At 59.8% G+C, this 57,671-nt stretch carries 50 protein-coding genes and 4 pseudogenes (2 of these 54 cut by a window edge); 15 read left to right on the top strand and 39 right to left on the bottom strand.

Translation table 11 applies throughout. The features are described from left to right. The 6 genes from XH93_RS09835 to XH93_RS09810 all read right to left on the bottom strand — a co-directional run. Positions 1-911, bottom strand: partial view of an MFS transporter gene (locus XH93_RS09835; RefSeq protein WP_194473340.1) — the 5' portion only. The gene continues 775 nt to the left of window position 1, outside the view; only the first 911 of its 1,686 coding nucleotides appear in the window; the start codon lies at positions 909-911; its stop codon lies off the left edge, out of view. A 113-nt stretch (positions 912-1,024) separates the two neighbouring features. After that, a complete protein-coding gene (locus XH93_RS09830; protein WP_194473316.1) occupies positions 1,025-1,885 on the bottom strand; it encodes an amino acid ABC transporter ATP-binding protein in 861 nt (286 codons plus the stop codon). Beyond that, positions 1,878-2,525 (bottom strand): amino acid ABC transporter permease, encoded by a 648-nt coding sequence (locus tag XH93_RS09825; protein ID WP_194473339.1) that lies wholly within the window; start codon positions 2,523-2,525, stop codon positions 1,878-1,880. Before XH93_RS09825 ends, XH93_RS09830 begins: the two co-directional genes overlap by 8 nt. Further along, complete coding sequence (locus tag XH93_RS09820) at positions 2,522-3,241, bottom strand: amino acid ABC transporter permease (RefSeq protein ID WP_194473338.1); 720 nt, start codon at positions 3,239-3,241, stop codon at positions 2,522-2,524. Before XH93_RS09820 ends, XH93_RS09825 begins: the two co-directional genes overlap by 4 nt. Before the next feature lie 12 nt (positions 3,242-3,253). Next, entirely contained in the window at positions 3,254-4,108 is an 855-nt protein-coding gene (gene ehuB / locus XH93_RS09815; RefSeq protein ID WP_194473337.1) for an ectoine/hydroxyectoine ABC transporter substrate-binding protein EhuB, read from the bottom strand. Between the two features lie 27 nt (positions 4,109-4,135). After that, positions 4,136-5,416 carry an aspartate aminotransferase family protein gene (locus tag XH93_RS09810; RefSeq protein WP_194473336.1) on the bottom strand — a complete coding sequence of 427 codons (1,281 nt, stop codon included), beginning with the start codon at positions 5,414-5,416 and terminating at the stop codon, positions 4,136-4,138. A gap of 1,406 nt (positions 5,417-6,822) precedes the next feature. Here XH93_RS09810 and XH93_RS09805 point away from each other — a divergent pair. From XH93_RS09805 to XH93_RS09790, 4 genes and pseudogenes are all read left to right on the top strand, one after another. Further along, positions 6,823-8,086 (top strand): annotated as a pseudogene (locus XH93_RS09805) (acyl-CoA dehydrogenase family protein). 3 nt (positions 8,087-8,089) lie between these two features. Beyond that, entirely contained in the window at positions 8,090-9,112 is a 1,023-nt protein-coding gene (locus XH93_RS09800; protein WP_194473335.1) for a phosphotransferase family protein, read from the top strand. Between the two features lie 23 nt (positions 9,113-9,135). Next, positions 9,136-9,909, top strand: a complete 774-nt coding sequence (locus XH93_RS09795; protein WP_194473334.1) for an SDR family oxidoreductase — start codon at positions 9,136-9,138, stop codon at positions 9,907-9,909. 3 nt (positions 9,910-9,912) lie between these two features. Continuing rightward, positions 9,913-10,689, top strand: coding sequence for an SDR family NAD(P)-dependent oxidoreductase (locus XH93_RS09790; protein ID WP_194473333.1), 777 nt, complete (start codon positions 9,913-9,915; stop codon positions 10,687-10,689). Positions 10,690-11,145: 456 nt separating this feature from the next. Here XH93_RS09790 and XH93_RS09785 read toward each other — a convergent pair. From XH93_RS09785 to XH93_RS09750, 8 genes and pseudogenes are all read right to left on the bottom strand, one after another. Next, positions 11,146-12,247: pseudogene (locus XH93_RS09785) on the bottom strand (IS66 family transposase); the annotation flags it as partial. 299 nt (positions 12,248-12,546) lie between these two features. Continuing rightward, entirely contained in the window at positions 12,547-13,287 is a 741-nt protein-coding gene (gene istB / locus XH93_RS09780) for an IS21-like element helper ATPase IstB (protein ID WP_194473297.1), read from the bottom strand. An 11-nt stretch (positions 13,288-13,298) separates the two neighbouring features. Continuing rightward, positions 13,299-14,822: an IS21 family transposase gene (gene istA, locus XH93_RS09775; protein WP_194473296.1), complete on the bottom strand. Its 1,524-nt coding sequence runs from the start codon at positions 14,820-14,822 to the stop codon at positions 13,299-13,301. A gap of 188 nt (positions 14,823-15,010) precedes the next feature. Continuing rightward, entirely contained in the window at positions 15,011-15,235 is a 225-nt protein-coding gene (gene tnpB / locus XH93_RS42975; RefSeq protein WP_371815107.1) for an IS66 family insertion sequence element accessory protein TnpB, read from the bottom strand. A 165-nt stretch (positions 15,236-15,400) separates the two neighbouring features. Continuing rightward, on the bottom strand, positions 15,401-15,772 hold the full coding sequence (locus XH93_RS09765; RefSeq protein ID WP_371815106.1) for a transposase: 372 nt from the start codon (positions 15,770-15,772) through the stop codon (positions 15,401-15,403). A gap of 314 nt (positions 15,773-16,086) precedes the next feature. Then, complete coding sequence (locus XH93_RS09760; protein WP_194473331.1) at positions 16,087-16,809, bottom strand: SDR family oxidoreductase; 723 nt, start codon at positions 16,807-16,809, stop codon at positions 16,087-16,089. Positions 16,810-17,283: 474 nt separating this feature from the next. Further along, positions 17,284-18,015 (bottom strand): hypothetical protein, encoded by a 732-nt coding sequence (locus XH93_RS09755; protein ID WP_194473330.1) that lies wholly within the window; start codon positions 18,013-18,015, stop codon positions 17,284-17,286. A 207-nt stretch (positions 18,016-18,222) separates the two neighbouring features. Beyond that, positions 18,223-19,467 (bottom strand): amidohydrolase family protein, encoded by a 1,245-nt coding sequence (locus tag XH93_RS09750; RefSeq protein WP_194473329.1) that lies wholly within the window; start codon positions 19,465-19,467, stop codon positions 18,223-18,225. A 212-nt stretch (positions 19,468-19,679) separates the two neighbouring features. Between XH93_RS09750 and XH93_RS09745 the strand changes: the two genes are divergently transcribed. Next, positions 19,680-20,636, top strand: coding sequence for a LysR substrate-binding domain-containing protein (locus XH93_RS09745; RefSeq protein WP_194473328.1), 957 nt, complete (start codon positions 19,680-19,682; stop codon positions 20,634-20,636). Positions 20,637-21,526: 890 nt separating this feature from the next. Here XH93_RS09745 and XH93_RS09740 read toward each other — a convergent pair. Beyond that, complete coding sequence (locus XH93_RS09740; protein WP_194475069.1) at positions 21,527-23,005, bottom strand: IS66 family transposase; 1,479 nt, start codon at positions 23,003-23,005, stop codon at positions 21,527-21,529. A 96-nt stretch (positions 23,006-23,101) separates the two neighbouring features. Then, complete coding sequence (gene tnpB, locus XH93_RS09735; protein ID WP_194473327.1) at positions 23,102-23,335, bottom strand: IS66 family insertion sequence element accessory protein TnpB; 234 nt, start codon at positions 23,333-23,335, stop codon at positions 23,102-23,104. Here tnpB (XH93_RS09735) and XH93_RS42970 point away from each other — a divergent pair. The 3 genes from XH93_RS42970 to XH93_RS09720 all read left to right on the top strand — a co-directional run bounded on the left by XH93_RS42970 (position 23,317) and on the right by XH93_RS09720 (position 26,630). Continuing rightward, positions 23,317-23,589 carry a DUF5372 family protein gene (locus XH93_RS42970; RefSeq protein WP_371814958.1) on the top strand — a complete coding sequence of 91 codons (273 nt, stop codon included), beginning with the start codon at positions 23,317-23,319 and terminating at the stop codon, positions 23,587-23,589. The two genes, tnpB (XH93_RS09735) and XH93_RS42970, sit on opposite strands and share 19 nt — an antisense overlap. 176 nt (positions 23,590-23,765) lie before the next feature. Further along, on the top strand, positions 23,766-24,227 hold the full coding sequence (locus XH93_RS09725) for a helix-turn-helix domain-containing protein (protein ID WP_194473302.1): 462 nt from the start codon (positions 23,766-23,768) through the stop codon (positions 24,225-24,227). Between the two features lie 285 nt (positions 24,228-24,512). Then, a complete protein-coding gene (locus XH93_RS09720; RefSeq protein WP_194473303.1) occupies positions 24,513-26,630 on the top strand; it encodes a recombinase family protein in 2,118 nt (705 codons plus the stop codon). On the opposite strand, the gene tnpB (XH93_RS09715) is transcribed toward XH93_RS09720, so the two are convergent. From tnpB (XH93_RS09715) to XH93_RS09690, 6 genes are all read right to left on the bottom strand, one after another. Next, positions 26,601-26,846, bottom strand: coding sequence for an IS66 family insertion sequence element accessory protein TnpB (gene tnpB, locus XH93_RS09715; protein WP_194473326.1), 246 nt, complete (start codon positions 26,844-26,846; stop codon positions 26,601-26,603). The two genes, XH93_RS09720 and tnpB (XH93_RS09715), sit on opposite strands and share 30 nt — an antisense overlap. Further along, positions 26,843-27,295 (bottom strand): transposase, encoded by a 453-nt coding sequence (locus tag XH93_RS09710; RefSeq protein WP_194473325.1) that lies wholly within the window; start codon positions 27,293-27,295, stop codon positions 26,843-26,845. Before XH93_RS09710 ends, tnpB (XH93_RS09715) begins: the two co-directional genes overlap by 4 nt. Positions 27,296-27,740: 445 nt before the next feature. After that, complete coding sequence (locus tag XH93_RS09705) at positions 27,741-28,211, bottom strand: nuclear transport factor 2 family protein (protein ID WP_194473324.1); 471 nt, start codon at positions 28,209-28,211, stop codon at positions 27,741-27,743. A 337-nt stretch (positions 28,212-28,548) separates the two neighbouring features. Further along, the gene (locus tag XH93_RS09700) at positions 28,549-29,340 is read right to left on the bottom strand and encodes an enoyl-CoA hydratase/isomerase family protein (protein ID WP_194473323.1); all 792 of its coding nucleotides are present in this window, start codon (positions 29,338-29,340) and stop codon (positions 28,549-28,551) included. 242 nt (positions 29,341-29,582) lie between these two features. After that, on the bottom strand, positions 29,583-30,590 hold the full coding sequence (locus XH93_RS09695) for an acyl-CoA dehydrogenase family protein (RefSeq protein WP_210340464.1): 1,008 nt from the start codon (positions 30,588-30,590) through the stop codon (positions 29,583-29,585). A 6-nt stretch (positions 30,591-30,596) separates the two neighbouring features. Next, the gene (locus tag XH93_RS09690; protein ID WP_194473322.1) at positions 30,597-31,754 is read right to left on the bottom strand and encodes an acyl-CoA dehydrogenase family protein; all 1,158 of its coding nucleotides are present in this window, start codon (positions 31,752-31,754) and stop codon (positions 30,597-30,599) included. 339 nt (positions 31,755-32,093) lie between these two features. Here XH93_RS09690 and XH93_RS09685 point away from each other — a divergent pair, with 339 nt between their 5' ends. After that, positions 32,094-33,383 carry a CaiB/BaiF CoA-transferase family protein gene (locus tag XH93_RS09685; RefSeq protein WP_246799544.1) on the top strand — a complete coding sequence of 430 codons (1,290 nt, stop codon included), beginning with the start codon at positions 32,094-32,096 and terminating at the stop codon, positions 33,381-33,383. Between the two features lie 755 nt (positions 33,384-34,138). Here XH93_RS09685 and XH93_RS09680 read toward each other — a convergent pair. The 13 genes from XH93_RS09680 to istA (XH93_RS09625) form a co-directional block, all read right to left on the bottom strand. Continuing rightward, entirely contained in the window at positions 34,139-35,320 is a 1,182-nt protein-coding gene (locus XH93_RS09680) for a Xaa-Pro peptidase family protein (protein WP_194473321.1), read from the bottom strand. A 494-nt stretch (positions 35,321-35,814) separates the two neighbouring features. Beyond that, positions 35,815-36,666 carry an MBL fold metallo-hydrolase gene (locus XH93_RS09675; RefSeq protein WP_194473320.1) on the bottom strand — a complete coding sequence of 284 codons (852 nt, stop codon included), beginning with the start codon at positions 36,664-36,666 and terminating at the stop codon, positions 35,815-35,817. 183 nt (positions 36,667-36,849) lie between these two features. Then, positions 36,850-37,230, bottom strand: coding sequence for a hypothetical protein (locus XH93_RS42965; RefSeq protein WP_371815105.1), 381 nt, complete (start codon positions 37,228-37,230; stop codon positions 36,850-36,852). Between the two features lie 99 nt (positions 37,231-37,329). Further along, positions 37,330-37,806, bottom strand: a complete 477-nt coding sequence (locus XH93_RS42960; RefSeq protein ID WP_194473319.1) for a Gfo/Idh/MocA family protein — start codon at positions 37,804-37,806, stop codon at positions 37,330-37,332. 108 nt (positions 37,807-37,914) lie between these two features. Next, positions 37,915-39,642 (bottom strand): hydantoinase B/oxoprolinase family protein, encoded by a 1,728-nt coding sequence (locus XH93_RS09665; RefSeq protein ID WP_194473318.1) that lies wholly within the window; start codon positions 39,640-39,642, stop codon positions 37,915-37,917. After that, positions 39,639-41,720 (bottom strand): hydantoinase/oxoprolinase family protein, encoded by a 2,082-nt coding sequence (locus XH93_RS09660; RefSeq protein WP_194473317.1) that lies wholly within the window; start codon positions 41,718-41,720, stop codon positions 39,639-39,641. The genes XH93_RS09665 and XH93_RS09660 overlap by 4 nt, the downstream gene beginning before the upstream one ends. Positions 41,721-41,903: 183 nt before the next feature. Next, the gene (locus XH93_RS09655; RefSeq protein WP_194473316.1) at positions 41,904-42,764 is read right to left on the bottom strand and encodes an amino acid ABC transporter ATP-binding protein; all 861 of its coding nucleotides are present in this window, start codon (positions 42,762-42,764) and stop codon (positions 41,904-41,906) included. Further along, a complete protein-coding gene (locus XH93_RS09650; RefSeq protein WP_194473315.1) occupies positions 42,757-43,404 on the bottom strand; it encodes an amino acid ABC transporter permease in 648 nt (215 codons plus the stop codon). Before XH93_RS09650 ends, XH93_RS09655 begins: the two co-directional genes overlap by 8 nt. Next, on the bottom strand, positions 43,401-44,117 hold the full coding sequence (locus XH93_RS09645; RefSeq protein WP_194473314.1) for an amino acid ABC transporter permease: 717 nt from the start codon (positions 44,115-44,117) through the stop codon (positions 43,401-43,403). Before XH93_RS09645 ends, XH93_RS09650 begins: the two co-directional genes overlap by 4 nt. Positions 44,118-44,132: 15 nt before the next feature. Beyond that, the gene (locus XH93_RS09640) at positions 44,133-45,008 is read right to left on the bottom strand and encodes a transporter substrate-binding domain-containing protein (protein ID WP_194473313.1); all 876 of its coding nucleotides are present in this window, start codon (positions 45,006-45,008) and stop codon (positions 44,133-44,135) included. 404 nt (positions 45,009-45,412) lie between these two features. Then, positions 45,413-46,306: an aminotransferase class III-fold pyridoxal phosphate-dependent enzyme gene (locus XH93_RS09635; protein WP_194473312.1), complete on the bottom strand. Its 894-nt coding sequence runs from the start codon at positions 46,304-46,306 to the stop codon at positions 45,413-45,415. A gap of 309 nt (positions 46,307-46,615) precedes the next feature. Then, positions 46,616-47,428, bottom strand: coding sequence for an IS21-like element helper ATPase IstB (gene istB, locus XH93_RS09630; protein WP_210340453.1), 813 nt, complete (start codon positions 47,426-47,428; stop codon positions 46,616-46,618). After that, positions 47,425-48,975, bottom strand: a complete 1,551-nt coding sequence (istA, locus tag XH93_RS09625) for an IS21 family transposase (protein WP_194473139.1) — start codon at positions 48,973-48,975, stop codon at positions 47,425-47,427. Before istA (XH93_RS09625) ends, istB (XH93_RS09630) begins: the two co-directional genes overlap by 4 nt. 435 nt (positions 48,976-49,410) lie before the next feature. Here istA (XH93_RS09625) and XH93_RS42955 point away from each other — a divergent pair, with 435 nt between their 5' ends. Further along, positions 49,411-49,626 (top strand): integrase core domain-containing protein, encoded by a 216-nt coding sequence (locus tag XH93_RS42955; protein WP_371814957.1) that lies wholly within the window; start codon positions 49,411-49,413, stop codon positions 49,624-49,626. A 209-nt stretch (positions 49,627-49,835) separates the two neighbouring features. On the opposite strand, the gene XH93_RS09620 is transcribed toward XH93_RS42955, so the two are convergent. From XH93_RS09620 to XH93_RS09605, 4 genes are all read right to left on the bottom strand, one after another. Beyond that, positions 49,836-50,573: a hypothetical protein gene (locus XH93_RS09620; RefSeq protein ID WP_194473311.1), complete on the bottom strand. Its 738-nt coding sequence runs from the start codon at positions 50,571-50,573 to the stop codon at positions 49,836-49,838. 191 nt (positions 50,574-50,764) lie between these two features. Beyond that, a complete protein-coding gene (locus XH93_RS09615; RefSeq protein WP_194473310.1) occupies positions 50,765-51,904 on the bottom strand; it encodes a thiolase family protein in 1,140 nt (379 codons plus the stop codon). 15 nt (positions 51,905-51,919) lie between these two features. Beyond that, positions 51,920-52,360 carry a Zn-ribbon domain-containing OB-fold protein gene (locus tag XH93_RS09610; RefSeq protein ID WP_194473309.1) on the bottom strand — a complete coding sequence of 147 codons (441 nt, stop codon included), beginning with the start codon at positions 52,358-52,360 and terminating at the stop codon, positions 51,920-51,922. 61 nt (positions 52,361-52,421) lie between these two features. After that, complete coding sequence (locus XH93_RS09605; RefSeq protein WP_194473308.1) at positions 52,422-53,987, bottom strand: AMP-binding protein; 1,566 nt, start codon at positions 53,985-53,987, stop codon at positions 52,422-52,424. A 764-nt stretch (positions 53,988-54,751) separates the two neighbouring features. Here XH93_RS09605 and XH93_RS09600 point away from each other — a divergent pair. The 5 genes and pseudogenes from XH93_RS09600 to XH93_RS42685 all read left to right on the top strand — a co-directional run. Beyond that, positions 54,752-55,153, top strand: coding sequence for an IS66 family insertion sequence element accessory protein TnpB (locus XH93_RS09600; protein ID WP_246799543.1), 402 nt, complete (start codon positions 54,752-54,754; stop codon positions 55,151-55,153). A gap of 212 nt (positions 55,154-55,365) precedes the next feature. Next, positions 55,366-55,999, top strand: a pseudogene (locus tag XH93_RS42950) (IS66 family transposase zinc-finger binding domain-containing protein); the annotation flags it as partial. Positions 56,000-56,452: 453 nt separating this feature from the next. Further along, a complete protein-coding gene (locus XH93_RS42695; protein ID WP_256436599.1) occupies positions 56,453-56,587 on the top strand; it encodes a hypothetical protein in 135 nt (44 codons plus the stop codon). A gap of 465 nt (positions 56,588-57,052) precedes the next feature. After that, positions 57,053-57,343: a reverse transcriptase domain-containing protein gene (locus XH93_RS42690; RefSeq protein ID WP_256436598.1), complete on the top strand. Its 291-nt coding sequence runs from the start codon at positions 57,053-57,055 to the stop codon at positions 57,341-57,343. A gap of 85 nt (positions 57,344-57,428) precedes the next feature. Continuing rightward, positions 57,429-57,671: pseudogene (locus XH93_RS42685) on the top strand (reverse transcriptase domain-containing protein); its annotated part runs 138 nt beyond the window's last position; the annotation flags it as partial.

Below are 57,671 nucleotides of genomic sequence, written 5' to 3'. Positions count from 1 at the left end.
GCCCCAGCCATTGAAAGAGAACAGGCGCGGATCGCGGCTTCACCGCTCATCCGCTTGCGCATCCCGGTGACGTTGAGCGCGCCTATAACTGCTCCTAGACCAAAGGCGCCGAGCATCACGCCGTAGGTCTGCGGGCCGCCATGCAGGAGATCGCGCACAACCAGCGGCATCAGCGCGATGATCGCGCCGCCAATGGCGCCGATTACTATAGCGCGGGTCAGCACGACCTTGATTGCCGGCGAATTGCTGATGTAGCGCACGCCTGAAACGATGGCGCGGCTAAGCCTTTCAGGCGGCAGACGCGAGGGCTCGGCCGGACGCTTCCACAGGAACAATGCCACCAGCAACGGCAGATAAAGCAGCGCATTTAGCGCGAATGCGGCCACTGCGCCGGCGTACGCCACGACAACGCCACCGATGGCCGGACCCACACTGCGTGCGATGTTGTAGCTAATCCCGTTAAGCGCCACGGCCGCAGGCAGTGTCTCCGAGGGCACCTGCTCGTTCACGGAGGATTGCCAGGCCGGCCCCAACAGCGCCATGCCGGTGCCGACAACAAAGCAGAGCGCCAGCAGGATATTAGGCGTGATCAAGCCGAGCCAGGTGACCATCGCAAGCGCGCTCGCGCCGATCAGTGAGATCAGCAGCGAGACCAGCGCCACGAGACGACGGTCATGCATATCGGCAATCGCGCCGGCCGGCATTGCGATCAGCATAACAGGCAGCATAAGCGCGGTCTGCACCAATGCCACCTTGTGCGCCGAGGCAGTCATCTGCGTCATTGTCCAAGCCGCGCCGACGCCCTGGATCAGAATGCCGAGATTGGAGAGTATGCTCGCGAGCCAGACACGTCGAAAGGTGAGATGGCGGAACGGCGCGGTGATGCCGTCGGCGCTGGACGTCTGGGGCATGCGTCAACTGATCTGTTAGCTTGCCTGATCCTCTGAGTAGATCACTAGCTTCGGCGACTTTCGATGTGCAGCAGGTCGAGGGCTCGTTTTGCCATGCCGGCTATATTGGCTTTTCAATGGTTCAGAACCGACTGCAGGAATGCGCGCGTGCGCTCGCTTTCGGGATTGCTGAAGATCTTATCGGGCGGGCCCTGCTCGATGATGCGGCCCGCATCGAAGACGGCGATACGATCGGAGATTTCACGCGCGAAACGCATCTCGTGTGTGACGATCAGCAACGTCACCTTCGATTCGTGCGCTATACCTCGCACCACGTCCAGCACTTCTCCGGCGAGCTCGGGGTCGAGCGCTGAGGTGATTTCGTCAAGCAGGAGTATCTCAGGTTTCAAGATCAGCGCGCGCGCGATCGCGATACGCTGTTGCTGACCTCCCGAAAGCTGCGCAGGATAGGCATGCACTTTGCTTTCCAAGCCTACCATCCGAAGGTATTCGAGCGCGCTGTTCTGCGCCTGCTCTTTTGACAATCCCAACACGGTGGTGGGGGCCAAGACAAGGTTCTGCAGCACGGTCAGATGCGGAAACAGGTTGAATTGCTGGAAGACCATGCCGCATCGGCGCCGAATGCACGCCTCCTGAGCGCGGGAAAGCTGCTTGCCCGCCGAATCAGAGAGGATGCTTTCCCCGAAGACCCTAATAACCCCGCTGGTGGGCTTCTCGAGCGTCATCGCCAAGCGCAGCACAGTCGTCTTTCCAGAACCGCTTGGGCCGATTAGCGTGACCTTTTCGCCGGGGCGCACTTGCAGGTCGAGATCGACCAGCACACGGTGAGCACCGAAGGATTTCGAGACCCTTTCGAATTCGATAGCCCACGTGGCCTGTTGCGACTTCGGAGCCGCTCCATGTGACTCATTGAAAGCTGCGCTGGCACCGAGCGCGAATGGTCCAGCCTGGCTAAATTTCGTGGTGCTAAGCATGTTTGACCTTGAATCTGGATAGGAAGTACAGGAACGGCAAGTTCATGCCGATATAGATGAGGCCCGCCAGGGTGAACGGTTCCAGATAGCGGAAGCTTTGGTCGGCCGCCACCTGGGCCTCGCCCATCAGCACCGGAATCCCGATCGCAAAAAGCACTGCGGTTTCCCGGAACATCCCTAGCACGTAGTTGAGCAGGGCTGGCAGCGCTCGCTTAATCATCAAAGGGACGAGCACGCGTTGCCAAGTAACAAGCGAACTAAGACTGAGGGCCACACAAGCGTCGCGCAGCTCGGACGGGATCGTGATCAGACTCCCTCGGTAAACCTCCGAGCAATAAGCGGCGTACACAAGTCCTAAGACACCGATGCCGATAGGTACTGCCGGAAGGACAATTCCCATTTCAGGTAGACCATAGAAGGTGAAGTACAGCAGCACAAGGACCGGCACACCTCGAGCGAGTTCGAGCCAGAAACGCACAAACGCGCGTCCGAAGTCGGCGCCAAGACTCTCCAGGATTGCAAGGAGCAGTCCTCCCGTCAACGCAATTGCCGACGCCGCAAGAGTTATCAAGACAGTGTACCAAACGCCGACCATAAGGTCCGGCAGGATCTGTAGGGTATAGCTCCAATCCCACGTCATTGGACAGCTCTGGCAAGCGGATCCGTACCAGGTGTGGCCTGCACCGATGAACGCGCAGCGCGCAGCGCCTGGTTCAACGGCAGCACCCGTTCAATCGCGCGGAAACCAGCGCCGCAAAGAACAGTCAGAATCCAATAAAGAGCTGCAAGCAGAGAGTAGACCGTGAAAATCTCAAAGGTCTGCCCGCGGACGAAGTTCCCAACATAGAGCACGTCCTGCACGCCGATGAAGCCAACGAGCGCAGTCCACTTGATCATGCTCCTTGCCAGGCTGCCGAAAGCCGGAACGATCTGCGAGAGCGCTTGCGGCAGAATCACGTTCGTGAAGCTGCGCCATTTGCTCAGTCCAAGCGCATGACACGCATCGGTTTGTCCGCGATGCACCGCCTCAATGCCAGCGCGGACAATTTCTGCGCCGTATGCGGCCCCGTCGAGCGCCAGCACGAGGATCGCTGCCGTGAGGGGACTCAGACGCGGCATACCTCCGAACGTCGGCAGCACGTAGAACACCCAGAACAGGAGAGCAAGCGCGGAGGGGCCCCTAACGCATTCGATAAAGAGCATGGAGCTGGCTCGGATCAACCATATTTCGGACAACCTCAGCGCGCCGAGAACGACCGCACCGAGCGCTGCACCCAAAATGATGCATACCGATACCCATACAGTGACCCATAGACCTTGGGCGAGTACGGGCCAATACTCGAAAACAGCCTTCACCGGGGCTGCTCCTCACTCGCAGCTTGGTACGATATCACTGGCCTTGTCTAATTTCGCCAGCAGCTTGGTAAGTGTAGATCCGCCGTCAATCTTGTACTTCTCGTAAAGTCTTTCCAGTGTTCCGTTCCTGAGCAACGGGACGAGCTGCTCGTTGAAAGCATCACGGAACTGTTTGTCTTCCTTGCGAAAGGCTATGCCGGATGCATAAACTGGCGCACCTTCGTCAATCACCAACTCTAGGCCTTTCTCGTTTGGATTGGTAATACTAAGTGAACCGCCTATATAGACATCCGCACGACGACCGACGACGGTCGCGATCCCAGCTTGAACGTCAGGGGTGAGCATGATTTGGCTGGGGTTGATGCCCTGCTTTAGCGCGTGCTCTTTATAGGGGCCGCCGGGCATTGAAACCTTTATATCGGGGCGATGCGCAATCTCCGCCACGTTGGTCAGACGCTTCGGATTTCCAGGTTGCACAAACAGGCCGGTCTGAGTTGCCCAAAAGGGTGCCGAAAATATCACGGCCTTGCAGCGCTCCTCGGTAATATTGAGGCCGGCGCCAACGAAATCGAACTGGCGAGCCATAAGGCCCGGAATCATGGAATTCCATTCTGTAAAAACTGGTGTAAGTTCCGGCAGGTCCATGCTTTTGAGCACCATGTTCTGTAGATCAACCCCAGAACCCGCCGGCTTTCCGCTCGGCGAGATGAATTGGAAAGGAGGGTTCGAGGCAAGCGCGGCCTTGACTTCGCCGGCCTTGCGGATTGAAGCGAGAAGAGCATCATCAACTTGCGCGAACGTCGGAAACGAATAGCCGGTCAATGTGAACAGCAGGATCAGCAACGCGCATTTTGATTTCGAACACATCTTGTGTCCTCCTCCTAATCCAAAATCCTAATCTAGAAGTCCCTGGTCCCGCACGGACCGCAAGGCCTCGTCGGCCATATGCAAGTACAAGCCATGTGTCTCCTCGGTATGCGCGACAGATACATAGACCTTGGTGGGTCCGCAGAAGATCCCTCTGCGGATCATCTCGAATCCCCAACGGCGCGCAGCATCTTGGCGCGATGCTGCAACGGCCTGAACGGTGTCCATCCGGCCGCTCCCAAACACCACCTGTTGGACGGCGGGCGGACCAATCACCTGTATGGGTACCGAAAGCCTGTTTGCGATTTCACGCAGACCGGTCGCCAAGGCCTCTCCTTTGTGTTTGAGGATGACGGGAGCGTTCAGCTCCTCGATGACTGCAAGGGTGGCAAGGCCAGCTGCACAACACAGCGGATTGCCATTGAGGGTGCCGCTCATCAGGGCAGACCGACCATCGTCGGCACGCCCCGTCACCAGGACATCCAGAACATCGGCCCGCCCGGCCACGGCCGCCAGCGGCGTTCCGCCGCCCAGGATCTTACCTAAGGCGCAAAGGTCGGGCGCCACACCGAAATACTCTTCAGCACCTCCAAGCGCGAGCCGGAACCCGGTCACCACCTCGTCGAACACCAGCAGGGCACCGATGCTGTCGGCCAACGTCCTCAAGCCTTCAAGAAAACCTGGCGCCGGCAAGAACGCCCGTTGCACCGGCTCGACAATGATGGCAGCGATCTCCCGGGCGATAGGCTCGACAATCTGGCGGGTGTGCTCGATGTCATTGTACGGCGCGATGACGACCGTCTCACTTATCTCCGGCGGAATGCCTGCCGATTCCGCTATAGGACGCTGATCATTGTGACCGAGCTCCGCGCGAGCCTTCTGCTGTGCGTAGTCACTATGGCCGTGGAAGCCGCCATCGAATTTCAGGACCTTGGTACGGCGTGTGAAAGCCCGGGCCACGCGCAGCGCAAAGAAATTTGCCTCCGATCCATCGCTGCAGAACCTCACGGATTGCGCACACGGCACCAACTGACAGATCTTGGCCGCCAGCTCCTGAGCCCGCTCGTTCATGAGGTAGTAGTGCGTGCCCATCGCGGCCTGCTCCGTGATGGCGGACACGACCTTGGGATGGGCATGCCCAAGCACCATTGGACCTCCCCCCATCACGTAATCGACGTAACGCCGTCCATCACTTGACCAGAGCCATGGTCCGTTGCCACGCGCGACGGTGAACGCCACCTCGTCCGGAAGCTTGAATGCCCCCAGCGAGTTTCCAGCCAGAGAACTGCGAGGTGCCGCAGTATGCATTTTGTTTCCTTACCCTAAAAGCCGATCTAAATTTGATGTATCATATACCAACCTTTCTGCTAGTCAAGATGCCGTTCGGTTTGCGGTGCAAAAAGGCCTGTCCTGGTGCGGGCGCGTGGGAGCGGAGCGCCGTCGGGACGGTTCGAGGGCGCTCTTCTTTGGATTGCGAGCCCGAGCACAAGTCCCAAGTACCGACCTTATGGCGGAACTCCCTCGTAGATCGAAAAGGAGAGGCTAACGCTTCGCGGCCCAGCCAGCCGCGCCTCGTCTGTCGCCACCGTCTACTCCAGATCAGACGACGCGCCGCTCACAATGCTGCCGAACAACGTCGCGTCACGGTGGCGTTGAACCGCGCGCCGGCGGGTCGCCACAGTCACCCGGTGCTATCTCAGAAGTGACCGATGCGGCATCAGACCGTATTGAAGCTCGCCGTCGACCGGTGGGATCGCGCCAACAGTGACATACTCGTCGTCTCAAAAGAAGGGACGATCGTTTGCGCGCCGGTGTCTGCGATTGTTCACTGTCCATCGTCGCCTCTGGCGCGGAGTGATTGTCGCAGACCTAAAAGGTGCCGCAGCTATCTCCCCCGATGAAAAGCTGCGAGGCGCTCGCCGGCTTGTAGGCGACCGTGCCAATCTCGTGCGAGTAATTAAGGGTCGAATACCCGTTCTAACAGCCTGGCCCCTTCCCTGCTCTCGCGGCTACTTAGGCTTGCTCTTCGTGCTGTCCGCTCCTGTTGCGCTTTTCTCCCTCTCGCCAATCGCGCCCTCGTGCGCGATTCCAATCGATCGCGCATTGTGTTTCTGGAAGGACCGCTGAGCGCCCTGCGACAGGCCCGTTGGTTGTTAAGATCTAATTGAATTGCATGCCTCAGAGACATCTGCCGGCATGTATCCGAGTTGGCCGTGCAGCTGAGCCCGCTTGATTAGAAGGATCGGCGACGATGGCGCCGGTCGCGCTAGTAATGCTGGCTTCACGTAAACTGCCAGACGAATGGACCCGAGGCGTTTCAAATAGAATTTCTCGTTTCGCGCTATGCCGGAGTGAGCGTCCCTTGACTCTCCAAGCAAGGTGCAAATATGATACATCAAATATTAGATAACAACGGGGAACGACATTGGCGCCGCGCAGTTCTGCTGTGGATGCTCCTTTGGGGTATGTTCAAGCAATATCGGACAAAGTGGGGCTCTAGCGTCGAGCGTAGCAAGTGAGCGTGGCGGCCTGCCCCCTTTCGCTGGCTCTACATTCTACCGACTTCATTGGGTCGGGAGCGAGGCGGAGGCCGTTCCACCGAGGCGGTCGTCTGCCGTCTAACCTGGGGTGCGATCGAGCAAGATTGTCAGGCGAATCCCTGCAGTTTTCCGAAATGACGAAGACGCATTTTACGCGGAGGTAGAGAGAAAGATATGGAATTCAAACTCACAGCCCGACAGGCCAAATTCCGCGACTTGGTGCACAAATTTGTCGAGACGCGCATCCGCCCCCGCGCCAACGAGTACGATGCAGAGCAGTCCGCCGAACCGCGGTGGAAGGCGATTCCGCTCATTGAGGAGCTCAAAATCGAGGCGCGCAAGGAAGGCTTGTGGAATCTCTTTATGCCTCCTTTTGCCGGGCATGCGCAGGTGGACGATACTTTCGAGTTTGTCGGCGAGCAGCTAACCAATCTCGAATATGCGCTTTGCGCCGAGGAAATGGGACGGTTCCACTGGGCTTCGGAGGCCTTCAACTGCTCCGCTCCCGACACTGGCAATATGGAGGTGTTGCAACGCTACGGGGCGCGTGCCCAGAAGGATAAATGGTTGGCGCCGCTGATGAACGGCGAGATCCGCTCGGCCTTTCTGATGACAGAGCCCGCCGTGGCTTCGTCCGACGCAACCAATATCGACACCTTGATCCGTCGCGAAGGCGGCGACTACATTATCAATGGGCGCAAGTGGTGGTCTTCGGGAGCCGGTGATCCGCGCTGCAAGGTCGCCATCGTGATGGGCAAGACCGATCCTACCGCGCCGCGACACAGTCAGCAGAGCATGATCCTCGTGCCGATGGACGCTCCGGGCGTAGAGATCAAGCGCATGCTCACCGTCTTCGGTTACGACCACGCGCCTCACGGGCACGGCGAAATTGTTCTGAACAATGTCCGCGTTCCGGCGGAGAACATGCTGCTAGGCGAAGGTCGTGGGTTCGAGATCGCACAGGGGCGTCTTGGACCTGGCCGCATTCACCACTGCATGCGTATCATAGGCATCGCTGAGGAGGGGCTGGCTGCCATGACCAAGCGCCTCGTCTCGCGGATCGCGTTTGGTAAGCGCATTGCGGATCATTCCGTATGGGAGGAGCGTATTGCGCGCGCGCATCGACATTGAGATGACCCGCCTTCTCTGCCTCAAGGCGGCCGACATGATGGACCAAGCTGGCAACAAGGCGGCCCAGAACGAAATCGCCATGATCAAGGTCCAGGCCCCGATGATGGCCTGCAAGCTCCTGGACGATGCGGTGCAGGCATTTGGCGGCGCGGGCGTTTCCAACGATTTCCAAATCGCCTCTGACTGGGCGACGATGCGTACGATGCGCATCCTCGATGGTCCGGATGAAGTTCACAACCGCGCAATTGCCCGCGCGGAACTCCGGAAATACGAGGACGTCGCCGCTCCTCGGCCGGACCGTCGCTGACAGATGGACGCGACAATCGATGTGGCCGGGCTGGTGCGTTGGCTTTCCGCCAAGGCACCAGGAAACTGGACGATCCTGACGCTGACGAAATATGCCGGCGGACAATCCAACCCCACCTATCGGCTCGATACGCCTGATGGCCCTTGCGTACTGCGACGCACACCGTTCGGTGAACTACTTCCTTCAGCACATGCGATCGACCGCGAATATCGGGTGATCTCTGCGCTTAACGCTCTTGACTTCCCGGTGCCGCGGGCAATCGCGCTTTGCGAAGACCGCTCCGTGATAGGCGCGAAATTCTATGTCATGGAGTTTGTTGCGGGTTCGATTTACTGGAACGGCGCTTTACCTGAAATGTCGCCGCAACAGCGCGGCAATCTCTATCGGAATATGATCAGAACCCTGGCGCGGCTGCACCAGGTGGATTTCGGGAAAGCTGGGCTGTCGGACTTCGGCAAGCCGGGAAACTACTTCGCCCGCCAGATCGGCCGTTGGACGAAACAATACCGGGCGTCGCAGACCGACGACCTCGATGTGATCGAAAAGCTGATTGAGTGGCTGCCGCGGACGCTTCCGAGGCAAACACGTACGTCGATCATCCATGGCGACTATAGGCTCGACAATCTTGTCTTCGACACCGATCCCGGTCGCGTCTTGGCGGTGATCGACTGGGAACTTGCGACATTGGGTGACCCGCTCGCCGATCTTTCGATGCTCCTGATGAACTGGATCGTGCCGGCCGATGGCGGCGCCGGCCTCGGTGGTATCGATCTTTCCGGAACTGGCATCCCAACGCTCGATGAGGCCCGCGACATCTATAGCGAAGCATCGGGTCGAGATGACATCCCCGACCTGCACTGGTATTTCGCTTACAATCTGTTCCGTACGTGCGGGATTTTGCAAGGCGTGAAACGGCGCATGCTCGATGGCAATGCGTCGAGCGACAAGGCTGAGGAAGCGGTCGCCAAGATACCCCTTTTCGCCAAGCTCGCCTGGGCTGAGGCCCAGAAGCTCGGCGCGACATGAACTCGGGGAATGGACGAGAGAACGTGGATTTGTTTGATCTTTCCGAGAAGGTAGCGGTTGTAACCGGCTCATCCCGAGGGATTGGTCGGGCCATTGCTGAAGCGCTGGCGGCCGCCGGCGCACGCGTTGTCATCTCCAGCCGCAAGCGTGAGCTCTGCGACAAGGCGGCTCGGGAAATTAACGAGACTCACGGCGCCGGCACAGCTATCGCACTCCCTGCCAACATTTCTTCGAAGGACGATCTTCGAACACTTGTCGACGAGACTTGCGCAAGACTGGGTAAGATCGACATCCTCGTCTGCAACGCCGCGTCGAACCCCTATTACGGGCCAATGTCCGGCATCGACGATGGACAATTCCGCAAGGTGTTGGAAAACAACATCCTCGCTAATCATTGGCTCATTCAGATGGTCGTAGCCGACATGAAAGAGAGAAAGGACGGGGTGATCATCGTGATTTCATCCGTTGGCGGCCTGGTGGGCTCGGACAAAATCGGCGCCTACAACATTTCGAAGGCCGCCGACTTCCAGCTGGTGCGCAACCTCGCGGTCGAACTTGGTCCGGATAATATCCGGGTGAACGCTATCGCGCCCGGTACCATCCGCACCGACTTCGCCCGCGCCCTCTGGGAGGACCCGGAGGCCGAGGCGGCACAGAACCGGATCACACCGCTGCGCAGGATTGGAGAACCAGAGGACATCGCCGGAGCCGCCGTCTACCTCGCCTCGAAGGCCGGATCCTACGTGACGGGGCAGAGCCTAGTCGTCGACGGTGGCTGGATAATCTTTAGGTCTTGAAGAATGAGGTTCGAAGGCAAAAGTGTGGTCGTCACCGGTGCCGGTTCGGGTATCGGTCGCAAGACCGCCCTACTCTTCGCGGCCGAAGGCGCTCGCGTGCTGGCGGCGGATATTAACGACACCGTCAAGGACACCGCGGCGCTGCATTCATCGATTTCGCTCTTCCAGGGCGATGCGGGTTGCAAAGGCGACGTGGTCGGGATGATTGAAAAGGCTGTGTCGTACCATGGCGGCCTGGATGTGATCGCCGCCAATGCCGGCATCAGCGGCGGCGTTGCCGGGCTGGACGACCAGGATGAAGAAGATTGGGCGCAGGTCCTTCGGGTCAACCTGATCGGTGCCTTTCTTGCGGTCAAGTACGGTTCGAGGGCGATGCGGGACGCCGGGACGAAAGGGGCGATCGTGTGTACTGCCTCGGTGGCCGGGCTGCGTGCTGGCGCTGGAGGACCAGCCTATTCAGCCTCCAAGGCGGGGGTGATAAATTTGGTGCAGATCGCCGCACAGGAACTCGCTGGGACCGGCATACGCGTCAACGCCGTCTGTCCGGGGTTGATCGAGACTAGCATGACGCTGCCCATCTACGCATCGGCCCGGGAGCGCGGCAGGGAAGACAAGATTGGGCAGCTCAACCCGTTGCGCCGAGGTGGCGAGCCCGAAGAGATTGCGCAGGCAATTGCATTCCTTGCTTCCGAACAAGCGGGCTATGTCAACGGGCACGCGCTTATTGTTGATGGCGGCCTCGCCACGTCCCATCCGTTCGTCCCTGCGCGCAGAGGATAAAGGGGACAAGGACGCCTGAACTGTTGCAGGTCCGTAACGTCCAGCCTCGTCCGGTGCGGCGGACCACGACCAACCGTCTGAACTGCGTCGACTGTGTTGAAAAACTCGCCGGTTGAAATGCACCGCAGATCACTGATTGACTTCGCCCGATGGGACGAGAGTTGTATCGATGGATCCGCGCCAGGTTGGTCAGCCGGCCCTGTTTTACGAGTTAACTCTTGAGCGGCGCATTACGTACTGAGATCAATCGACCGCATTGTCGTATGCGATCACGCGAAACTAGATTGGCCGATCTATGCTATTTTCACCTGATCAGGTGGCGGCCCAGCGCCCACGTCGTGCAGACGCAAGCCCCCCGGCGAGTATCCCGGAGTGTGACGCTGAGACCGCGAAACTATCCAAGTCTTCATCCGAGAGTTGCTTCCGCTCAACCAACTGTACTGGAAGGGCGTCAGCGCGCTCGGCATCAGATCGGCCACGTAGTGCTTTCTCGACCGCGTAGAGCTGGGCAATGCGCTCGAGGGCCTCGCGGGCAACCGGGGCGGCCTCGCGCTCGATCTTCACAAACTGTCGCAGATGCGACCAGCAGAAGGCCAGCGTCCCTGACAGGACGTCCGCACGCGTCTCTCGGGTCATGGTCTTGTAAGCCTCATGGCCATCGCAATGGATGATGCCGCAATAGCCCTCGAGCAGCCTCAAGCCATGAACGGCCCCACGGCCCGGTCCATAGGCGTAAACAACGCCAGGTGGGTCAGGTCCGGCCCAAGACCTGTCATCGCGCGAGAGCGCCCAGAAGTAGCCGGTTTTGGTCCTGCCGCGCCCCGGATCCAGTACCGGCGCCGGGGTCTCATCGGCACAGAGCTTCGAGGACTCGAGCAGAAGCGCGTGCAGACGATGCCACAAGGGCTTCAATTCCTGGGCGGCATAGCCGACCCAGAAGGCGAGCGTGGAACGGTCGAGCACGATACCGTGCGTTGCCAGCATCTGCGCCTAAAGCGGCAAATGCCAATGATACTTGGCGTCGATCACATGCGCGACGAGCCGCTCGGTGGGCAGTCCCCCTTGATCAATCGTTCAGCGCGGCATGTTGGAGGACGACGCCATGACAGGCGCGGCAGGCCAGCTTGGGCCGGTGGTGACGATGACGCGATACTGCGCCCGTACAACGTCCAGCCTCTGGCTCTCATCAATCCCAATTTTAAAAAGCACGATTGCGCAGCACGGGCAACAGGTTGCAGCGAGGATCAGGGTCTCGACGATGCACGGCAAATGCTCCGGCAGCTGACCACGGTTGGCTCTGCGCTCGGCAGTTCTCTTCTCGCAGGTTCTGGGATTGGCGAGAATCCTCGGCTGCTTCGAGAGCCGCGACGACCTCTTCGATGTCCTCCAAAACAAGCTGTAGCTGATCAGCGTCCAGCCCTTCCGAGGATCGCCCGAACTGCGCATCTTTTGCAAGCTTGAGCAACCGCTCGAGCTCGGCGCAGCGATCCAGCAAAGCGGCGGCAAAGACACGCAACTCGGCTGGCTCGCTCGGCAGCTCATCAGGTAAATCACCCATGGGCCCGAGTCTGCCATGCTTCGCACCCCGATGCGGATTCCAATGATCGCGCGCAGCTATTCCAATCTGATGCCGCGCAGCGTTCCAATCTGATCGCGCGCTTGTGAGGGCCCCCGATCGTTAAGGCAATTGGCACTATCGTTAGCCCGTGGTCAAGCGGCTGCCGAAGAGATCACGCCTGATGTTTGATGGTGTCGCTCGACGGAGCGAAGCTGACCGGACGCGCACCCCCAACAGTGCCGTAGCGGCCGGTCAGATTCGCGGGCTGCAGTCTCGGTCTTCATCGGCTGATCCCGTAATCAAGGCCGAGGAAGAACGGGCGAGCGACGCATGGAGTCACCATTCAGTTCGAGCCTGTGAGCGTTGTGAAGCAGGCGATCAAGTATGGCATCAGCGTAAGTTGGGTCGTTTATGAGCTCATGCCATTTGGCAATTGGGAGCTGGCTGGTGACGAGTGTTGATCGACGGCCGTAGCGGTCTTCAAGGATTTCGAGCAGATAATGACGGGCATTGGCGTCGATGGCCTGGAGGCCCCAATCGTCCAAAATCAGGAGCTCGACGGCGGCGATGCTCTTCATCCGCGAAGTGAGTCGCCCGTCGCCCCGGGCAAGGTCCAGTTCTTCGAACAACCGCGGCAGCCGGGTGTAAAGGACAGAGTGGTTGTCCCGGCAGGCCTTGTGACCAAGCGCACAACCAAGCCAGCTTTTCCCGACGCCGGTTGGCCCGACGATGGCGCAATTCTCATGGTTTTTGATCCAGTCTCCCTTGAGCAGCATGTCGAACAAGCGGCGGTCGAGCCCACGGGAGGCGCGGTAGTCGATATCCTCGGGCACGGCATGATGACGCAGCTTTGCTTTACGAAGACGAAGCGCCAGGCGCCGGTTGTTACGCCAGGTCGCTTCATGGTCCAGCAGCAACGCCAGCCATTCGGCGTGAGCGAGATCATGGACCTCCTCGTTGTCTGCGAGGCTCGTGAAGGCATCGGCCATGCCGGTAAGGCCGAGCTGGGTAAGCAAGCGGAGTGTGGGGTGTGTCAGCATTTTCTTCCCTTTTAGTGGTAATAGTCCGAGCCTCTGATGTTTGTGTGTATGATCGGCTCGCGCTCGGGGGACGCGGGCGTTGCAAGGCGATCGAGCCCCTTCTCGAGAATCGATTTGACGCTTGGGTAGTTGCGAGCCTCGATCTCAAGCGCGCGCAGCGCGGCAGCCTCGAGGCGTTCGGCGCCAAAGCGCTTCTCAAGCCGGAGGATGCCCAGGCACGAACGATAGCCCTGTTCGGGATGCGGCCGATCCTCGATGATCCGATCGACCAGCAGGCGCAGCATCGGGCCGATCCGGCTTGCCTCGCTGCGGATCTTTGCCGGCGTCCACTCGCCATAGCGCCGGTGGCTGGAAGGCATGTGGGCGCTGATCGTCGTGTGCCGCCCGTTGCCGCTGCCGCGCATGTGCGCGGCGATGCGCTCGCCCCCCAGGAAGATTTCAACCGTTCGTGCACAGATCCGCGCTTCTACCTCGCGACGGGCGAAGCGATAGGGCACCGAGTAGTAGTGTCGTTCGATCTCGACGTGATAGTCGAGCCCGACCCGGCATCGGCGCCATTCGGCATGGACCCACGGCTCGCCGGGGAGCGGTTTAAGATTCGGTGCATCAATTTCCTCGAACAGCTGGCGCCGTGTACGGCCATACTGGCGCAACACCCGTCCGTCATTGAGCTTGGCCAGCCACTCGGCGATCGCACCGTTGAGTTCGGCCAGGCTGTAAAAGGTCCGGTTGCGCAGCCGCCCCAGCAGCCAGCGCTCGATGATTCCGACGCAGGCCTCGACCTTTGCCTTATCTCTCGGGCGACGCGGCCGTGCCGGCAAAATCGCCGTGCCGTAATGCTGCGCCATATCGCTATAGCTGCGGTTGACCATAGGGTCATAGAGGCACGCCTTGATCACCGCGACCTTGGCGTTGTCGGGCACCAGGAGTTGCGTGGCGCCGCCAAAAAAGCTGTAGGCCGCGTTATGTCCCGCGATCCAGTCGCCGAGCTGCTCGGTCCACGTCGCCAGCGCAAACGACAAGCTGGACGCGCCCATGACCGCGACGAAGATGTGCGCGTCACGCACCTCGCCAGTCTTTCGGTCGACCACCGGCACCGTGTCGCCGGCATAGTCGACAAACAATTTCTCGCCCCCGCCGTGGTGCTGGCGCATCACCAGCGGCAGCCGGCCTTCCCAGTTGCGGAACAGGTCACAGAAACGGCTGTACCGGTACCCGTCCGGATGCTCTGCAATGTACTCGTCCCACAGTACCTGCAAAGTCACATGCTTGCGCTTGAGCTCGCGGGCAATAACGGACCAGTCAGGCTCGGCCACCTTGCGCCGGCCAGGCTTCACGCCAGGCACCCCGTACAGCAGTTGCTCCAGCTCGGCGTCGCTTATCGCTTCCGCGACTGGCCATGCCAGGCCCGCGCGGGCAAACCGCTTCAGCGTGTCACGTACCGTCGTCGACCCGACGCCGACACGCTCGCCAACCACACGCGTCGAGAGCCCAGCCTCAAGGCTCAACCTCACGATCTCGCGCACCTGGCGCATGATAACCCTCCTCGTTGGCATCCAATTCTCCAAGCTGTTTCCAGCCGGAGAAATGACCCAACGATCGGGCCTCACACCATCCGAAACTGCGCGCGATGAAATCGGAATGCTGCGCGGACAATGCTCGGAATGCTGCGCGCGATCATTTCGGAACCCCGCGCGCCATCAAGTCGGTACGCTGCGCACCATCATCTCGGAATCCGCACCCCGATGCAGCGAAGATTTTGTATCCTTGTGCAAGCGCTTTCGGCTGCGTGATTCGAGGCGGCGTGCATGCGCGTCCAATCCATGCCGGCCAGAAGCGCCGACAGTTGCGCGGCATTCATCCGCATTACGCCGGCCACCATCGGAGGCCATTTGAAGCCGCTGCCATCGAGCCGCTTCCAGTACATCACAAGGCCGCTGCCATCCAGACGACAATCTTCACCCGATCGGCGCGCTTTGCACGGAAGACAACGCCACCCCCTTCATCGGGTCATGGCCCAGCGTCTCCTTCGCCAAGAGCGCCAAATCACCCGCACCCTTCCTGAAGTCTACAGGTTAGGCTGCAACGTGAATCGTGAGGCTCGCGGGTACTGTCAGCATAAACGGGTCCGTCGGAGTGCCATGAACACATCATTTAGTACCGCAAGGCCGGGCGTCCCGCGCACTTCCACTCGTGCACCCTGGAACTCGACCGTAACAACGGCTGCTTCCGGCGACACGGAGGGCTCCGCAGCCGCCGGTAGCGACGATTCCGACACCACCGGCACGAACGATAGTGTATCTGCCGGCGCCGGCAGCACCAATTGACCTAAGCGCGCCCGGCGCCGCCAGTCATGCACCTGCTGGGGCCGGCAGCCATGGCGGCGCGCGATATCTGTTATAACCGCGCCTGGCTCGAGGCTTTCCGCGACAATCCGTGCCTTCAAATCATCAGGCCACTGCCTTCGGCCTGCGCCAGCAGGCACTTCGATACGCGGCGACAACGGTCGTCTTATGTCGTCCGAATGGTCGTCCACTATGAGCACCCTTGTCGAAGATGACTCTTCTAACGGCGCTCCCAGGATTGCGCACAAACAATCTGAAGGGCCTCAGCGCTACGCTTACGATCGACCAGTAACAAGGGCCAGTTTCCCTTCAAGTAGTTTCATCATGTCGTGTGCGAATATCGGGCCGCGCGCTTCCGTTTGCGCCGTCAATTCTTGTGATGCGCAAGACCTCACAGCCGCAAGACCAAGGAACTATCGTTCGCGTATTATTCCTAAGTCTCACAATTGGCATGTCACCAAGCGATCGTCTCGCCCCTGTAGTCTTGGAAAATGCCGCTGGTTGTCGGTGTGAGTTCTGCGATCCGGCGGATCAGACCAGCTGCGCTTTCTTCAGGCGATATGGAGTTGGGGTGCGCTGCAGCCTCTGAGCCGCCCATATCGGTTCGCACGTAGCCTGGAGCTAATATCGCCACGAGCACACCATCGGCCGCCCAGTCACGCGAGAGCGCGTGCATACCGTTGTTAAGTGCTGCCTTCGATGCGCAGTAGGCGTATCTGATGGGATTCAAAAGGGAGCGAGGCTCTCTGCCGGTCGATCCCAAACCGCTGCTTATCGCCACCAGTTTCTTATCGCGTCCGCGCTTCAAATTTTCACGTAGCGCCAGAGCTAGAAGGATCGGGGCAAGAGCGTTCACCCGCAGGGTGGCCATCCAACCCACAGCGTCGATGCGGTCGGCCGACTGCTCTTCGGGGCCGACGATCCCTGCATTGTTGATGAAAATATCGATTGGCCGATCACCTAAGCACTTCTTTAAAGAGGCAATCGATGCCTCGTCCGCCACATCGAGCTCCATGATCTGCACGCGACCGGCCGAAGCTGACGCGAGCTCCTTTAGCGACCTGGCTATCGCTGGGTTGCGACAGCAGGCGATTACGTCGGCCCCCTCGCCCGCATATTGGCTAGTCAGAGCAAGACCGATGCCGCGGTTGGCGCCCGTGATCAGAATTTGGGTCAATTAAGTACCTCCTGGACCTATAGGGTCTGACGTTTAATGGCGCATCAGCACTGGTCCAATATTAGCAACACAGTTGCGCCGAATCGTTTTTGGCCTTTTTGGCCGGCACAGATTGCCTGCGATGTGAGGAGCCAACCCGCGGCGGGTCAACCACTCGTTTGGGAAGGCGTTACCCAAGCCCCGCTCATACTTGTCGGTCGGCAGGGTCCGCGCCATCTGCGGCAGCCTGGGCCAAAGTGCGCCGATGGGGCGCAGCTGATGCATCGGGCAATCAGAACAAGGACGAGTCCGTCACCATTTGCCTGTTCAACAGTTTCCTCGTTTGCAAACACGAGCGTGGAGCGTGTGATGCACCTGCAGAAAGCTGGAGTGGTGATTGGATCTCCTTTCGACCGAGATCATGCCTTATTCTATCGAGCTTCAGATCGTTATCAACGAAAGTTGGAACCTTGCTCGCGGGCGCTGCCTCATTGGTTAGGCACCTAGCAAGCTTTTGGCCACGGCAGCGATGTCCCAGGTTGGCACGCGTATCGCGGCGACAATGTCAGCTCTGAACTGAGGCATAGCGGTGCATTCCAAAACAAGCGAACCGATATCAGTGAAAGCGCCAACCTCACGCTCGCGTAAACACAACTCAATAAGCTCTCTGCGGAGCTCGTCGGTACTAACCCGTGGATTTTTCACATACCAGTCTCGGTGCCACAAAGCAGACCAGTTCGGCAGGTCGCTGACACCAACGATCCGTAGCCTGGATAGATCCGGATGATCGGCAAGCATCTTTTCAGTGAGTTCCTTATCGAACGTAAGAATGCCGGCCGGTCGGGTAGACGCTTCGAGCGCATACGGGAGGAGTTCCAGGGCGCTCAGCAAAGTAGGCGTTTCTGACCGGACGGCCGATCGCGCGCGGTACATATAGCCGCAATTGCCGACGATGAGGTCGCAGTGCGGAGCCAAGCGGTTTACGGCATCCGCGATGGCCTTGATGGCTTCGGGCTTTCCATCATGCAGTATCTGACCACCGGTGCCGGGTGCGATGGCCTGAGCGATCGGAAATGGCCAGAAGTGAGGATGAAAGAGGTATCCTGTTGGCTCGTCTGGACTAGGCGGAGAAGCGCCGAACGGGTCAGGCAAGTCTATGGTATTTGGGTAGCCAATGCCGTCCAGGTTCACGACGCCAAGGCGCGGACAACCAGGCTTTTTCGTCATAATATTCACCCTTTGGGTTGTTGCATCAAATTACATGCCGCATGTATGTACGCTGCGTGGTTCAGCAGCCGCTCACTCGTCGAAGTAGGCGGGTTCTTGTACCATCGAAAGCATCAAATCTGTCACCGGGGTGGATCAAGCCCACGCCACAAGCGCAATGCTCCAGACGGTGCGGAGGCGTCACGAAATGGCAGGCCCCGTGCTTCATTAGCTGAGTTCGCTTATTAAGGTGCCGTCGAACATGCCTCGGCGGACGGGTTGGCCGTTGGCGACAAACGGTCGGCCTCTCGCGATGACGTGCACGAGTTCGAGGTCCTGATTGAGAACCAGCAGGTCGGCGTCCTTTCCTGGAGCGAGCTCGCCTTTATGCGCAAGGCCCGTAGCGCGGGCCACGTTGCTGGTCACCGCGGCGAGCGCGGCACTCACGTCGACCTCTTCCTCGCATACGATTCGGCGCCAAGCCGCGTGCAAGGCGCGCATGGGCATGTAATTGGCTACCTTGGGTTTGTTTTCGCCCCTCTCCTCCTTGGGGGGCGCACCGTTTCCGTCGGAACTGATCAGAATGCGGTCGGCCGGCACGCCAGCCTCGCGCAGGCGCGTGTAAGCCCTGTGCGGCAAAGTGGCCCGGCTATAGTTGTTCTCGGGCGAGTAGTTGGCGCCAATATCCACCCATCCGCCCTTAAGCCCCCAGGCGATGGCGTCCTCCATGTAGCCATCAGTCTGGTTCACATGTGATGGAATGAATTGCGTAATTGGGATCCCGGTGCGGTCGACCACCTCGAACATGGGTTTGAGAACTTGACTGAGATACGGCGGAACCTGCAGGCAGCAGTAACCTGCCTTTCGCGAGAGTCTTCCTGCCAACAGGCCCGCCACCGCAGCCTCGGCCACATACTGAGCTCCCTTTCCGAAACTGTCGTAGCCGTAACCCAGCTCCGAGATGGAGAGTTCGCCGACTCCAATGATTTCATCGACGAAAGCGATGTCCGTACGGATCTGCCCCGTCAAAGTCGGGACTGGATGCTCAAGGGTAGTCCCCGTGAGACAGTAAGCAGATAGACCATCCTCTCTGAGCCCCTTCGTCTTCGAGACAAGGGCCGCCATGCTCTTGCTGGTTGCGTCAAATCCGAGCATTCCGATGACGGTTGTAATGCCAGCGCGAGCCAGCTGCGACGCCTGAATTTCTGGCGCGCGACTGGAGAAGCCAAGTCCGCCGCCACCACCAAGGGTGTGTACGTGGTTGTCCACAAAACCAGGGCAGACGAGCTGGCCAGCCGCGTCAATCTCTTCCATTTCTAGACCGGATAGCTTCGATCCAGCAGGTAGAAGAGCGATGATGCTTTCGCCACTTATCACGATGTCGCGCAGGCCGATCCGCGAAGGCGCCAGAATATCGGCGTTTCGCAGTACGACCAAAGGTGTCAACGGTGGGGAGAAGAACGTAGTAGCCATAATTCATTACTTCGGTTGCAGGGCGGCCATTAGAGCACGTGCCAGCCGCGTTGGCGCTGACGAGCTCGAGCGGCCCCGCCAAGGGATGAGCCGGTTCGATGACCATCAATCCAGCAGCCGCCGGACGTGTTGTTAAATACCGTTTTGCGCCTCGATCCATACGACGTATGTATTGATCGTCGTCCCACCGACATGAAGGGGCAGCTGGTTCAATGATCAACTTGGAACTACGCCGATTGCGCTATTTCCTGGCAGTCGCACAGGAGCTGCATTTCGCCAGGGCGGCGGAACGGCTGCACATGGCGCAGCCTCCCCTGAGCTTGCAGATTCGCAAGTTGGAAGAGGAAGTGGGGTTCCGTCTGTTTGAACGCACCAGCCGAAACGTGGCGCTGACGGAAGCAGGACGGGTGTTACTCGCCGGCGCGCGCACGGCTATGGACGAACTGCAGCGGGCGATTTACTCAGGTCAGCAGACTGAACGCGGGCATTCCGGCCATATCAGAATCGGCTTCGTCAGCTCCGGAGCGGTGACGTTCCTGCCCAAGCTGCTGCGTCAAGTGCGTAAGTCTCTGCCAGAGGTTCAGACCGAAACTCGGCAGTACAGCACCAATGGCGCTCTTGAGGCTCTCGCGCAACGTGCTATCGATCTCGCGGTCGTGCGGACACCGTTGGTAGCCGACACGCTGCTGCATCGGCCAATCCTGCGAGACCGCGTGGTGCTCGCTTTGCCTTCCGACCATCCGATATGCAGGCGCAAGCGAATTCGGCTCCAGCAAATGCAGCACGAGATGTTCGTGCTATATCCGCCTAACGAGGGGCATGCGGCCTATAGCGTCGTGCAGCGTGCCTGCCTGGCCGCAGGATTTGTCCCATCAGTGGCCGAATTTGTCGATGACGTTTATGGGATGCTGGGTCTGGTGGGTGCAGGCATCGGAGTGGCGCTGATGCCTGCGGCGATCAGCCGGTTGAGCGTCGATGGTGTTGTATTTCGTCCGCTTCCTGAGGTCGAGGAGTTCTTTGAACTGTCTCTCGTGTGGCGTGCCGAGGATGACAGACGCCTGATTTCGGTAGTCGTGGACTCAGTCGCCGATGTCGGTGGCTTGCTGATATCTGGCCGACGGTCGCGCGCGAGTGGATCATCGGCGAATCAACGGATGAAAAAACCCTAAGGTGGCTTAGGTGTGAACGGCTAGGGTGAGAAGCGTTCTCTCCATCCGTGCGGGCGTGGTCGTTCGATCTTTCAGTGCGGAACTCGGGAAGGCTATCACATCCCTCCGCAGATCAGCTACCGATCAAACTTAGTTATTCATGAGGCGGTGGCGGTGTGCTGATTTTCGGAGGCGGAGAAGTCAATTCGGTGGCGGCGCGCATCAGGTCGAGCGCCAGCCGGTGATGCAAAAACACTGGCCCTTACCCAGCTCGGTCGCCAATAGCTTTCGGAGCCAGCCGTCTCGCGCCAAGCGTCAGCTGGAGTGTCAACGGCAGTAGATCGAGCCCGTCGTGAATCAGATCACGCCGTGCCTCGAGTGCGCGAGCGCCGAGACCTCGAGCGCCGCCCGCGCTGTTGTGGGCCTTCGCCGGGACGACGCGCAACTCGACGGGCACGCAGCCTCGCCGTGCCAAGATGCGTGTTGGTACAGTCTCTGCAAAGGCCGCCCCAAATTGAGATCAAAGCAGACAGGCCAGCGCCTGAAGGGCATACGCGAGTTGATGCTGCGCGAAATCAAGTTCGCGGAACATTGGTGACTGGATCGATAGTCTTATGCGCGTTGACTGCTCGACCGCGCGCACTTGACGACAAGGTCGATTAGATCAAGCGTAACCAATTCTTGAAAGAGCAATGCAGAGTATTTCCGCTCGCGCTCCTACTGCAGAGCAGCTGCGCGGCTTTGGTCCCCATCCGAGTTTATCGAAAGCAACGGCCAGCCGCTTAGTGCACACCCATACACGGCCGCGAGCCATTTAATCCTTTACGATGCCGCGGTTACCGCAGCCGGACGCCCTGGTAGTCGTGCGCGCGATGAAATCGCCGATTGTGGCCGCACCGTAAGCGTCGTTCTCAGGCCACGGCTTTGAGGGCTTGAGCGCGGTAGGCGCAGGGCAGTAGCTGGTCGATGTCGCGGTTTGGATGCCCGTTGACGATCCTGGTCAGGACGTCGGTGAGATAGGCGAGCGGATCGACGTCGTTGAGCCTGCAAGTCTCGACCAGGGACGCGACGACAGCCCAGTGTTCAGCACCACCGTCGGATCCGGCAAACAGCGCGTTCTTGCGACTGAGCTTGATGCCACGGATTGATCGTTCGACCGTGTTGTTGTCGAGTTCGATGCGGCCATCATCGATGAAGCGCGTCAGCCCCTGCCAGCGCGAGAGAGCGTAGCGGATGGCGGCGGCGAGCTTGATCTTTTGGCTGATGGCAGCCAGCTTGGCGCGTAGCCAAGCCTCGAAGGCATCGGCCAGCGGCCGGCTTTTTTGCTGCCGCGCGAGACGGCGCTCCTCCGGGCTGCGGCCGCGGATCTCCTTCTCGATCGCGTAGAATGCGGCAATGTACTTCAGCGCCTCGCTCGCGATCGGCGCGGGGCCCGCTGCCGCGAGTTCGTAGAAGTTGCGCCGCATGTGCACCCAGCAGAAGGCGAGCTCGACCTCGCCGCGGTCGGCAAGCTTTGGATAGGCGGTGTAGCCATCGACCTGCAGGACGCCCTTGAAGCCGGCAAGATGGCCGAACAGCCGCTCGGCCTTGCGGTCGGGTGCATAGACATAGGCGATGCCGGGCGGATCGAGGCCGCCCCAGGGCCTGTCGTCGGCAGCATAGGCCCAGAGCTGGCCGGTCTTGGTGCGCCCGCGACCGGGATCGAGCACCGGCACCGTCGTCTCGTCGGCGAACAGCTTGGACCTCGCGCGAAGCACCGTGAGAAGGCGCTCATGCAGCGGGCGCAGATGGAAGGCCGCATGCCCGACCCAGTCCGCCAGTGTCGATCGATCGAGAGCGATGCCCTGGCGGGCATAGATCTGGGCTTGCCGATAGAGCGGCAGGTGATCGGCATATTTGGACACCAGAACCTGGGCCACGGTGGCTTCGGTCGGCAGTCCGCCCTCGATCAGCCGGGCCGGAGCCTCGGCCTGCAGGACGCCATCTTCGCATGCGCGACAGGCGTATTTGGGACGTCGGGTGACGACAACGCGGAACTGCGCCGGCACCATGTCCAGCCGCTCGCTCTTGTCTTCGCCGATCTGGTGCAGGTCGCCCTTGCAGCAGGGACAGGTCTTGGCGTCGAGGTCGACTACGACCTCGAGCCGCGGCAGATGCGCCGGTAGTGCTCCGCGATTGTTGCGGCGCTTGCGTGCGCGCTCCGCCCGGCCTTCCGGAGCTGTCTCGTCTTGGCTGGCTTCCGTACAGGCCGCAACCTGTTGGACGTCCTCGAGACCGAGCAGCATCTGCTCCTCGGGAAGCGACTCTGCCTTCCGGCCAAAGCGATGACGCTGCAGCTCCTTGATGATCTGGCGCAGCCGCTCGCTCTCGTGCCGCTCGGCAAGCAGCATCGCTTTCAGCGTCTCGGGATCATCAGGAAGGTGATCGCTCACAGGCAAATCAGAGCATATTCGCGCCCGCCTGACGACGTGCTCGATGCCCCTGATTCACTTCGCCGCAGCGCGGCCCACAATTATCCGGCTTGCGTCGGGACGACCGTCGTGGACACGCCGCCAATCAAGCCCTTCGAGCAGCGCCGACAATTCCGCCGCCGACAAACGCATCACGCCATCCTCGATCTTCGGCCAGCGGAAGACGCTTTCCTCGAGCCGCTTGTACCTCAACTGAGAATGCAGACTCTTCGGATGCAGCGCGGCAGTTTGTGCGAGTGACGCATCCATTCCACCCATTGTTCGGGCGGCAGCTTCCCTGCGTCGGCAAACGATACAACCGGTATGGCGAACGCCTGTTACTGCAGGGCGACGGCGCCACCGTATGGTCAGTTCCTCCGCAATGGACCGATCTCGTGAGCCCGGATCCAGAGATCATCATGGGTCATGGACGGGCACTTTTGCGTGCTGTCGACCTGATGGATCTGGCCAGCCTGGTGAAGCGCCTTTCCGACAGGGCAGCCTCGCGATCGCGCAAACCGTAAAGATGATTATGCCGCAAATGTAAGGTGATTAATGCCGCAACAGTCCTCTCTTGTCCGCGTAGTTCCGCAAAATATCGGCCAATTGTATGCTATCGACTGCTGTCGTGGACTTGACGCTTGCACATTGTGCGGCATAAATACAATTACGTTAATGATTCGCGCGCTCGGAGCCGACGGTGCCGGCGAAGCACGACAGCAAGCGCTCAAAGACCGACACCCTCCTCGAGGAGGGCACGCTCAATCCGACGCCCGAGAAGGTGCGCGATCCAAAGTTTCAGGGAAGCGAGTTCTTCGATCCGCACGACGCCGTGCAGGTCAAGTACGAGATGCTGCGTCGTGTCTCGATCGACAACGCTTCGGTGACGGAGGCTTCCGACGAGTATGGCGTCTCCAGGCCGACCTACTACCAAGCGAAGGCGAACTTCGATGCTGCAGGGATTGCGGGACTGGTCCCAAAGAAGCCGGGTCCCCGCGGCCCCCACAAGGTCCAGGGCGAGGTCCTCGCCTTCCTGCAGGCGCGGCTGGTCCCGGGCGAGCCAGTTCGCGCTCGGGAGCTGGCGAGCTTGATCCGCGCCGAGCTCGGCATCGTGGTTCATCCCAGGACGATCGAGCGAGCATTAAAAAAAACTGCCGGATGAACACGCCACGACACCGGCGTGTTCAATCCTCTCGCCCGCCATTGCGGCCCAGTATGAGGTGCTGCGTATGGCAGCTCTCGGCGAAGCGCTGCCGCCTACGGCCCGCAGTGGCCTCATGCTTTTTCTGCGCCGGGGCATGTGGGGATGGGCGCAGACGCTGGCCGCCGCAGGCCCCGTTCAACAGTCAGTTGCATCGCGTACTCCACCAGCGCCGCGTAACGAGCGCACAGCTGTCGTTTACGTGCTCGCGACAATGGCGATGAGCACACCCGAGCGGAGAACGCTATGAAGGAGTCCCTCAAAGTCCAGCCTCACCACCTCGAACGGGGTGCCTACCTCTACATTCGCCAGTCCTCGATGCGACAAGTCGTTGAGAACGTCGAGAGCGCGAAGCGGCAATATGCGCTTCGCGGACGCGCAACTGCCCTTGGCTGGCGCGACGAGCAAATTATCGTCATCGACAGCGATCAGGGCGAGTCCGGTGCATCGGCTGCCTGGCGCGAAGGCTTTCAGCGCCTAGTCAGCGACGTCGGCATGGGGCACGCTGGCATCGTGATGGGCCTGGAGGTCTCTCGCCTGGCGCGGAACAATGCTGACTGGCAGCGTTTGCTGGAGATCTGCGCACTGGCCGACACCCTGATCCTCGATGAGGATGGCGTCTACGATCCGTCAAGCTTCAATGACCGCCTCCTGCTCGGGCTCAAGGGCACAATGAGTGAGGCCGAGTTGCATGTGATCAAAGCAAGGCTACGCGGCGGAATCCTCAACAAGGTCAGGCGCGGCGAGTACCGCTGCGTCTTGCCAACTGGGCTGATCTATGACCAGTCCGGCAACGTGACGTTCGATCCCGACTCGCAGATCAGGGAGACAATCGTCCATTTCTTTGACACGTTCTCTCGCGTGGGCTCCGCATGCCAGACCGTCAAGGCCTTTCGCAAGGAAGGCCTTCTGTTTCCCTCGCGTCTGCGCAACAGCGAGACCACAGTTTTTCGGACACTGACCGCATCAACGGCGATACGCGTCTTGAACAATCCAAGGTATGCCGGCGCCTACGCCTATGGACGCCGGCGCTATCGACGAACCATCGACGGTAAGAAGACTCTGCAGCGGCGTGACCACGATGACTGGCTGGCTTGTATCCCGGATGCCCATCCCGGCTACATCACCTGGGAGCAGTTCCAGGAGAATCTCAAAATTCTTAAGACCAACGGTCGAGGATATGAAGTGGCGCGCGCATCGCCTCCTCGGGAAGGTACGGCACTGCTGCAAGGACGGGTGGTGTGCGGGCGATGCGGTAAACATTTCCGCATCCGCTACGCTGCCCGGCGCGGACGGCTGGATGCCTGGTACGTCTGTGATCGCGCTCACGGCTATCGTGGCGAGCCAAACTGCCAGTCAATCGCCGGGCCTCAGATCGATAAAGCCATCGGCATGCTGATTGCCGAACAGATGACGCCGGCCGCCGTCGAGTTGACGCTCGACATCCGCAGGGAGATCGAAGCCAGGTATGAGGAAGCAGACCAGCTGCGCTGTCGCGCGATCGAACGCGCCCAAATCGAAGCGGATCTCGCTCAGCGCCGCTTCATGTTGGTCGACCCCAATAATCGTCTCGTCGCCGATACGCTCGAAGGTGAATGGAACGACAAGCTCCGCGTGCTGGCCAAAGCCCGGGAAGATCGAGAGCGCGCACGAGAGCGGGATCAGCTCGTCCTCGATGAAGCTGTCCGCGAGCGGCTGACCGCGATGACGGCCGACTTCAGTAAGCTTTGGGCAGATCCAGACACGCCGGACCGTGAACGCAAACGGCTGCTCGCCCACATCATCGAGGATGTCACCCTCATCAAGATGCCGGCGGAACGAACCACCAAAATTCACGTTCGCTTCAAGGGTGGCAAAATCCAAACGCTCACCACCATGAGCCCAAAATCTTCCGCGCAGCAGGTCAAGACGCAACCCGGTATCGTCGAGTTGGTCGACAAGCTCCTCGATAAACACATCTATTCCGAGATTGCCGAACTTCTCAACCAGCAAGGATATCGCCCGGGTGGATCAGCGCGCCCCGGCCGCCACGAGACCTGCTTCACGGCCTTGCGGGTCGCGTATCTCGTCCATCGCTATGGCTTGCGCTCGCGCTATGACCGACTGCGAGATCGCGGAATGCTGACAAAACGGGAAGCCGCGGCGCGCCTCAACATCCACGAAACGACCATCGCCAGGTGGGCTGAACATGGACTCGTTACCAGACACGCCTACAATGCACACTATTGCCTCTACGAGATTCCCACAGCGAACCTGCCCCGCAAGCAATGCAGTCGATGGAATCGTCTTGTCGATCGAGCCGCCGCCCTCACGACGGCAATGGTGCCAAAACCCTCAACTGAAGCTGAAGGAGCTGTAGTATGAATGCACGTAGTTGGCGAACAGGCACAAACCCGTACCATCCCAGAAGATCAGCTTGATCCGGTCCGCCCGCTTGGCACGGAACACATAAACAGCACCCGAGAACGGATCGGCCTTCATGTGCTCGCGTACCAACATAGCAAGCCCCTCCATTCCCTTGCGGAAGTCGACCGGCTTGGTTGCCACCATCACCCGGACAGTTCCGGACGGGCCGATCACCGGCTTGCCTTCAGCGCATGGACGATGGCCGCAATCATCGCCACGTCCGCGCCTCGGCCGACCCGGATAGTGACGCCTTCGGCTTCGATCTCGATGCCCCCGACATCGCAACGGCGAGCCCGGACATCCGACTTGGCCTTGCGTCGCGCCGTCTTGCGCTCATGGCCAACAGCCACGGCCGGTAACATGGCGTCTACCACCGCCGGTACAAACGGCGGATCGTCAGCCATCGGCGTCGGCAACCGGCGTGCTTGCCGGCGCCAGGTGAACACTTGTTGTGGGGTCAGCCCGTGTCGCCGGGCAATCTCGGAAACGACCGCACCTGGTACCAGCGTCTTCTCGACGATCCGGGCCTTGTCGTCCTTGGAGAACCAACGACGGCGTCCCGTCTCCGTGATCACTTCCAGCCGGCGCGCCGTCACGTCCGACTTAAGCGTATGGTCAAGCATAGACACGAGCCGATCCCTTCAAAGAGATCGTGAAACTCGCCTATCCCATGTGCCGCGAGAAGGTGGGACCGGAACAACGCTTACGCCGCACCCAGTAAGGGGGCTCGATCACCTACGCCGCTCGCCTGGCCGAGATGTAGACGATGTGCTGAGACGCAGTCCAATAATCACCAGGGAGTTGCGTGGCGGCGCGGGACCGATCGATATCTCTTTCTCGAGTGTCGCAACGATGGCGGCCGAACAAGAGAGCTCGGCGCTCCTTGCCATTCCTCAAGGTGTGGCTATCCAAGGGTTGCGTGTGCCGCAAGCGGAGCACTGGGCCAATCATCATGTGACGGACGCCAGTCCGCTCGGCGAGGATTGGGTCTACGAGGAAGGAAGCGGGGCGCGATCGGGTCGCCACCGTCGCTGCGCCCTGGACGCCTGTGCCGAAGCTGCAATGCTATCATCCAGCCAAATGCCGCCGTATTTCAGGGCGCGCCTTTAACTCGGCGCCCTGCTTGGAAGCGATTCTGGCAATGCGCTCGGGGGTAAAGCTCAAGTCGACAAACGCCGGTGCGGTATTGGCGACTTCGTGGTAACAGGTGATCTCGCCAGAGTGCAAGCTCATGATGGCGACGCCCTCGAACATTGCACGTGCGGCCTTTGCCTCCGGAAGAGTTGAACGATAACTGAATGTGTAGCGCGCATACAGCGTCTCGCCGTCGCTGACCGGGTCGTGCATGTCCCAGCGGAAATCGGTCGCAGTGCGGTAAAAGCAGTCATTGATGATCTCTGCAATTTTTGGGCGTCCGCCGAAGGTCCCGTAAAACACGTCGTGATAAACACCGTCTTCTGCGAAAAGCGCTGCAAAAGCGTTGCCGTCGCGCCGCTCGACTGCATCACAGAAGGTGCGGAGCAAGGAAAGGATATCCATGGGCATATATCTCTATGTCGACCTATTCCGGAACCTCGGCGGAGTGGCGTAGTCGCCGCGACCAGCGAAGCCATGGAAGACTGCAGGACATGCTGACAGGACACGTCGCTTTTCTGGACAGTGCCAGAATGTGCACTGAGCACCAAATCGACGGTTGTTCCGAGAGGCAGTTGGCTGCGGCTACTCGTGAACTGTATATCGTTTTCGGCAAAATACATCATTCTGATTTGACTAGGCGTGAGCTCCTTCTTCCTCGGAAATACGCGCATGAGCGGGCACGGATCAGGAGAGTTTCTAACTGAGCTCGATACTGGGAACCGGACCGGCACGGGGTAGACTAGGTGCCTCGGAAGTGTGGCTCCCGCTTCTCCACGAAGGCGGCGACTGCTTCCTTCTGATCCTGCGTAGTGCGGCAGAGGTTCTGCGCGTAACTCTCGAAGATCAACTGCTCGCGTATGCTGTTACGCGTCCGTTCCCACATCAGTTTCTTTAATAGCTCGATCGAAATCGGCGGACCGTCCGCGATCTTCGCGGCCAACTCGACAGCCTGGGGCATCAATTCGTCGGGCGCGACCACGCGCGATACGAGACCGATCCGCTGCGCCTCCTGTGCGTCGATGATGTCGCCGGTAAACGCGAGCTCCAAGGCCTTCTCCATGCCGACTGCGAGCGGCAGCAAGAGGGTAGCGCCACCGTCAGCGATCAACCCTCGTTTGACCCAAATCGCCGAAAAGCGGGCATTCGCCGCCGCGATGCGAATATCGCATGCGAGTGCGATCGACAGTCCAATGCCCGCGGCGATGCCGTTTATCGCAGCGATAATCGGCTTGTTCACATTCTCGAAAGCGAGCGTCACCTCGCCGACCAGTTTCAGCACGGCGCGGCGGTCTGTTTCTTCCGGCGGACCACCGACAATAGCGCGGCTGGCCATATCGGCTCCCGAGCAGAAACCGCGGCCGGCTCCGGTGATGACCAGCGCACGTATCTCGCTATTGTCCTGCACTTGCTGCAACGCAGAACAGAAGCGGCCCCGCATTTCGGGGGCTAGCGCATTCATCTTGTCCGCGCGATTGAGCGTGAGCACTGCGATGCGCTCGCGCTGCTCCAGGATAATGCTGTCGCCGTTCATGGGTTCTCCTTTAGTTATCCGGGCGTGTTGAGCGCTAGGGCAGCGCTCATTTTATCTGCGAGGGCATCTGAGTCGCGGATCTTTACGCGCGATCATCATTCGAGCTCGGCATCGACGACCTCACCAGCCGTGTGAGCAGCCAATGGATGCGTCGACCTCGGCAGTCGTCGTCCCCATCACCTAGAGAAGATCGAAATAGCGCGAGGGGCCGCCGTGCAGCGCAGGCTCACACGGTTGCGTACTCAGGCCTGCACGGCTTGGAATAATGAACGGACGAACTCGACCGAAGTCAACTGTTTGCTGCCCAGAAAGAGCCTCCCGAGCAATCGATTCCAATGTGCCTCGGAGCCATGCGCGATGCGCCATTCGTGCAGGCGCCGCGTGAATAGCTGTAGGTCGTATTCCTCCGTTACGCCTATCGCTCCGTGCAAAGCATGGGCGGTTGAAGCCACCAGCTGCGCCGCTTCACTGGTGCGTGCCTTCGCCACCGCACACGCGGTAATGGGAGGCAGCGGTTCGGCGGCCGCGAAGGCGGCTTCCGCTGTGATGCGAGCTGCCGCAACGTGTTCGGCCATCACGCTCAACTGGTGCTGGATTGCCTGGAACTTCCCTATGGATTTGCCGAATTGCACGCGCTGGTTGGCATACGTCATCGTTAGGTCGAATACACGCTTCATGGCGCCCGCGAGCAATCCTGCGTGCAACAGGGCTCCAAGCGCCTGGAACCGCTCGTCGCTCGCCACGGCCGCGAGTTGTTTGCCGGCGCCGGCATGCCAGACGAGAGATTCCGTAAGACTGCCATGGAGGCCGCCGGGCAGGCGATCGGCGTCCCCCAGCGAGAGCACCAGCAGGCGGCTTTCGTCTGCGGCAATCACATGCGAAGCCGTCCGCGCAAAAGGGACGTGCATCGCGCGTACGGAGCCGTCGAGCCCGCGCGCGAGCGAGGGAGCAAACGTAAGGAGCCCTGCCGGGAGTTGATCCGGCGTGCTCGTAATAGTGCGCGCGGCAATTGTCTGGGCCAGTGGCAAAGGAATGGCATGCGCGCCGCAAAGCAGGACCACTTCGAACAACTCGTTCCAGCTTGCCGCGCCTCCGCCGGACTCTTCGGATGCCATCAGCTCATAAAAGCCGGCTTCGGCGAGGGTAATGGCTAGGATCTGCGGGGACCCGCCGTTATCAACAGCACGCACCAGGGCCGGCGAGCACTCTTCGGTAAGGAGGGTATCGATTGCTTGGGCGAACATCGTCATACTTCCTCAGCGCAGGCCTAGGCCGCGCGCGATAATGCCGCGTAGGATTTCTCGGGTGCCGCCGCGAAGCGAGAACGTCGGAGCGATGTGGCTCAAGTAGGCGGCGGTCCGTAACAATTCCGCCGGACATGGGTTTGCCGGATCGTCGCCAATGGCAGCTTCGATCACCGATGGAACCAACTGCTCGAATTCGGTCCCGATGTCCTTTACAAGCGCAGCCTCCACAACCGGGCTTTCGCCCGCTGCGAGCTTGGCGGTCACTGAGATTGACATCTGGCGCAAAGTCGCGAGGTGGGCAGCGAACCGGCCGACTTGTTCTAGATGCAGATCGGAGGCGCCTGCATCGCGCAGGTACTGCAACCAAAGGTCCAGCAGCACGACGCTGGAGTATAGGCGCTCCGGGCCACTGCGTTCGAAAGCTAGCTCCGCATTGACCTGCTTCCATCCCTCTCCTTCGTTGCCGACAAGGGCATTGTCGGCAAGCTCCACGTCGTCGAAGAACATTTCGCTGAAATGGGCATCGCCGGTCAGGTCCACGATGGGACGCACGGTGATTCCTGGAAGCCGCAGATCAACGATAAATTGCGAGAGGCCGGCGTGTCGGTCGGCCGAGGTGCCCGAGGTCCGGACCAGTGCGATTGTGTAGTCGCACCTGTGGCCGTTCGTCGTCCAGATCTTGCGCCCGTTTAGACGCCAGCCTTTGTCCGTCCGCACTGCACGGGTTCTTACACTGGCAAGGTCGGACCCGGAGTTCGGCTCGCTCATGCCGATGCAGAAGAATATCTCCCCACGGCAGATGCGCGGCAGATAATTGTTCTTCTGGTCGTCCGAGCCGAAGTTCAAGATAAGTGGACCGCTCTGGCGGTCAGCGATCCAGTGGGCCCCCACGGGGGCCCCTACGGCAAGCAGCTCCTCAACTAGCACAAAGCGGCGGAACGCATCGAGTTCGGCGCCGCCGTAACGCTTCGGTAAGGTGACGCCGACCCAACCGCGAGCAGCTAACTTACGACTGAATGCCGCGTCGAAAGCAACCCAGGAGCGCGAGCGCACATCAGGCGGCGAGTCCGGCAGCTCGCTGGTGAGAAACTCCTTCACTTCGCGGCGGAAGGTTTCGGCTTGGGCCGGCAGTACCGCGAGCCGCAGGTTATTGAGAAGATCGATCATGCCTGTGAGCTACGTGTTAGGGAGGAATCAAACCGCCTGAGCGGCCGTCGATGCCAATGCTCGTTTCTGGACGGCGGTTCAGTCCTGCTTCACGCCGACAAGCGAAATGCAGTACGGCCAAGCAAGGGACAGGGCCTGGGCCGAACTTCCATGTATGTCTCCTACTATTTGAGATTGGGCCGTGCATGGCACGGGTACTTAGGTCTCGAAGACGAACTAAGAGGGTGTGCGGCCCAGACTGTGAAATACCATTTTTGTGCCATATCCATACCTTTGCGATATGGGTCGCAACCATATGCAGATCATCTTGATCGTGCCCCAAAAAGGTATTTTACCCCGGTGAAGATCTTAGCAGAATGGGACGACTCAACCAACTTCGTCAGCATGACCAACAACACCCACGAAAGCACAAGCGGCGCTCCGGGCGGCCCACTCCGCGGCCTGCGCATTCTCGATCTGAGCACCGTCGTAATGGGCCCCTACGCGTCACACCTGCTTGCGGACATGGGAGCCGACGTAGTCAAGCTAGAGGCGCCGGCCGGTGACCAGCTGCGCTATTACCGTCCGCAGCGGTCCGGCGCAATGAGCGGCATGTTTCTAGGCCTACATCGAAATAAGCGTAGCATCGTGCTGGATCTGAAATCGGACGCTGGCCGAGCTGCCTTTCAGCGGCTCGCAGCAGAATTCGATGTGATTCTGCACAACTTCCGGCCGAACGTCGCGAAGCGACTTGGCGCAACGTTCGAGCAAATGAAGACGGTGAACTCCTCGGTGGTGGTCTGCAAAATCTACGGCTACGGGGCGGGGGGGGCCTATGCCGAGCGTCCCGCCTACGATGACGTGATCCAAGCGGGCTCCGGAATTGCCGACCTCTTCCGGCGCGTGCGCGGCGAGCCGCAATATGTTCCTTCGATGATCTGCGACAAGATCGTCGGACAGGCCGCAGCTGCGGCGATCCTGGCGGCGTGCTATCAGCGGCTAGCGCATGGGCAAGGGTGCGAGGTCGAGGTGCCGATGTTCGAAACCATGGTCGCCTTCAACCTCGCCGAAAATCTCGCCTGCGCTGCGTTCGAACCCCCGATGGGACCCATCGGCTGGGCGCGCAACATGAGCCCGATGCGTAAACCGTTCCGCACCGCAGATGGCTATGCCTGCCTTCTGCCCTACTCAGACCGCAACTGGCATGACTTCTTGACGTTCGCTGGTTATCGCGAGGTCTTAGAGGACGCGCGGTTCCGCACCCTCGCCGACCGCGCCCAGCATATCGACGAGCTTTACCAGTATGTGGAAAAGGCCGCTCGACAGAAGTCGACCGCCGAGTGGCTCTCGTTCTGCGAGGCTCACGACATCCCGTGCGCGCCGATAGCTTCGCTGGACGATCTCTGGACCGATCCGCATCTGAAGGACGTGGGGCTCTTTCAGCAAGAGGACCACCCGACAGAAGGACGTTACCGCCTTTGGCGCAGCCCCATCCGATTCGACGGAGGATCCTGGAAGTTGCGCCGACACGCGCCGCGGCTTGGCGAGCATACCAATGAAGTGCTGGCCGCCGCAGGTTTCTCGGAAGAGGAGCGGGCCGCCCTCGAACGCGAGCTGCTCGCCGGTAATCGCCCCCCCGCGAAGATCTGAAGAAGGCCACGCCGTTCGAACGCGGCGATTCCGGTATCCGACCCGGTCGTCGGTGATCAGGTTTGCATTCCGGAATGTGATTCTACGAGCCACCACGGCCAATTTACGGTCGGAATTCTGCGTCGAAGACGGCTTAGGACCGCGAGCCTATGTCGAGCGAGGCGAAGGGCAGCTCCTCGGGCTAGGAATTCTTCCACGATCGCAAAACATGTGCTTCGGGGGCAACGTCGTGTGCCGCAACTTGTCTAGAAGTTCAGTCATATGAATGAGTACGAGTTGTGTCAGGAGCGATTGTTGCCACACGAACTAGAAAGAGCCATGCCAACGCTCTGAAATCCGTTTCCGGACTTCGCGATATCGCTGCGCGATCTTTTTCGTCTTGCAGGGTTAGATTCTCGGTTCAGCGTAGGAACGAAACTCTCTTGACTAAGCGAGCTTGGCGTGAACTCCCAGTTGGGAGATCTCCGTACCTGTCTAAAACGCCTATCACCGGCCCATCCGGGAAGGTTTAACTTGCGGTTGCCGCGCTGATGAAGCGTCCCACAACGCCACGGCCGGCATGTGCCGCCGCTATTGCTTTTGATTGACGATACCACGACGACCGCGCAGCGCGCCCGGCGTTACCCCCAGATGTTCTTGCGCGCAGCGAAGCGCGAGCCCAACCAGGCCAGCACCTAAAGTGGGCCTTATCCGATCCACCAACGTCTGGGGAATGTCATGAGAGCGAACGGCCCTTGGCAGCAAAGCAGTTCGTCTTAGCCTTCGATCGGCTGGCCGATGGCCGGTATCTCTGGAGGCGGAAATCCCAAAGTCAGTAAGCGGGGCCCCTGTTCGGTGATCACGAAGCTGTCCTCGAACTCATATGTCATCCCGGTACTATCCCTGACATAGGGCTCAATGTTGAAAACCATTCCGACTTCTATCTTTGCTTTCTCGCCCGGCCGAACCATTGGATACTCGTGAGTTTCAACTCCAAAGCTATGACCAAGCCACGGCTGTCCATTCAGCCCAGCTTTCTTGACCTGCTCCATGTAGAAGAAGTAGGGTTCTTCCGTTGCCATGCCTGCGCGAAACATTTTGATGGTCGACGTGTATATCTCCCACAGTTTCCGATAGGTCTCTTGCTGAAGCAATGTAGGCTCACCAGTCGAGTAGGTCCGAGCGAAATCACTGCTCCAAGCGCCATATCTGCCGCCTATATCGAATCGAATAATTTCGCTTTTTTTTGGCACGCGCTCGGTCGGAAAGCCATGGATAGCAGAGGTGCGCTCACCACTCGCGAAAATTAGGTGAGATAGCTTGTCCGCACCACTATTCGTAATACCGTCTACTATTCTGTTTGCCATTGTCCGCTCAGTCTCGCCCAAGCTGGCACGGGTCATTGCATCCAGTGCGGCTTGGTGTGTCTGGCGGGCCGCATGTTCAATGATGTTGATTTCGTCCTTAGATTTAACCGCACGTATTGCGGCGATATTTTTCCCGATGTCAACAAACTGTACGTCGGGTAGTTTGACTGCAAGGCGCGCATGCAACGCGGCAGGCACATATTCGAGATCGATACCAATAGTGCCACGCTTCAAACCGATGTCGATGAGAGCGTCTGCCAAGGCATCGCCAGGGTAGTCGACGAACTCTTGATACGAGCGGATGTCCTTAATCCAGCTCTCGGCGCACATCTGCCAATACTCAACGGTATTCACCAGCGCGAGGGGCTCTCTGTTTGCGGGCAGAATTGCGAATGCGTGCCGACCTCTAATTGTTCCGAGACTAAAAAGGAGCACGTTGGCCGTGTAGGTGAAGTTCTCCGGACTCATGACAACGAGCGCATCGACGCCAAGTTGGCTCGGCAAGCCCCGAAGAACTGATAAATTAGGCAACGGCCGAGTGTCTGGAGAGTTGCTGGAAAAATTCCCCGCGGGATGGTTGCTCGCAGTCATGGTGTCCGCCCGGATCTAAGAACAACATATTTGATGCGTCATTAATAGTTCAGGTGAACCGAACTCGCAACACTTTTCGGCCCGATCGTCTCCGAGATTGGGCAGGCATAGCCAAATGTGCCAGCTCTACAACGGTCACGCTAGGCCGCTTGTTGCAGGCGATCTCTGCTTTGAATTGTTAGGTACTGAGTTTCGGCCTATGCCGGTGGTCGTTGCGATCTACCGACGCGGCCATGAGGCAGATGTCGAAGCTGCATCGGCTTCCTAACCGTCGAGCACAATCAACCTTCGCATCCGCGTTTCGTCAAAAGCTGCCGAGAGGTCGCGTGATCGCGTGGGATCGTTATCGGCATCGAGGCCTCCGGTGTCGCTGCGGAGGTGGCGGATCGGCGGAGCCGTGAGGGGGCGAGGCGAGCGAAACTCCACCCTCGTGGATGGAGAATGGGTAGGGCGTTAGCTCAACTCGCTCGTAGGACGTATCCATGGGAGACGGCTCACGCCGCTGCCACGAATTTGAAGGCCCCTCCGCCGTCCCGGCGAAGATGGCCCCCATCGAAATGCCCGCCGATCAAAAGCGTCGGAGTGTCTGCAAAGCGGGAAAATAGCTGCCGGCGTGTTGCACCGGCTTGAACAGGATCGGTATCATAGGGCGTTGACCAGTCGACATGGGCCATCTGGCAAGGGTGATGTGCGGAGTCGCCGATCAAGACCGCCTCTTCGCCGTCGGACTTGATGTGGACGCTCACATGACCGGGGCTGTGGCCCGGGGTCGGGATTAGGCTGATCTCGTCCGTGATCCTCGCATCGCTTGCGATCAGCGTGGCTTTGCCGGCTTCCATGATCGGTTGCACCGAGTCCTTGAACACTGCGCGCTTGGCTGGAGTGTCGCTATGATTGCGCCAGTGCTCATATTCGGTCCGGCCGAACAAGTAACGCGCATTGTCAAAAGTTGGCACCCATTTGCCGCCCCTGAGCCGCGTATTCCATCCGACATGATCGACATGCAGATGCGTGCAGATCACGGTATCGATGCTCTCAGGCGGGAAGCCGGCGGCCTTGATATCTTCTAGGAATGATCCCTTGCGGTTGTTCCAGGTTGGATCGCCAAGGCCTTCCTTGTCATTGCCGATCCCAGTGTCGACTACGATGCGGTGCTGCTGTGTTTCCACCACAAGCGCGTGGACCGACATTTTCAACCGGCCGTCTTCGGTCGCGAAAAGCGGAATGAGCCAAGGCAGCTTTCGAATTTCTTCGTTCCCTGCTTGCGGCAGGAGGTCCCCCACCAACCCGACGGTCTCGAATTCCACAATCTTGCTGATCCTGACTTTGCCTACTCTCCATTGCATCGGAAACTCCCAAGTCGTGATGTTGAATTAAATCTAACTTGCCAGCATGGCGGGATCCCTATTTTGCCTTGTCGCCTGCAAGCGAGACATGACCGACGGCGCGCCCCCAAAGGATCGCTGTTCCGCATGCCGCGCTCATGGTCCGCTGCCACAGGTGGCTTTTTCGTCTTCGATGGCCTCCTATTATGTCAGTGACAACCCGAAGCCCTGCAAGGCCGGCACTTCCGGTTCGCGGTCCTCGCGAACAGCGGCAGCGAAATCTGCTATCTCTCCATCGAAAGGAACGGTTGGTGTGCACTCGAGCGCTTGCCCATTGATCAAGATAGTCCCTTCCCCGCGTCCCCCCAATGTGCCTTCACACATCGCAAATCCCTTGTCGCCGTATATTTCGACGCGTGATGGTGAATTGAACCACACCGAAGTTGTAATTTCCGCCGTCAAGCTATCGGAGTACTGCAACGCAATGAGCGCAGTCTCGTCATGAGGACCGCCCCATGCCTTTCGACTGATTAGACTGCGCCGGCATTCAAGAACGCGCTTGTCGTGATCGGCAAACCAGCGCAGAAGATCAAAGCAGTGCGGACCTCAAGCGCCAAGAGTCCACCAGCGGCCGAGCTCTTGGTGCGCTCTCCAGTTCGAATTGCCTCGTGCCTTGCCCGTCCACTAAATTCTGATGTGGCGGAGCTTGCCGAGGACCCCATCTTCCAATATAAGTGGATGCAGCTTGCGATGTGCGGCGTGCCATCGCAGATGCATTGACACACCCAGCTTAACATCGCGCTTCCGGCAAGCGCTTATGATCTCAGCTCCTTCTTCGTGAGATGTCACCAGTGACTTCTCGACTAGGACGTGCTTTCCGGCACGAGCACGTTGAAGGATGTGTTGACCATGCAAATTGTCGGGACTCGTTATTATGACTGCTTGAAGTTGTGGGTCGCTTAGGAAATCGGACAAGTCCGAGTAAGCGGGATGCGGCGACATTGCGCCGTGTTTTCGGGCGAACTGTTCTGCTCGGGCGTGCTCTCGGCTCAGCACGCTCCATAGGGTGACGCCGGCGACGCGCTGCAAAGCCGGCGCGCGAGGGATGTCAGCAATGTTGCTGGTGCCAATAATGCCGAAACGCAGAGGATCTTGCTTCATGGGGTCTTATGCACTCTGCCGTTTGCTGAAGGGGGCCGGTACAATGCTCAAAGGGACTAGGTGGAATGCAGATCTTCTTGTCGTCGAGCCCGATTGACAGAAAGCGGATTATGTTCCCCGAAGTATTTGTGTGCGCGCCTCGTCGATGCTGCGTCCGTCGGATGCAATGACGACGGCATACTCTCGCTCGGCCGCCGCGACGCTCACAACCCCATCGCGGACATCGCGCAATACGAGTGAAGGATCGCGGGTTCGCGGATTGCCATATCCGCCCCCGCCCGTTGTGAGCGCGTGGTAAGTCGCGGGCCCGTACCTTTCGACTCCGTATTTTGTGGCCTGGACGGTCCTGCCTTCGGCTAATGAAAGCGTAAGTTGTCCGCTGGCGCCTGCCTTGCCTCCTGCAAAGCCGAAGCCCGACGGCGCGCCGATGCCTTCATTCCGATAGGAATAGTCGGCCGACGTGAACACCTCGACCTCGAAGTCGCAACCGGTTCCACCGCGAAAGCGGCCGGGACCGGCGCTGTCACAGCGTAGCTCTTGGCGGCGGAAGCGCACCGGATAGAGTTGCTCGTAGGTCTCAAGATTAGGCAAACGGAGCCCGCCTAGCGTAATCGGGCCGCCGATCAAATTGAAGCCATCACGGCCCTCAACCGCGCCGCCGCCCGGCGCTCCAGCCCAATTGTACATGACATAGCGATCGCCGTCGGGATACAGGCCAGCCGTGATGGTTCCGATCCCCTTCGACCAGCCGGCGGTGGCGCGCTCGGGCACAATCTGTCCGAGAGCCTTCCAGACCGCATGTATGATTTCCCATCCCACGAATACTGTGTTCATCGTCATGGGTGCCGGCGGTCGCGCGTTTACCAGAGTGCCCACGGGGAGGCGGATCTCGACACTGCGGAATGTGCCCTCGTTCTTGGGCAGATCCGCTTCGAAAAACGAGGCAAGCGCGACAAACACTGCCGACGTGCTATTGGCGATTGAGCTGTTCTTGAATCCGCGGATCTGAGGTGACGTCCCGTCGAAGTCAACGACTAGGCCGGAGTCGCTTACGGTCAGTGTCACTACTATCCGGCCGTCGATTGGCTGAAAGCAATCGTGGTCGACTGTTTCTTCCGCTCTCCAGGTCCCCCTAGGCAAGCGCGACGAAGAAGTCCGGAAGCGCCGGTCGGCATGGGCGAGCACCGCTTCGAAGAACTCGATGGCATGATCCACCCCCACCTCCTCGACCAGCAATGCGAGGCGCTCTGCGCCGATGCGGGTCGAGCCGATCATGGCACGCACATCACCATCGAGTGCCTCGGGCATGCGCGTGTTGATCAACAGCAGGCGCCACAGGTCCTCGCGCGTACGGCCCGCTTCGATCAACTTCAATACTGGGAGCCGGATGCCTTCATGAAAAATCTCTGTGGCAGCCGAGTTGTATGTGCCGGCAGCACCGCCACCGATGTCGACCTGGTGGGCGCGATTGCAGGCAAAGGCTACAAGCTTGCCCATTACGAAGACCGGACAGGCGATGACCCAGTCGGGCAGGTGATTGCCACCGGCGGTGTAGGGATCGCTTAGGAGGAATACGTCTTCCGGCTCGATCGCATCCTTGAAGTCACGCAGAATCGCGCGAACGGCGAAGCCGCCTCCGCCGGTATGCATTGGGAGGCCGTCCGCCTGACTGATCAGGATTCCACGGCCGTCGGTAATGAAGCAGGAGAAATCGTGGCTTTGGCTGAGGATCGGAGAGCGCGCGGTGCGCGTCATCACCCAGCCCATCTGAAGCGCGATATGATCCAACCTGTTCTGGACCAGTGCGAGCGTAATGGGGTCCAAGGCGAAATTCATTCCGCAACTCCGATATGGACCAGGAAGTCGTCGGCGGCGTTGACCTCGACTACGTCTTTGGGGCCGACAAGGGCAGTGGTCGTTCGCTCTTCGATCAGCAGCGGTCCTTGCAGCTTGCAGTCGGGTCGGAGATCCTCTCCGTCGTAGACCGGGACCTCCTGCCATTCATGCGTCGAATCAATCCAAACCGGACGTTTCTGTCGAGGCGTAGGAGTCCTTTCTTGCGATGCCCGGGCCGGAGGGAGTGACCACTCCAAACTGCCGCGCGCGACGACGCGCAACGCTGTAATCTCGAGAAGGCCGCCGGGCTGAATGTGTCCAAATAGGCGCTGATGCTCAGTGTCGAAAGACCTTCGTGCCGCCGCGGGATCGAAACGGTTTGCCCTCAAGGCGACGCGCACGGGCCATTGCTGGCCCGTGTAGCGGAGATCAATCTCGCGCTGGATCGCGCTCTTCTCGGCGAAGCCTTGGCGTGCCATGGCGTCGCGGGCGTTGGCCTCCAGCTGCGCAAATCCCGCCTCGAGGGCCGAGTGATTGACCTTGTCCAGATCAGCGACAAAGACCTGCAGATAATCCTGCCGCACATCGGACTGCAACGTGCCCATGGCACAGAAGGCTCCGGCGGCGCGCGGGAGTAAGGCCTGTTTGCATCCTAGAGCGCGCGCGACGGCGGAGCCATGCATGGGGCCGGCGCCGCCCGCAGCGACCAACGTGAAATGAGCGGGGTCATGCCCGCGCTCAATACTAAGTCGCTCCACCGCGTGCAGCAAATTTTGCTCCAATAAGCGGATCACGCCGGCGGCTGCATTTTCGATCGAAAGGCCCAGTGGACGAGCAAGTTCGTTCTCGATCGCGCGGCGCGCCAAGTCGACGTCGAGCGATACCGCACCGCCTGCCAGCTTGCCCGGGCGCAATCGTCCGAGCACCAGCTGTGCATCGGTCACCGTTGGTTCCTCACCACCCAGTCCGTAAGCTGCAGGCCCTGGCTGGGCGCCGGCCCCCTTCGGGCCGACGTTCAACAGACCAGCAGCGTCGACCCAGGCAATAGTACCGCCGCCAGCGCCAACTGTATGGATCTCCACAGACGGAGTCATGAGATAATAGCCGTCGATGACCAGCTCATCGCTCACCGGCACTTCGCCTCGCGCCATCACCATCACGTCGCAGCTCGTGCCACCGATCTCCATCGAGATGAAATTCGCAGAGTCTTGCGATGGAGCGCACCCCCTGAGGGCACCAACAGCCGCCGCGGGTCCAGACAAAACGAGCATCACCGGACGGCTGGCGACTTCAGTTACTGAGACAGCTCCGCCGTTGCTCTGCAACATGAGGAGCGAACGCGGTAGGCCTAGCTCGCGGAGCCGCTCGTCGAGGGCCCTGAGATAGCGCGTGACCTTGGGAGCAACGTAGGCATTCACCACGGCCGTCGAGCCGCGCTCATACTCGCCCATCGTCGGCATGATCTCGCTCGAGAGCGAGATCCAATCGCCACGCCAACTCTGTGCCAAAGCCTCGCGCGCTTCGCGCTCGTGTTTGCCGTCGAGAAAGCTGTTGAACAGACAAACGGCGACCGATTCGACCTCTTCCTCCTTGAACAAGGCAGCAGCCCTGGTCACGTCCTCGACCTCCAAAGGCGTCAGCTCCGTCCCATCGGCGGCGACGCGTCCGCGGACAGGCTGGCGCAGATAGCGTGGGACTAAAACGGGCGGATACGGGGTACGGTGGTCCCATTGGTTTTCGCGGAAGCCACGGCGGATCTCCAAAGAATCACGGAAGCCTTCGGTGGTCAGCATCGCGACCCGCGCGCCCTTCTTTTCCAAGATCGTGTTGGTGGCGACCGTCGAGCCGTGGACAAACAAAGCGCAGTCCCGCAGCAGAGCAGAAAGCGGCAGATCGAACTCAGCCGAGGCCAGCCGCAAGACGTTCAGGACGCCTTCGCTAGGATCGGCAGTGATCGACGGGGCCTTGAAAACTCGAACATGGCCGGCCGCGTCGCGCAAGATCATGTCGGTGAAGGTGCCACCTACGTCGACGCCAATTCGCCACGGAGGCACTATGGTCGAAGTATGACTGCTCATTGCCGATCTTCTCATTTTTGCGGCCGCAGGAGCGAGCACGCATGCCGTCGGCGCTGGACGTCTGGGGCATGCGTCAACTGATCTGTTAGCTTGCCTGATCCTCTGAGTAGATCACTAGCTTCGGCGACTTTCGATGTGCAGCAGGTCGAGGGCTCGTTTTGCCATGCCGGCTATATTGGCTTTTCAATGGTTCAGAACCGACTGCAGGAATGCGCGCGTGCGCTCGCTTTCGGGATTGCTGAAGATCTTATCGGGCGGGCCCTGCTCGATGATGCGGCCCGCATCGAAGACGGCGATACGATCGGAGATTTCACGCGCGAAACGCATCTCGTGTGTGACGATCAGCAACGTCACCTTCGATTCGTGCGCTATACCTCGCACCACGTCCAGCACTTCTCCGGCGAGCTCGGGGTCGAGCGCTGAGGTGATTTCGTCAAGCAGGAGTATCTCAGGTTTCAAGATCAGCGCGCGCGCGATCGCGATACGCTGTTGCTGACCTCCCGAAAGCTGCGCAGGATAGGCATGCACTTTGCTTTCCAAGCCTACCATCCGAAGGTATTCGAGCGCGCTGTTCTGCGCCTGCTCTTTTGACAATCCCAACACGGTGGTGGGGGCCAAGACAAGGTTCTGCAGCACGGTCAGATGCGGAAACAGGTTGAATTGCTGGAAGACCATGCCGCATCGGCGCCGAATGCACGCCTCCTGAGCGCGGGAAAGCTGCTTGCCCGCCGAATCAGAGAGGATGCTTTCCCCGAAGACCCTAATAACCCCGCTGGTGGGCTTCTCGAGCGTCATCGCCAAGCGCAGCACAGTCGTCTTTCCAGAACCGCTTGGGCCGATTAGCGTGACCTTTTCGCCGGGGCGCACTTGCAGGTCGAGATCGACCAGCACACGGTGAGCACCGAAGGATTTCGAGACCCTTTCGAATTCGATAGCCCACGTGGCCTGTTGCGACTTCGGAGCCGCTCCATGTGACTCATTGAAAGCTGCGCTGGCACCGAGCGCGAATGGTCCAGCCTGGCTAAATTTCGTGGTGCTAAGCATGTTTGACCTTGAATCTGGATAGGAAGTACAGGAACGGCAAGTTCATGCCGATATAGATGAGGCCCGCCAGGGTGAACGGCTCGAGATAGCGGAAGCTCAGTTGGGCCTTTATCTGAGCTTCACCCATCAGCACCGGAACCCCGATCGCAAAAAGCAACGCGGTTTCCCGAAAGAGACCGAGGACGTAATTAAGCAGGGCTGGTACGGACCGTTTGACCATCAACGGAACGAGCACCCGTCGCCACGTAACGTAGGAGCTCAAATGCAGCGCCACGCAGGCGTCCCGCAGTTCGGCGGGAATGGTGATGAGACTACCGCGATAAACTTCCGAGCAGTACGCAGCGTAGACAATACCCAATATGCCGATGCCAATGGGCATTGCTGGAAGCGTGAGCCCGAGCCCTGGTAGGACATAGAACCCGATATAGAGCAGCACAAGAATCGGCACGCCGCGGAAGAGTTCGAGCCAGAAGCGCACGAAGGATCTTCCGAACGTGGTGCTTACACTCTCGATGATCGCAAGAAGTAGCCCGCCTAAGAGGGCGATCGCCGAACTCGCCAGCGTTACCACAATGGTGTTCCAAACGCCCGTCATGATGTCCGGCAAAATCTGCAGGACATAGCTCCAATCCCATGTCATTGAGCCACTCCTGCAAGTGCAGCCGCTTCGGATGTGATCTGAACCGATGTACGCGCAGCGCGCAAAGCACGGTTTAGCGGGAGTAACTGCTCAATGAACCGAAAAACAACGGCGCAAAGAAGGGTTAGGATCCAGTAGATTGCTGCGATCAAGCAAAAGACACTGACCGTCTCGAACGTCTGGCCGTGAATGTAGCCTCCAACATAGAGCAGGTCCGGCACGCCGATGAAGCTTACGATGGCGGTCCACTTGAATATGCCCCTGGCCAGGCTGCCGAAACCGGGCACGATTTGCGAGAGCGCCTGCGGCAAAACGACCTTCCTGAACCCCTGCAGATTGCTCAGCCCAAGCGCATGACATGCGTCGCCCTGCCCGCGATGCACAGACTCGATGCCGGCACGGACGATCTCGGCGCCATACGCGGATGCATCAAGCGCCAGCACGAGGATGGCCGCAGTGACGGGGCCAAGATGCGGCATTCCAGGTATCAACGGCAGCGCATAGTATACCCAGAACAGGAGAACCAGAGCCGAGGGGCCACGAACGCTCTCGATGAAGAGCATCGTGGCCGCCCGTACCACTGGCGACTTGGACAGCCTTAGGGCGCCGAGGATCACCGAGCCGAATGCTGCACCGAAGATGATGCACAACGACACCCACACGGTGACCCACAGGCCCTGCAAGAGGGCAGGCCAGTACTCCAACACAGCCATCACTGCGGTTCCGCCTTACTTGCAGCTCGGCACGACGTCACTGGCTTTCTCGATCTTGGAGACGGCCTCCCACACCGCATCGAAGCCATCGAGATCGCCGTAAGCCTGCTTCCAGTACTTCGTGAGAAGCTCCTTCATCACGCCATTGCCGCGCAATTTGTTAAGCTCCTTGTCGAACGCGTCGCGGAAAGCCACGTCTTCCTTGCGGAACATCGCGCCGTACGCGCTCGGTGGCGCCTGCTTGTCGAGGATGAATTCGAGGCCTTGCTTTTCTGGGTGGATGATAGCGACTTGATTAAGGTAAGCCACATCCGCCCGGCCGCCGGTGACCGTCGCCGCCATAGCCGGAATATCAGGGAGGCTCACCAACTGCTCAGGCTTAATTCCCGCTTTCATTAAGTACGGCGTATAGGCTCCCCCTGCAGCGCCCGCCACTTTGATGTCGGGGTTCTGCGCGATCTGGGCGACACTGGTGATGTGTTTCGGGTTTCCGCGTTTAACAAAGAACCCGCTCAGCCCCACGAAATTGGGTGACGAATAGATCACCTCTTTGCAGTACTCTTCCGTGTAACTCAGGCCAGGGGCAACAAAGTCGACCTGACGGGACTGCAGCGCGGGAACCTGGGCGCTCCAATCCAGCAGCACGCCCTTAAGCTCCGGCTGCCCCATGGCCTTGAGCGCCAACTCCATTACTTCGGGCCCATAGCCAGCTGCCTTCCCTTCCGGGGATATCATGTCCCAAGGGGGCGCCGAGCCAAGAGCCATCTTGACGTGGCCAGCCTTGCGGATCGAGTCGAAAAGAGGTCCGCTGTCCTGCGCGAACGACGGGTACGGATTGCTGACCAGCCCCAGCACCAGGACGGCGAATGAGAACTTCAGTTGACTACGCATGTTGTCTCCTCCTAATCCAAAATCCTAATCTAGAAGTCCCCGGTCCCGCAGGGACCGTAAGGCCTCTTCGGCCGCGTGCAAGTACAAGCCATGTGTCTCCTCGGTATGCGCGAGCGACACATAAACCTTGGAAGGTCCGCAGAAGATTCCCCTGCGGATCATTTCAAATCCCCAAAGGCGGGCGGCATCTTGCCGCGATGCCGCCACTGCCTGAATGATGCCCATCGGGCCACTCCCAAATACCACCCGCTGGATAGCGGGCGGACCAATCATCTGTACGGCCACCGAAAGCCTATTTGCGATTTCACGTAAACCGTTTGCCAGCGCTTCTCCCTTTTGTTTGAGGATTGCGGGAGCTTTCAGCTCCTCGACAACTGCAAGGGTGGCAAGACCAGCCGCACAGCTCAGCGGATTACCCCATTGAGCGTGCCACTCATCATGGCAGGACGACCATCATTGGGACGCCCAGTCACCACGACGTCCAGAACATCAGCCCGCCCTGCCAAGGCCGCCAGTGGTGTTCCACCGCCCAGGATCTTGCCCAAGGCGCAAAGGTCCGGCGTCACGCCGAAGTACTCTTGAGCACCGCCTAGCGCGAGCCGGAAGCCCGTCACCACCTCGTCGAACACCAGCAGCGCACCTATGCTGTTGGCCAACGCGCGCAAGCCTTCAAGGAAACCCGGCGCGGGCACGAACGCCCGTTGCACTGGTTCGACAATGATCGCAGCGATGTCCTGGGCGATAGGCTCGACGATCTGGCGGGTGTGCCCGATGTCGTTGTAAGGTGCAATGACGACCGTCTCACTGACCTCCGCCGGAATACCGGCCGCTTCCGCCATAGGATGCTGATCATTGTGACCGGGCTCCACGCGAGACTTCTGCTGTGCGTAGTCACTATGCCCGTGGAAACCGCCATCGAACTTCAAGATCTTGGTGCGTTGTGTAAAAGCCCGCGCCACGCGGAGCGCATAAAAATTTGCCTCCGATCCATCGCTGCAAAATCGCACGGACTCTGCGCATGGCACCAACTGACAGATCTTGGCCGCCAGATCCTGAGCTCGCGCGTTCATGAGATAGTAATGCGCGCCAAGGGCGGCCTGCTCCGTAATAGCCGACACGCCCCTGGGATGCGCACGGCCAAGCACCATCGGCCCCGCTCCCATTACGTACCGGCGTCCATCAGCTGACCAGAGCCACGGCCCACTACCGCGCGCAACGGTGAACGCCAGTTCGTCCGGGAGCTTGAACACGCCTAGAGAGTTTCCAGCCAGAGAGCTGCGCGCCACCGCAGTGTACATTTGGTTCCCTCACCCTCGATATTAAATTTGATGTATCATATATCAATATTCCACCGAGTCAAGCACCGCCAGCTGCGTTCGTGGCGAAAGGTCGGCGGCTTCTGTCACGGTTAGGTCGACCCTGCTGGCTGGGGCTTAGTTCGGGCGCTGCAGTGTGGGAGATGCCAGCTGGAGCGGAGCGTATAGCGCGACAATCTGGCTGGGAAGCGCGCGACAATCAGGATGGCGAGTCGGTGTCGCGGCGAGGTGATGATTGCCGCGATGATTGTCGCGCGCAAGAGTTTTGTTGGCTCTGATTGTCGCGGAGCGTCAATCAACGAGGGTTTTTGGTGTCGCGTGCGACGGTGGCCGGCCTGGGCCGCGTTTTCGCTCGAGCGCGGTTCGCCTGCGATAGCTCTCGACGTTCATTTCGATGATGGTGGCGTGGTGAACGAGGCGATCGATGGCGGCGAGCGTCATGGCGGGGTCCGGGAAGACCTTATTCCATTCGCCGAAGGGCTGATTGGCGGTGATCAGCATCGAGCGCCGTTCGTAGCGCGCGCTGATGAGTTCGAACAGCACGCTGGTCTCGGCCTGATCCTTGGTGACGTAGGCGAGGTCATCGAGGATCAGGAGGTCGAAGCGATCGAGGCGATTGATGGCGGCCTCGAGGTTAAGCTCGCGCCGCGCCACCTGGAGCTTCTGCACGAGATCGGTGGTGCGGGTGAACAGGATCCGCCAACCGTTCTCGATGAGAGCCAAGCCAATCGCTGCCGCCAAGTGGCTCTTGCCACCGCCAGGCGGCCCAAACAGCAGCAAATTGGCGCCCTTGCCGACCCAGCCGTCGCCAGCGGCAAGCGCGGTCACCTGCGCTTTGGAGATCATCGGCACGGCGTCGAAGTCGAAGCTATCGAAGGTCTTTCCGGCCGGCAGCCTCGCCTCGACGAGATGGCGCTCGATGCGACGGCGGCCGCGTTCGGCGATCTCGTGCTCGGCGATGACGGCGAGGAAGCGGGCCGCCGGCCAACCTTCCTTGTCGGACTGTTCGGCGAACCGTGGCCACAGCACCTTGATGGCGGGCAGCCGCAGCTCGTTGAGCAACAGATTGAGGCGCGCGGTGTCGACGGTGTTGGCCGTGTTCATGCGGCGTCTCCGATCTCGCTGGCGCCGATGAGGCACTCATAGCTGGCGAGCGGGGCGAGCTGCACCATGACCTGCGGCACGCAGGCAGGATCGGGCGCGAAGTGGGCGCGCAGCCGGTTGAGGTCGGGCAGTTGGCCGGCGTCCAGGTCGGCGGCGAGCTGACCGGCGAGTTCGGCCTCGCAGCCGCGCTCGTGCGCCAGCGCAAGCAGATCGACCATGAGCCGGCAGGCTTTCCTGTCCGGCAGCCGTTCGCGCAAGCGATCGAAGGTTCGGCGATAGGCATCGCGCGGGAACAGCCGATCACGGTAGACGAGATTGAGCAGCGCCATTGGCTTGCGCCGCAAGGAATGGATCACGTGCCGATAATCGACGACCTGGTCGTGCTTGCCGTTGGGATGCGGCCGCCCACGCGACAGGGTGACGAGATGGGTGCCGCCGACGAACACGTCGAGACGATCGTCGTAAAGGCGCACCCGCAGCTGGTGGCCGATCAGGCGTGACGGCACGGTGTAGAACACCTTGCGCAAGGTGAAGCCGCCGCTTGACGTCACGCGGACAATCACCTCCTCGTAGTCCGAGGTACGGCGATCCGGCAACGCCTGCAGGGTGGCGCGCTCGTGGTCGATCCGCTTGGCGTTGCGGGCATTGCGGCGGCTGACGATCTCGTCGATGAAGCCGCGGTAGGCGGCGAGATCATCGAAGTCGGCAGTGCCGCGCAACAGCAGCGCATCGGCGATCGTCCGCTTGAGATGGCCGTGCGAGCTCTCGATCGCCCCATTCTCGTGGGCGATGCCGCGATTGTTGCGGGAAGGCCGCATGCCGTAGTGGGCGCAGAGGTCCTCGTATCGCCGGGTCAGATCGTCCCTCGCATTGCGGTCGAGATTACAGAAGGCGGCCGACAGGCTGTCGGTCCGATGCTCCCGCGGTGCGCCACCGAGCGACCACAGGGCATTTTGCAGCCCTTCGGCCAAAGCGACGAAGCTCTCGCCGCCGAGCACGACATGGGCGTGCTCGAACCCGCAATAGGCCAACCGGAAGTGATAGAGGCGATGATCGAGCGGCACGCCAGCGATGGTGATCCCCAGTTCGCCCATGTCGGTGAAGTCGGACAGGCCGACCTGGCCCACTTCGTGGGTCTGGCGGAAGATGACCTCCTGCTCCTCGCCGTGGATCGCCCGCCAGGCGCGGATCCGGCGCTCCAGCGTGCGGCGGATCCCAGCTCCGAGCTCAGGATGACGCCGTAACATCTCCTCGAAGATCGCGACAGCCCGCACGCCGGGGGCCGCCTTCAACATCGGCACGACCTCGGTCTCAAACACACTGGCCAACGGGTCCGGTCGGCGCCGGCCGCGGGCACCTTTCTTCCGCGATGGAAGGCGGGAATCCTTCTCCATTCGATAAGCGGTTGACGTGCTGAACGACGCCTTGGCAGCGGCCACTGGCGGGGTATCGGTCTGACGGTACTTCATGTAGAGCCTCATCTGGTGATCGGTAATGTGTCGGCCTGGCAAGCGAGTGATTCCTCTTGGCGGAAGAACCACTTGCATAACCAACCGGCCGCGATCACCCGACGGCGCGGTCCCCTGTGGATCGCGCCGTCGCTGGGCTCGTAACTCCGGTCGGACTACGCCCTCCCTGCGTCACGAGCCCAGCGACGCTCTCTCATCCTGATTGACGCTCCGCTTCCATCCTGATTGCCGCGCGGCAGGAGCGTCGTCACGGCAGTTCGACGGCGCTTTTCTTTGGATTTGTAGGCTCGAGCACAAGCCCATTTGCGAAGACCTTGCATGGTCAAGACCGATCAAGTCGTTCATCCGTCCCGGATCGAGAACCTGAGAGTCACGCTCTGCGGGCTTCCGCGGCGCCACGACGGACGTCGATGATACTTCACGCGCGAATGCCTGGCTCTGGTCGCGCACAGCTCGCTGCCAGCTCGGTCGCGTGCGAAGTCGACGCCGCGATCGCTTCGCGGTTGTTCGGCTATGATCGTGTCCAACAATGGCGCTGAGTTTCAGGCCGAGTGGCACCACATTGCTCTGGGAAGTCCGCCGCAGCGTGCCTTGATAGAAAGCTTCAACAGGCGCCCGTGCGATGAGCTGATAAGTGAACGCCGTTCAGCTCTCTCGTGCACGCCCGCGAGGTCCTGTCGCTCTGGAATGACGAGCACAACACCGTCCGACCGCTCGGCCGCTCGGTAATCTCACGCCGCCGCTTACGCCAAGTCCAGGACGCTGCGTTTGCCGAGGGCTCCGCGTCCCGTTCCATTGCTTCACCGAGCCAAATGGGCTCAACTCAACCCGGGACTATGCTTATCGCTGGATGAAGGAAGGGCCCAGCTCACAGCGATTAGAAGCTTGGTGAACTAACAACGACCCTTGCTATTTGTGGGTAGCGATTATAGCGCTTCTCACGCGCCGAGTAAGCTTCGAGCGACCGCAGCGATGTCCCAGGTCGGCAGCCGGAGCGCGGCGACAATGTCCGCCCTGAATTGCGGCATAGCAGTACACTCCAGGACAATTGAACCAATATCCATGAATGCACGCCCTTGGCGCTCTCGCAGGCACACTTCAATAAGCTCCCTGCGGAACTCGTCCATATTTACCCGTGGGATCTTCACAAGCCAATCCCGATGATTGAGGGCCGACCAATTAGGTAGGGCGCTGACTCCGACAATGCGTAGTCGAGATCGATCTGGATGGTCAGAGAGCATTGTTTTGGTAAAAGCCTTATTGAATGTAAGGATTCCAACCGGTCGAGTGGTGGATTGGAGAGCATAAGGTAGAAGTTGCAGGGCGCTCAACAATGTGGGCGTCTCCGTACGGACCGCCGAGCGCGCATAGTACATGTAGCCGCAATTCCCAACAATCAGGTCGCAGTGGGGGGCTAGCCGGTCAACGGCGTCTGCGATGGCCTCGATCGCATCCGGCCTCCCTTCAAGCAGCACCGAACCGCCGGTGCCGGGTGCTATGGCGAATGCGGTTGGAACCGGCCAGAAGGCAGGATGCATAAAGAAGCCGGTTGGCTCGTCTGGAGGGGGTGGAGGGGCGTTGAAGGGGTCAGGCAAATCGATCGTGTTGCGATAGCCAATGGCATCCAAGCTAACAACGCCAAGGCGGGGGCCCTCAGGTTTTCTTGTCACGAGCATGGATGCGTTCTCCTCGTTTTCATACCGGGCTACAAATCACACCAGGCGTTAAGCTCTTGAACTCCGGTCGGTACTGATCCCACCCGAATGCCGGCGATTGGTTGAGCATTTGGGCTTTTGGATTGGTGGACGCCAACTTTGATAAGAGTTCTCGCGTTCCGTGAAGCAGACTTCAGTTGTACTCGCCGACGCTAGGACTTCTGCAAGATGTGCGCGTAGCAGACAGCACCCACGCCAACCATGTGGGCCAAACCGATCTTGGCGGCTTTATGCTGCCGGGGGCCAGCCTCGCCGCGCAGCTGAATCGTGATCTCGCCGATCTGCCCGATGCCGGTCGGCCCAAGCGGATGGCCCATGGCAATAAGGCCGCCCGAGGGACTGACGGCCACTCGTCCGCCGATATCGAACGCGCCTTCCTTGAGCAGGTGAATTGCTTGCCCCGGTTCGCAGATTCCCATCGCCTCGACATATTCAAGCTCTTCGACCGTGAATGCATCATGGAGTTCGAGTACATCGAGGTTTCGCGGCTTCAAACCTGTCTGCTGTAGCGCATCGGCGATGGTGGCCTGCGTGATTACTGCATCGACGGTTGCATGCGGCCCGGGTCGTTCGCTCGAAGCTGCTGAGGCCGCGATACGGATTGCGCGGCCTGCATCTGTGCCAAGGCGTTTGATCGCATATTCGCTGGCGATGATGACCGCAGCTGCGCCTTCACCAACAGGGCAGCACTGCAAAGTGGTCAATGTCCCGGACACTCCCTTGCCAGCCAAAACCTCGTCGAGTGAGCGTTTCTGTTGGCGATGGGCGTTCGGGTTTAGCGAGCCATTCCGATGATTCTTGACAGCTACCAAGGCGATGTCCTCGGGCTTCACTCCATGCTTCTGAGCATATTCGTTCGTCAAGAGCGCGAAATGAGTGAAGGGAAGGATCGCGTCATCGGCCAGACTGTCGATGCCCGTTTTGGCCCGCTGCGCGGGAGGCGGTTTGTCCACGCCAGCCGCCAGGCACACGTCAGCCATGCCAGAGGCGACCTCGATGCAAGCGTGTCGGAAAGCAGCGGAGCCGGACGCAGAAGCATTCTCGATGTGCACGAGTGGCCGCCCAGTATCGCCGAGGTGCTTCAACATCGGCCGGCCTGGGGCCGTGCCGAGACGGCCGGTCCCTATGTAGGATGACTCGACGTCCGGCCAAGCGATACGAGCATCCGCAAGAGCCTGTCGGATTGCCTGGAGCCCTAGCGCCACGTACGGAGTCTCGCTTAGCGGTTGATATCGATGCCAGCCGACCCCGATTACATAAACCGGACGTAGGTCTTTAAGGAATATAGCCATATTGATTTGGTCCTGTCAGTCAGGAGGCTGGGTGAAACGAAGGTCGAGAAGAGTCTTTCCTCCGCCGTCGATGGGGACCAGCTTGCTCACCATTCTGTCCCCAGCCTTGAGGGGCCGCTCGTCGGAATCGATCAACAGAGTGCGGATGGTCGGACCATCGTCGAGCTTGATCGAACCGACCACGAACGGCGCTTGTGGGCCTCCGATGTTGTCGACGCTCTTCGCAGGCGGGCTGTGCATGTGGACCTTCGCCGACGCGATCAATGTGCCACACCCGCCGAGAGCAAATGGCTTCAAGACCTCGCCCGTAGCTCCGCATATCTCGCAGCCGTAAACCTGGAAGGGGAAGAAGACGTGGCCGCAGTGGCCGCATTTGCCACCCTTCAGACAGGGATGGCCGGGCGCGGACTCCGTACCCTCCGGGCCATAGAGATTAGGCTTGAGAAGATCCAACATGCTCTTCGTTTTCCCAGCACTCACAATTGCCTTTTGCTGCAGAAACGCCTGGAAAGCGGCATTAGCCGTTTACCTGACGCGTCACGCCTTTCCAATAAGGCGCCCTGAGTGACTTCTTGTCGATCTTGCCTAGGCTTGTCAGCGGCAGGGCCTCGACAAAGTCTACTGACTTCGGAGCTTGCACCGGGCCCTTCAACTTTTTGGTGAACGCGATAAGTTCCTCTGACGACACCTTTTCGCTAGGTCGCAAAACGACGATAGCTTTGACCGCTTCACCCCATTTTTCATCCGGTACCCCGATGACTGCCGCAGCTGAGACCGCCGGGTGCGTGGTCAGGGCATTCTCCACTTCCTTGGGATAGACATTCACTCCGCCTGAGATGATCATGTCTTTCTTGCGGTCCACGATGAAGAAGTATCCCTGCTGATCCTGGTAGGCCAAGTCACCCGTATGGAGCCAGCCGCCGCGCAGAGCGTCTGCGGTCAACTCGGGTTTCTTCCAATACCCCGACATGACCAAGGGCCCACGTACGCAAATTTCGCCAATTTCGCCTTGAGGCACTGGCTTACAATCATCATTAAGCAACTTGACCAGAACCCCAGGGTATGGAGTTCCAACAGATTCAAGCCGCTTGTCGTCGCCCGTAAGGTGGTCTTCTTGACTGAGGATCAGGATGGTGGCAGGCGCTTCGGTTTGGCCGTAACCTTGAATGAATACCGGACCGAAGATCGCCAGCGCTTCACGAAGTCGCGCAGGTGAGATTGGAGCGGCACCATAGAGGATACGACGCATGCTCTTCAGATTGGCCTTCGAGATATTAGGGTGGTCTAGCAAGGCGTAGAGCATCGTAGGTACTGCCATCATCCTTGTGATGCCCTCTCGCTCGATGGCGCGGATCACCTCGCTTGGATCGAACTTCTGCTGCAGAACGGTGCAGCCGCCCTTTAGAAGGGTTGGCAAAATGATTGAACCGCCGCCGTGCGACATGGGGGTGGCGCAGAGGTATTTGATGTCGGACTCCCAGGGCTGTGCCGCCATATAGTTGATGGTACAGGTGGCAAGCGATCGGCTGGAAGCCATCACGCCCTTCGGTAGACCAGTAGTGCCTCCGGTATATGCTAGACGAACAATATCGCCCGGCTCAACTTCGTTCGTTAGCGGCAGCTTGGGACTAATACCGGTCCAGAAGGGACCGATGTCACCGTTTTCAGCTTGATACGATCTGACCTGAACTCTGTCGCCGAGCGCCCTCTTGATCTCGATGCCATTGCGGATGTGCTCATCGTCAACAATAACAACCACAGCCTCGGAATCCTCGACGGCGTAAATGTGGTCGTTGATGCTCGATGCGGCTTGTAGCGGGACTGATCGGTATCCTTGAATGTAGCACGCGGCGGTAATTGCGAAAGCTTCGGTAGCATTGCCTGCGATCTGCGCGACGGCATCGCCCTTGCGGACTCCCAGCGAATCGAGCGCGGCCACCGCTCTTCCGATCATAATCTCCAGCTCGCCAAAGGTAACAGCGCGACTGTATTCCTTGAAGGCAACGCGGTCTTTGAACTTCTGAAGGGCAATGATGATGAGATCACCAATGGTCGGACCCTGATAAAGCTGCTGGTCAAACATTTCACACCTAAATCTTCAAACCTCAGCTGCCAGTGAGCCGACAGCGACTAAATCGTCGGTAAGCCCATTCTGGATTGTCTACAAGCGCTCGGCATCAATGGATTTCGCTATCCAGCTCCCGAACGCTGTATCCGAAAGTGAAGCTTTCCGGGCAAATGGCGACGCACCGACTCCAAGTTGGCCCGGGCTCGGAAGAGCTGTTGGAAAGGGTAACGGCCGCGTATCCGTGAATTCAAGCTTCGGAATGGATACGGAAGGGTCATTGACCTTTCGCGCCCATGGAGTGCAATCAGAATCGCGCGCGCTCCGAAATGTGAAGACGAGAGGTCGCACGGACTGCCAGCTCGAACTGTTGGCAGTGCGGTACGAGATTGACCATCGTTGTACACCTAGCGAGAAGCCGAGGCTGTGTATGATAATCAGCGCTTTCATCCCTGCCGGGCCTGGGATCCTGCCGTTTCCGAGCATTGGGATGAACCGCTCGTCGGCCTTGGTAAATGCGCCCGTCTCCGTTTGGAAATTCGCCTTTTGCCAAGCGGATATCGGCGTACCTGGGTCAGGAAACTCAAATACCCAAGTTTCTGTTTGGGATCGTTGCGGGCGCTTGATTGCGTGCATTACGGCTCGACACAAGATCGTATTTGATGCATCAAATATAGAGAAGGTGGCAGAGACCTGCAAGGCATTTCCGCTTGAGGCGTTTCCGATAGTATCCTGACGGAGGCCGCCTTGCGGTGTGAGGCGAGGTGTAGAGAACTGTTCCTATGGACAGCGCTAAGGTCGGAGCCCAATCGGGCAGCTCGAAGTGGTTGAGATGGGGCGACGGCGCCGCTGGTTCCGAGGACGAGAAGCTCAAGATCGTCCTGGAGAGCTTAGAGGCACCGCGCCAGGTGACCGCGACGACGCGGTGGTACGGTATCTCACGCTCGTTGCTGCTCCGATGGCGACAGCTCTTTCGCCCGGAGCCGAAGCAAGCCGCCGCGCAATTCGTGCCAGCGAGGGTGGTTTCGGAGTGGGGAGCGGCATTTGGTCCCCTCGAGCCAACCAAGAGCGGGGCGATCGAGATCGAGTTTGCGGCCGGAGCCCGGATACGGATCACCGGCGCGGTCGATGCGGTGACGCTGAAGGCAGATGTCGCAGCGCTGGATGACGGACGGCTCCGGTGATCGCCGTTCCGTCCGTTTGGCTATTTGCTTGAAGGGGATTGACTGGCGCATGCCGCAACACACGTGGCGACCGCAGGCCGCCGGTTGATCGCTGGGATTTGAATCCGTAACCCAACCGGCGGTTCGGACACAGCTGGGCTATTGTGATTCTCTAGTCGGGCGATGAGCGCCGATGATTCCCTCCCCGACGATGTGACCCCGTTCTGAAGGCAATGCTGCGCGTCGAGCGAGCAGCCCGCTTGGCCGCGGAAGCGGAGGCGAAGGTGCGGACATTGCTGATCGAGAAGCTCCAACTCACGATCAAGAAGCTGCGGCACGAGCAATTCGGACAGTCCTCCGAGCGCGGAGCATTGCTAGACCAACTCGAGCTGCAGCTCGCCGATCTTGACGAGGACGCCGCGCAAGCCGAGACCACAGCGCAAATGGCTGCAGCCGACGAGATCACGTTGCCATCTTTCGAGCGCCGCAAGCCGCCCCGCCGGCCGCTGGCCAGAGCATTTGCCGCGAGAGCGCCTTGTCTATCCGGTGCCTGCGGCCTGCCCATGCTGCGGCGACAACCGATTGCGCAAGATCGGCGAGGACGTGACCGAGATGCTGGAGCTCATTCCGCGCCAGTGGGAAGTGATCCAGCACGTGCGCGAGAAGCTCGTGTGCCGGGCCTGCGAAGCGATCACTCAACCTCCGCTACCTCGCACCCGATTGCGCGTGGACGTGCCGGGCCGGCTGCTGCTCGCCCATGTCCTCTTCGTCAAGTACGGCCTGCACCTGCCGCTCCATCGTCAGAGCGACGTCTACCGGCACGAAGGCGTCGACCTCGATGTCTCGACGCTAGCCGACTGGGTGGGCCCGGCCCAGGCTGTGTAGAAACTCAATAACGCGGGGACCCTATAGAACAGAATGCTATGCGCCCCTACTTGCAAGACGTTTACCGACTGCTTGGTTCTCTCTCTTGGCGCACAATAGAATCAGATTCTACGTCGAAACGAGCGCGCTGATTTTTTTACGGCCTGGGCCGCGACAACCCTGATGCCGCTGGTCGATACGATCCGAAGCCATGTCTTCGCTGCCCAGCGCATCCACGCGGACGACGGTGTGCTGCAGAAGCACACGGAAAGGATGATCGAGATGACCTGAAAATCTGTGTGCACAAGCTGTGGCAGCGATGAGGGTAGGCCCCTCGGGATCGACTTTCAGGAGTCGGTCCCAAATCACTTCAAGCGGCTTCGCTTAAGAGGCGCGGTCGTGAGCGTTGAAGCCAACCGTCGGGAATACCCGAACGGATAGGCGTCCGAGAGACGAATGAAAATGAACCCGCCGATGAACCGTCGTAACGTGGAAATCGTTGTCAAAACCAGAGGTGTGTCGTCCCTCTGGGATGAGCCCGCCGGAAGCCTGATGACCGGGCGGGCGGCGACCGGCGTTGAGGGGGCGTGAATCGGATGCAGGCGCTGCCGCGGAACTGCAGGAACCAGTCGCTCCGATGGAAAGGGAGAAGCACAAGCGAAGAAGACCGCGAGGCGAGATTACCGACGCGGAGCACTGGAACGGACCGATCCGTATTAGCGACGAAGGCTCGTAATGGGGCCGGAGCAAAGGGATCGGATCAGGAGGGCTGGCCACCGTCGCAACTGACAACAGGAGGACGACGGTGAACCAGCCGAGCAAACCGTTCAACATCGACAAGAGAGAGGTGTACGAAGCATATCTGCAGGTGCGATCCAATGGTGGCGCAGCCGGTGTCGACGGAGTGACGATTCGAGTCCGACTTGAAGAGCAATCTCTACAAGATTTGGAATCGAATGAGCTCAGGCGCTTACTTCCCGCCGCCTGTTCGCGCCGTCTCCATTCCAAAGAAGAGTGGGGCCAAAGGATCCTCGGGTGCCCACTGTGGCAGACCGCGTGGCACAGACCGTTGTCAAACAACTAATTGAGCCGGCTCTCGACGCAATCTTTCTGGCGGATTCCTACGGCTACAGATCCGGTAAATCGGCTCTCGATGCCGTAGGCGCAACGCGACAGCGGTGCTGGAAGTACGATTGGGTTCTGGAGTTCGACATCAAGGGACTGTTCGAAAATATCGACCACGAGCTTCTGCTGCGGGCCGTCCGCAAACATGTGACGTGTGCATGGGCGCTGCTCTACATTGAAAGATGGCTGACAGCGCCGATGGTGCAAGAGGATGGAAGATAATCGAGCGAAGCCGCGGTACCCCGCAAGGGGCGTGGTGAGCCCGATCCTCGCCAACCTCTTCATGCACTATGCATTTGATCTCTAGATGGCACGGATGTTCCCCGATCTCAGGTGGTGTCGGTATGCAGATGACGGGTTGGTACATTGTCGGAATGAGATGGAGGCGCAAAGCGTTCGCGAAGCGCTCCAGGCTCGGCTGGCGGAGTGCTGCCTGGAACTGCATCCTACGAAGACGAGGATCGTCTACTGCAAGGACGACCGACGCCGGGGCAAGACTGAGACGGTTATGTTTGACTTTCTCGGTTATTGCTTCCGGCCGCGATCGGTC

It is taken from the genome of Bradyrhizobium sp. CCBAU 51753 (assembly GCF_015291565.1).
Lineage (GTDB): Bacteria > Pseudomonadota > Alphaproteobacteria > Rhizobiales > Xanthobacteraceae > Bradyrhizobium > Bradyrhizobium ivorense.
Note: the sequence above shows the minus strand (reverse complement) of the source record. Positions and strands in the feature narration are given on the sequence as shown.

Excerpts from the sequence above, each read along its gene's own strand:
- XH93_RS09830 (WP_194473316.1), bottom strand. The coding sequence starts at position 1,885 with ATGCTTAGCACCACGAAATTTAGCCAGGCTGGACCATTCGCGCTCGGT.
- XH93_RS09825 (WP_194473339.1), bottom strand. The coding sequence starts at position 2,525 with ATGACGTGGGATTGGAGCTATACCCTACAGATCCTGCCGGACCTTATG.
- ehuB (WP_194473337.1), bottom strand. The coding sequence starts at position 4,108 with ATGTGTTCGAAATCAAAATGCGCGTTGCTGATCCTGCTGTTCACATTG.
- XH93_RS09810 (WP_194473336.1), bottom strand. The coding sequence starts at position 5,416 with ATGCATACTGCGGCACCTCGCAGTTCTCTGGCTGGAAACTCGCTGGGG.
- XH93_RS09800 (WP_194473335.1), top strand. The coding sequence starts at position 8,090 with ATGGACGCGACAATCGATGTGGCCGGGCTGGTGCGTTGGCTTTCCGCC.
- XH93_RS09790 (WP_194473333.1), top strand. The coding sequence starts at position 9,913 with ATGAGGTTCGAAGGCAAAAGTGTGGTCGTCACCGGTGCCGGTTCGGGT.
- istB (WP_194473297.1), bottom strand. The coding sequence starts at position 13,287 with ATGCTGACACACCCCACACTCCGCTTGCTTACCCAGCTCGGCCTTACC.
- istA (WP_194473296.1), bottom strand. The coding sequence starts at position 14,822 with ATGCGCCAGGTGCGCGAGATCGTGAGGTTGAGCCTTGAGGCTGGGCTC.
- XH93_RS09755 (WP_194473330.1), bottom strand. The coding sequence starts at position 18,015 with ATGACGAAAAAGCCTGGTTGTCCGCGCCTTGGCGTCGTGAACCTGGAC.
- XH93_RS09750 (WP_194473329.1), bottom strand. The coding sequence starts at position 19,467 with ATGGCTACTACGTTCTTCTCCCCACCGTTGACACCTTTGGTCGTACTG.
- XH93_RS09745 (WP_194473328.1), top strand. The coding sequence starts at position 19,680 with ATGATCAACTTGGAACTACGCCGATTGCGCTATTTCCTGGCAGTCGCA.
- XH93_RS09740 (WP_194475069.1), bottom strand. The coding sequence starts at position 23,005 with ATGCTGCTTGCCGAGCGGCACGAGAGCGAGCGGCTGCGCCAGATCATC.
- tnpB (WP_194473327.1), bottom strand. The coding sequence starts at position 23,335 with ATGGATGCGTCACTCGCACAAACTGCCGCGCTGCATCCGAAGAGTCTG.
- XH93_RS09720 (WP_194473303.1), top strand. The coding sequence starts at position 24,513 with ATGAAGGAGTCCCTCAAAGTCCAGCCTCACCACCTCGAACGGGGTGCC.
- XH93_RS09710 (WP_194473325.1), bottom strand. The coding sequence starts at position 27,295 with ATGCTTGACCATACGCTTAAGTCGGACGTGACGGCGCGCCGGCTGGAA.
- XH93_RS09705 (WP_194473324.1), bottom strand. The coding sequence starts at position 28,211 with ATGGATATCCTTTCCTTGCTCCGCACCTTCTGTGATGCAGTCGAGCGG.
- XH93_RS09700 (WP_194473323.1), bottom strand. The coding sequence starts at position 29,340 with ATGAACGGCGACAGCATTATCCTGGAGCAGCGCGAGCGCATCGCAGTG.
- XH93_RS09695 (WP_210340464.1), bottom strand. The coding sequence starts at position 30,590 with ATGACGATGTTCGCCCAAGCAATCGATACCCTCCTTACCGAAGAGTGC.
- XH93_RS09690 (WP_194473322.1), bottom strand. The coding sequence starts at position 31,754 with ATGATCGATCTTCTCAATAACCTGCGGCTCGCGGTACTGCCGGCCCAA.
- XH93_RS09680 (WP_194473321.1), bottom strand. The coding sequence starts at position 35,320 with ATGACTGCGAGCAACCATCCCGCGGGGAATTTTTCCAGCAACTCTCCA.
- XH93_RS09675 (WP_194473320.1), bottom strand. The coding sequence starts at position 36,666 with ATGCAATGGAGAGTAGGCAAAGTCAGGATCAGCAAGATTGTGGAATTC.
- XH93_RS42960 (WP_194473319.1), bottom strand. The coding sequence starts at position 37,806 with ATGAAGCAAGATCCTCTGCGTTTCGGCATTATTGGCACCAGCAACATT.
- XH93_RS09665 (WP_194473318.1), bottom strand. The coding sequence starts at position 39,642 with ATGAATTTCGCCTTGGACCCCATTACGCTCGCACTGGTCCAGAACAGG.
- XH93_RS09660 (WP_194473317.1), bottom strand. The coding sequence starts at position 41,720 with ATGAGCAGTCATACTTCGACCATAGTGCCTCCGTGGCGAATTGGCGTC.
- XH93_RS09655 (WP_194473316.1), bottom strand. The coding sequence starts at position 42,764 with ATGCTTAGCACCACGAAATTTAGCCAGGCTGGACCATTCGCGCTCGGT.
- XH93_RS09650 (WP_194473315.1), bottom strand. The coding sequence starts at position 43,404 with ATGACATGGGATTGGAGCTATGTCCTGCAGATTTTGCCGGACATCATG.
- XH93_RS09645 (WP_194473314.1), bottom strand. The coding sequence starts at position 44,117 with ATGGCTGTGTTGGAGTACTGGCCTGCCCTCTTGCAGGGCCTGTGGGTC.
- XH93_RS09640 (WP_194473313.1), bottom strand. The coding sequence starts at position 45,008 with ATGCGTAGTCAACTGAAGTTCTCATTCGCCGTCCTGGTGCTGGGGCTG.
- XH93_RS09635 (WP_194473312.1), bottom strand. The coding sequence starts at position 46,306 with ATGTACACTGCGGTGGCGCGCAGCTCTCTGGCTGGAAACTCTCTAGGC.
- istB (WP_210340453.1), bottom strand. The coding sequence starts at position 47,428 with ATGAACACGGCCAACACCGTCGACACCGCGCGCCTCAATCTGTTGCTC.
- istA (WP_194473139.1), bottom strand. The coding sequence starts at position 48,975 with ATGCAAGTGGTTCTTCCGCCAAGAGGAATCACTCGCTTGCCAGGCCGA.
- XH93_RS42955 (WP_371814957.1), top strand. The coding sequence starts at position 49,411 with ATGATCGTGTCCAACAATGGCGCTGAGTTTCAGGCCGAGTGGCACCAC.
- XH93_RS09620 (WP_194473311.1), bottom strand. The coding sequence starts at position 50,573 with ATGCTCGTGACAAGAAAACCTGAGGGCCCCCGCCTTGGCGTTGTTAGC.
- XH93_RS09615 (WP_194473310.1), bottom strand. The coding sequence starts at position 51,904 with ATGGCTATATTCCTTAAAGACCTACGTCCGGTTTATGTAATCGGGGTC.
- XH93_RS09610 (WP_194473309.1), bottom strand. The coding sequence starts at position 52,360 with ATGTTGGATCTTCTCAAGCCTAATCTCTATGGCCCGGAGGGTACGGAG.
- XH93_RS09605 (WP_194473308.1), bottom strand. The coding sequence starts at position 53,987 with ATGTTTGACCAGCAGCTTTATCAGGGTCCGACCATTGGTGATCTCATC.
- XH93_RS09600 (WP_246799543.1), top strand. The coding sequence starts at position 54,752 with ATGGACAGCGCTAAGGTCGGAGCCCAATCGGGCAGCTCGAAGTGGTTG.
- XH93_RS42695 (WP_256436599.1), top strand. The coding sequence starts at position 56,453 with ATGAAAATGAACCCGCCGATGAACCGTCGTAACGTGGAAATCGTTGTC.